Here is a 56,016-nt window from a genome sequence, read left to right as displayed (position 1 = left end):
CTACGAGATCGACCCCGCGAAGGAGATCATGAAGATCGCCTATCCGGTTGAACTGTTCGACCGCAACATCATCGACGGCCGGGCGATGCTGTGTTCGTTCCTGACCCTGACCATCGGCAACAACCAGGGCATGGGCGATGTCGAATACGCCAAGATGCACGACTTCTGGGTTCCGCCCTGCTACCTGCGTCTGTTCGACGGCCCGTCGATGAACATCGCCGACATGTGGCGCGTTCTGGGCCGCGATGTGCGCGATGGCGGCATGGTGGTGGGCACGATCATCAAGCCGAAACTGGGCCTGCGTCCGAAACCCTTTGCGGACGCCTGCTATGAATTCTGGCTGGGCGGCGACTTCATCAAGAACGATGAACCGCAGGGCAACCAGACCTTCGCGCCGCTCAAGGAAACCATCCGCCTGGTCGCTGATGCGATGAAGCGCGCGCAGGACGCAACCGGCGAGGCCAAGCTGTTCTCGGCCAACATCACCGCCGATGACCATTACGAAATGGTCGCCCGTGGCGAATACATCCTGGAAACCTTCGGCGAAAACGCCGATCACGTCGCCTTCCTGGTTGATGGCTATGTCACCGGCCCGGCCGCCATCACCACCGCGCGGCGGCAGTTCCCGCACCAGTTCCTGCACTACCACCGCGCCGGCCACGGCGCCGTGACCAGCCCGCAGTCGATGCGCGGCTATACCGCCTTCGTGCTGTCCAAGATGTCGCGCCTGCAAGGGGCCAGCGGCATCCACACCGGCACCATGGGCTATGGCAAGATGGAGGGCGACGCCTCCGACAAGATCATGGCCTACATGCTGACCGATGATGCCGCCCAAGGCCCGTTCTACCATCAGGACTGGCTTGGCATGAAACCCACCACGCCCATCATCTCGGGCGGGATGAACGCGCTGCGCCTGCCCGGGTTCTTTGACAACCTCGGCCATTCCAACGTGATCCAGACCTCGGGCGGCGGCGCCTTCGGCCATGTCGACGGCGGCACCGCCGGGGCGAAATCGCTGCGCCAAAGCTGTGACGCCTGGAAGGCAGGGGTGGATCTGGTCACCTATGCCAAGGATCACCGCGAACTTGCCCGCGCCTTCGAAAGTTTCCAAAGCGATGCGGACAAGCTGTATCCCGGCTGGCGCGAAAAGCTGGGCGTGGCGTAAGCGGCCTGATACACGGGCGGGGGACACCCCGCCCCCCTTCCTCTGGAGACAGACATGACCTTCGACCGCCGCATCAAGATTGCCCCGTCCATCCTCTCGGCCGATTTCGCCGATTTTGGCCGCGAGATCCGCGCGATCGAGGATCAGGGCGCTGACTGGGTGCATGTCGATGTGATGGACGGCCATTTCGTGCCGAACCTCACCTTCGGGCCGCCCGCCGTTGCCGCCTTCCGCAAGCATGTGAAAACGGTGATGGACGTGCATCTGATGATCGCGCCCGTCGATCCCTATATCGACGCCTATGCCAAGGCCGGCGCCGACATCCTGACCGCCCATATCGAGGCCGGGCCGCATATCCACCGCACGCTACAGGCCATTCGCGGCGCGGGCATGAAGGCGGGCGTGGCGCTGAACCCCGGCACCTCGGCCGATGCGGTGGAACACCTGCTGGACCTGACCGATCTGGTCTGCGTGATGACGGTGAACCCCGGCTTCGGCGGGCAGAAATACATCGACATGACGGCCAAGGTCCGGCGCTTGCGCGCCATGATCGGGGATCGCCCGGTGCATATCGAGATCGACGGCGGCATGGACCCGACCACCGCGCCGCTGATGGCGGCGGCAGGGGCCGATGTGCTGGTCGCCGGCTCGGCCGTGTTCAAGGGCGGCTCGGTTGCCGCGCCCGAAGTCTATGGCGCCAACATCCGCGCCATCCGCGCCGCCGCCGAGGCCGCCTGATGGCGACCGCCGCGCCGGTCTGCGATTTCGGCTGGAAGGCGCCGGGCTTCACCCTGCCCGGCACCGACGGCAAGCTGTGGACGCTGCATGATGTGGCGGGGCCGAAGGGCACGCTGATCGTCTTCATGTGCAACCACTGCCCCTATGTGAAGGCCATCCTTGACCGGCTGGTCCGCGATGCGAACGACCTGCGCGCCTTCGGCATCGGCGTGGCGGCGATCAACGCCAATGATGCCGCCGCCTATCCCGATGACAGTTTCGACGAGATGAAGAAACTGGCGCTGCCCTTCCCCTATCTGCATGACGAAACGCAGGCGGTGGCCCGTGCCTGGGGGGCCGCCTGCACGCCGGATTTCTTTGGCCTGAACGCCGCTGCGGAACTGCAATACCGCGGCCGGCTGGATTCCAGCGGCAAGACCGCCGCCCCCGCCGCCCGGCGCGAACTGTATGAGGCGATGGTGCAGATCGCCCATACCGGCCGTGGCCCCGACCATCAGGTCGCCGCCATGGGCTGCTCGATCAAGTGGAAACCGGAATGACGGCGCTGATCTTCGATCTGGACGGCACGCTGATTGACAGCGCCCCGGCCATTCATGCCGTGTCCAATGCCGTGCTGACGGCGCGCGGCTATCCGGCGCTGGACATGGCCACCGTGCGCAGCTTCGTCGGCAAGGGGGCGCCGCATCTGGTGCGCTGCCTGTTGCAGAACGCCGGCGAAAACCCCGACGGCCCGCTGTTCGATCCGCTCTATGCCGATCTAGTCACCCGCTATGAGACCGAGGTTGAGGGCAACACCCTCTATCCCGGCGTGGTCGAGGCGCTTGATACCCTGGCCGCCATGGGCTGCGCGATGGCCGTCGCCACCAACAAGCCCGAACGCCCGGCACTGGCCGCCATTCGCCATGTCGGGCTTGAACGCTTCTTCCCGGTCATCCTGGGCGGCGACAGCCTGCCCACCCGCAAGCCGGACCCGGGCATGGTGCATGCCGCGCAGGCCCGCCTTGGCCGCGACCGCGCGCTTTATGTGGGCGACAGCGAGGTGGATGCCGAAACCGCCGTGAACGCCGGGTTGCCGTTCCTTCTTTACACCGAAGGCTATCGCAAGACCCCGGTGGAAAAGATGACGCATCAGGCCGCCTTCAGCGATTTCAGCCGCCTGCCCGCGCTGGTGAAAGGCTGGTCATGGCCCTGAAGGCGCTGATCTTCGACGTGGACGGCACGCTGGCCGAAACCGAAGAGGCGCACCGTCAGGCCTTCAACGCCACCTTTGCCGCGCATGGGCTGGACTGGTGCTGGAGCGTGGCCGATTACACCCGCCTTCTGAAAGTGACGGGCGGCAAGGAACGCATGGCCGCGCATCGGGCGGCCGTCGGGCATGGCCCCGACGATGCCACCATCGCCGCGATGCACAAGGAAAAGACCGCCGCCTATGCCGCCATTCTGGCCCGGGGCGGCCTGCAACCCCGCCCCGGCGTGTTGCGGCTGGTGGAACAGGCCCGGGCGGCCGGGCTGCGTCTGGCCATCGCCACCACCACCAGCCCCGGCAATGTCGAGGCGCTGTCCGCCTGTCTTTGGGGCAAGCCGGCCGGTCAGGTTTTCGACGTGATCGCCGCCGGCGACATGGTGCAGGCCAAGAAGCCCGCGCCCGATGTCTATCTGCTGGCGCTGGAACGCCTTGGCCTGCCGCCCGGTCAGGCGCTGGCCTTTGAAGACACGCTGAACGGCATCCGCGCGGCGCAGGGGGCCGGGCTCAAGGTCGTGGTCACGCCCTCGCTCTATTCGGCCGACGAAGACCATACCGCCGCCAACCTGTGCCTGCCGGATCTGTCCGGCTTTGCCCTGTCCGACGCGCCCTGACAGGGGCGCTGCGGCCCGGAAGTCACATCCTGCATGTTGAATATAACCTCCGCCGGCCCTTGCCCGGTGGCCTTGCCCCGCGCAGGCGGCTAGACTTCCGCGCGATCTGCCAGCGTGGGACAAGATGAAAACCGAACATGCCGCCATTGCCCGCAGCTCTCTGCTGCTTGCCTCGGCCCCCGAAGCGGTTGCGCAGGCGGTGCTGGAACAGGCCCGTGTCCGCACCTATCCGCGCGGTGGCACCATCTTTCTGCAGGGCGAACAGGCCAAGGCGATCTACATCGTCGCCGAAGGCTGGGTGAAGCTTTACCGCATCGCCCCGAACGGCGCCGAAGCGGTGGTCGGCGTGTTCACCCGCGGCGCCTCGTTCGGCGAAGCGGTGGCCTTCCGCAGCGATACCTACCCGGTCGCGGCCGAAGCTGTCACCGATTGCGCGCTGATCCGCATCGACGCCGACAGCCTCCTGCGCCAGATCCGCAGCAACCCCGAGGTGGCGATCTCGATCCTGTCGGCCACCTTCGTGCATCTGCACAGCCTTGTGACGCAGGTCGAACAGCTCAAGGCGCAGACCGGGGCGCAGCGCGTGGCCGAATTCCTGCTGGAACTGGCCGATTGCCCCTCAGGCCCCTGCACGGTGGCGCTGCCCTATGACAAGGTGCTGATCGCCGGCCGTCTTGGGATGAAGCCCGAAAGCCTCAGCCGTGCCTTTGCCCGGCTCAAGGATCAGGGCGTGACCATCCGTCAGAACATGGCCCTGGTCGAGGATGTCGCGCTGCTGCGCACCTATGCCGAGGAAGACCCGGCCACCGCCTGGACCCGCTGACCCGGCCCCCGTCAGGGCAGGGGCGACTGGCCAATCACCGGCATATGCAGGTGCAACAGCCCCGCCCAGACCAGCACGGTCCCCGCCAGCCGCAGCGGTGACGGTCCGCCGCACGGGCGCCAGCGGCCGGTTGCCAGCGCGGCAAACGGCACCAGCCCGGTCTGCGCCGTCAGCCGCCGCCAGTCGGCCTCCGCCATGCCGCGGCGCCGCCGCCGTTCCACCACCGGCATCCCGGCCAGCGCCAGAATCAGGAACGGCCCGAACAGCAGCACGTGCGCCAGATCGCCGTTTGGCAGCAGATGCGCCCCGGCCCACAGCGCCAGCGCCCACAGCAGCGGCTGGCGCGTCACGCCGGCAATGCCGGGGCGGGCGGGGTCAAACCCCGTGGCGCGGCCTTCAAAGGCAAAGGGATTGGGTGCCCCGATCCCGAACACCGCCAGCGCAATGGCTGCCGGCATCATCAGGTTGACCGCCCAGCGGTGCCAGAGCTGCTGATCCCACAGCGGCACGAACGGGGCCCGCGCCGCCACCGCGATCAGCCACCCCAGCAACAGCAGCGACACGGCCGAGAACACCACCGCATAGCCGCGCGCGCCCAGCAGCGCCAGCAGCCGCCCCTTCACCCCCAGCGCCGCCGGAATCCGGTGCGACAGCAGGAACAGCCCCATCGCCAGCGCGAATTCGATCCAGATGGTCATCGGGCAGGGCCTTTCCGTCGGGCCGGGGTCAGTCTGCCGCCGCACGCGGCAGGCGCGGCGCCCACCACACCGGCCACAGCCGCACCACGAACAGCGCAAAGGCGGCCATCCACAGCCCGCCCGCCAGCAGCAGCGCCGGATCATGCGCCCCCGGCACGGCCGACCCCAGATAGCGCAGCAGCGCGGCCAGCGGCAACAGCGCATAGGCCAGCGCCACGGCGCGCGGCGCCACCAGCGGCCGCCCGGTATGGCCAAGGCTGGCCCGCGACATGATCGCCAGCGTCATGCCCCCCACGCCGCCGATGCCCAGCAGATGCAGCGCCGCGATCTCGGACCCGAAGCCCAGACCGGCCAGCCCCAGCATCGCGAACCCCGCCGCATTCGCGGCATAGGACAGGTGCAGCACCCACAGAATCGGCTTGTCCCATGTCCAGCCGCTGCGCCACAGCGCCACCCGCGCCAGGCCCGCCAGCCCGGCCACCACTGCCAGCCCGCCCAGCACCGGCTCGGGCAGTCCGGCCAGATACCCCGCCGCCACCCCGACCGAGGCGGCAATCGACACCGCCGCCAGCGGGGCGGGGTTGCGCGGCAGGCGGCTGTCGCGCCCGGTGGCCACCATGGCGTTGCGGGTAAAGCCCGGCGTCACCCGCCCGCCCAGCACCATGATCATGGCGCCCAGCGTCAGCAATCCGCCGCGCAGACCCGCCCAAAGCGTGCCGGTCAGCCCCATCCATTCCAGATGCGTCAGCAGGTTCGCGGTCCAGAACAGCGCCAGCAAGGCCAGCAGGATCATCTGCTGCGCCTTGGGCTTGCGGATCAGTTGCTCCAGCAGTTGCCCCGCCAGAACCGGCGCAAAGGCCAGATCGGCCAGCGCCACCACGCCGGGCGGCAGCCCGCCGGAAAACCACAGCGCCAGCCGCCCGGCCAGCCACAGCGCCGCCACCAGCGCGATGAATCGGTGCGGTGCGCCCTTCGCCCCCGTCCAGTTGGGAACGGCGGTCAGGAAGAACCCCGCCAGCGCCGCACCGCCAAAGCCGAAGATCATCTCATGCGCGTGCCAGTGCTGCGGCATGGCCGCCGCCGGAAAGCCGGCCTCCTGTCCCAGCGCCTGTGCCGCGATCCAGCGTTCCCACAGCGCCATGGCCAGCACCGCGAACAGGCCCGCCGCCAGAAAGAAGATGCGGAACCCTTCCGAGAAAAGGCGTTTCAGGGCGGTCATTCCGGGTCTCCTTGCAGGAACTGCCATCGCGGCGCAGGGGCCGCTGGCGATCCTGGCGCCCGGACGCGCCCGCCGGCCTTAACAAAAGTCAAATCCTTTCAGGCCTTTCTGTCGCGGCCCCCCTCCCGACAGGGCCGAAACGCGGGAAAATACGCAAGTCAAAGTTGACTTTTGTCAAGTCGCAACCCCTTTCGGTGGTGTAGACAGGACCAATGTCGTCGGTCCTTCGCCCCCTCCTTTGCCTTGTCGCCGTTCTGGCGGTCGCGCTTTATGGCGCGGCGGCGGGCGCGGCGGTTGCGCGCGGCCCGGTGACCGAGATGGTCATCTGCGCCGACGGCGGGACCACAACGATCCTTCTCGATGCGGCCGGAAATCCCGTGGAAAAGGGCAACTGCTGCGACTGCCTGAAATGCCTGCCGCTTGCGGCGGGCCTGTCTGGCCGCAAGCCACCCCTTCCCGCGCCCTTCGGCCGTTTCCTGATGCTTCAGCCGCAGGCCGTGGCGGAACTGCCCGGCCCCTTGCCCCATGCCCGGCCCCTGCCACGCGGCCCCCCGATGGCGCGGTCCACGGAAACGCCCGCGCCGGTTCGGCGCGCCCTGCGTCCGTTGGCCGGATCTGTCGTCGTATCCCTTGAGTTTGGTCAAGAGATCCGAAGCCAGAACAGGCCAGGGTCCGGGCAACCAGATGAGGTTGCCCGATGATCCTGCTTTCCCGCCTGATCCTGCTTGTCCTGCTGCTGCTGCCGCTTCCGGCCGCCGCAGCCCCGGTTCTGGCCGGCTTTCTGGACAAGGTGCCCGCCGCGACGCTTGTTCCCGGCGCCGATGCCTATGGCCCCCTGCGCGACGACCTGCCGGTCGTGCCCGTGCTGAAGGGCGGCGAAACCCTTGGCTGGGCCTTCGTCACCTCGGATTTCGTGGGCACCACCGGCTATTCCGGCAAGCCCATCCACACGATGGTGGCCGTGGATGCCCAGGCCCGCATCATCGGGCTGGATCTGGTCAAGCATTCTGAACCCATCGTCCTGATCGGCATCCCCGAGGCCAGGATCAAGGCGCTGGTCCAGGGCTACATCGGCCTTGATCTGGTGGCCGAGGCCCGGTCCGGCGGCACCAGCCACGACATGGACATCATCTCGGGCGCCACCGTCTCGGTGATGGTGATCGACGATTCCATCGTGCGCTCGGGGCTCAAGGTGGCCCGCACCCTGGGCCTTGGCGGCCTTGCGCCGGAAACCAGGCCCGCCGGCCCCGGGGTCGAGATCGACCCGGACGCCACCGCCGGCCCCGGCTGGATGACGATGGAAGGCGATGGCACGCTGCGGCGGCTGTCGCTGGACGTGGGCCAGTTGAACGCGGCCTTCGCCACGATGGAAGACCCGCGCGCCGCCGCCCGCGCCCTGACGGAACCCGCCGATACCACCTTCATCGACATGCAGGCGGCGCTGGTCTCCGTGCCGGGCATCGGCCGCGCCCTGCTTGGCGAACAGGAATTCACAAACCTGCAATCCTGGCTTGGAACGGGCGAACAGGCGCTGCTGCTGGTCGGGCGCGGTCTCTACAGTTTCAAGGGTTCGGGCTATGTGCGCGGCGGCATCTTCGACCGGATCGTGCTGATCCAGGATGACGTGTCGGTCCGTTTCCGCGACCGGATGCACCGCCGCGTGGTCAGCCTTGCCGCCAGCGGCGCGCCCGAATTCCCCGAGATGGACCTGTTCAGGATTCCCGCCGACAGCGGATTCGATCCGACCCGGCCGTTCCGCATCCAGCTTCTGGTGCAGCGCGAGGTGGGGCCGATCGAAAAGGTCTTCACCACCTTCGATCTGGGCTACCAGGTGCCGCCCCGCTTCCTGCGCGCGGTCGCCCCGCCGCCGGCCGCCGAACCCTCGGCCGCCGAACAGGTTGCCGCGCAGGATGAAGTCAGCGCGCAGGCCCAGTTGTGGAAAAAGATCTGGGTCGGATCGAAGCCCGAAATCGCCGGCCTGGCCGCGATGCTTGTGGTGCTGACGGGCGTGTTCTTCTTCCAGGGCTTCGCCACCCGCAACGCCCGCGCCTATTTCTGGTTCCGCATGGGCTTCCTGACCGTGACGCTGGTCTTCCTGGGGTTCTACGCCAATGCGCAGCTTTCCGTCGTCAACCTGATGGCGCTGTTCGGGGCGCTGGTCACCGGCTTCAGTTGGCAGGCCTTCCTGCTGGACCCGCTGACCTTCATCCTGTGGTTCGCCGTTGCCGCCGCGCTGCTGTTCTGGGGGCGTGGCGCCTATTGCGGCTGGCTGTGCCCCTTCGGCGCCCTTCAGGAACTGACCAACCGCATCGCCCGCGCCCTGCATGTGCCGCAATGGACGCTGCCCTGGGGCCTGCACGAACGCCTCTGGCCGATCAAGTACATGATCTTCCTTGGCCTCTTCGGCGTCTCGCTGATGTCCATCGAACAGGCCGAACATCTGGCCGAGGTCGAACCCTTCAAGACCGCAATCATCCTGAAATTCGTCCGCGCCTGGCCCTTCGTGGCCTATGCCGCCGCGCTGCTTATCGCCGGTCTCTTCGTCGAACGGTTCTACTGCCGCTACCTCTGCCCGCTGGGCGCGGCGATGGCGATCCCGGCCCGGATGCGCATGTTCGACTGGCTCAAGCGGTACCGCGAATGCGGCAACCCCTGCCAGAGCTGCGCCAACCAATGCCCGGTTCAGGCCATTCACCCCACGGGTGAGATCAACCCGAACGAATGTGTGAACTGCCTGCACTGCCAGGTTCTGTACCAGTCCAGGACGATCTGTCCGGTCGTCATCAAGCGCGAAAAACGGCGGTCCGCCGTCGAGGGCGCGCCCCCGGTTCTGGGGTCGCCCCCCGTCGGCCATCCCAACGCCGCCCGCCACATCCCGAAATCCGCAAGAGGAGTATGATCATGGAAACCGACCACAAGACAGGTCTCAGCCGCCGCGCCCTGCTGGGGGCAACGGCAGGCGGCGCCGCGCTTGCCGGCTCTGCCGGACGGCTGGCGCTGACCCCGGCCGCCCTTGGCCTGGGGGCCGCCGCCGTGGCCCTGCCCGGCGCCGCCCGCGCCGCGGGCTTCGAGGTGGCGCCCGGCCAGCTTGACGAATACTACGGCTTCTGGTCCTCGGGCCAGACGGGCGAGATGCGGATTCTCGGCATCCCCTCGATGCGGGAATTCATGCGCGTGCCGGTGTTCAACCGCTGCTCGGCCACCGGCTGGGGCCAGACCAATGAATCGATCCGCATCCACCAGCGGACGATGACCGAGAAGACGAAGAAGCTGCTTGAGGCCAACGGCAAGAAGATCCACGACAACGGCGATCTTCACCACGTCCACATGTCCTATACCGAGGGCAAGTATGACGGCCGCTTCCTGTTCATGAACGACAAGGCGAACACCCGCGTGGCGCGGGTCCGCTGCGACGTGATGAAATGCGATGCCATTCTGGAAATCCCCAATGCCAAGGGCATCCACGGGATGCGCCCGCAGAAATGGCCGCGCTCGAACTACGTCTTCTGCAACGGCGAGGACGAGGCGCCCCTGGTCAATGACGGTTCGACCATGAAGGACGTGTCCACCTATGTGAACATCTTCACCGCCGTCGATGCCGACAAGTGGGATGTCGCCTGGCAGGTCATGGTCTCGGGCAACCTCGACAACTGCGATGCCGATTACGAAGGCAAATGGGCCTTCTCCACCAGCTACAACTCGGAAATGGGCATGAACCTGGCGGACATGACCGCCTCGGAAATGGACCATGTGGTGGTGTTCAACATCGCCGAGATCGAAAAGGCCATCGCCGCCGGCCAGTATCAGGAACTGAACGGCGTCAAGGTGCTGGACGGCCGGAAAGAGGCGAACAGCCTGTTCACCCGCTACATCCCCATCGCCAACAACCCGCATGGCTGCAACATGGCGCCCGACAAGCGCCACCTGTGCATCGGCGGCAAGCTGTCGCCCACCGTCACGGTGATTGATGTCACCCTGCTGGACGACGTGTTCTACAAGAACGCCGATCCGCGCAGCACCGTGGTGGCAGAGCCCGAGGTCGGCCTTGGCCCGCTGCACAACGCCTTTGACGGCAAGGGCAACGTCTTCACCTCGCTCTTCCTCGACAGCCAGGTGGTGAAATGGAACATCGACAAGGCCATCGCCGCCTACAAGGGCGAGCAGGTCGATCCGATCCTCGACAAGGTCGATGTGCAGTATCAGCCCGGCCACCTGAAAACCTCGATGGGCGAAACGCTTGAGGCGGACGGGAAATGGCTGGTCTGCCTGTGCAAGTTCTCGAAGGACCGCTTCCTGAATGTCGGCCCGCTGAAACCCGAAAACGACCAGTTGATCGACATTTCGGGCGACAAGATGGTGGTCATCCACGATGGCCCGAACTTCGCCGAACCGCATGACGCCATCGCGGTTCATGCCTCGAAGATGACCAACATCAAGTCCGTCTGGGACCGGCAAGACCCGATGTGGGCCGAGACCCGCAAACAGGCCGAGGCCGACGGCGTGAACCTGGACGACTGGCAGGACACCGTGATCCGCGACGGCAACAAGGTGCGGGTCTACATGTCCAGCCAGGCGCCGCAATTCGCGCTTGAGGAATTCACGGTCAAGGAAGGCGACGAGGTGACGGTGATCGTCACCAACCTCGACGACATCGACGACCTGACCCACGGCTTCACCATGGGCAACCATGGCGTCGCCATGGAAATCGGGCCGCAACAAACCTCGTCCGTGACCTTCGTCGCCGGGGCGGCGGGCGTTTACTGGTATTACTGCCAGTGGTTCTGCCATGCGCTGCACATGGAAATGCGCGGCCGGATGTTCGTGGAACCGAAGGACGCCTGATCATGCTGCTGCGCGTCCTGATCCTTGCGCTGGTCTGCCTTGGCGCGCCCCTGCGGGCGGCCGAGGTCGCGGTCAGCCCCGGTGCGGGCGCGCTGGCCCGGGCCATCGCCGGGGCGTCCCCCGGCGACGTGCTGCTGCTGCAGGACGGGGCCTATCCGGGCCCCGTCACCATCGACCGCCCGCTTACGCTGCGCGGCCCCCGCGCGGCGGTGGTCGACGGGCAGGGACAGGGCACGGTCATCACCATCACCGCCGCCGATGTGGTGCTTGACGGCTTTGCCGTTACCGGATCGGGCCGGCGCAACCAGGATCTCGACGCCGGAATCAAGATCGTCCGCGGCGCCGACCGGGCCGTGATCCGCAACCTGCTTCTGGTCGGCAACATGCACGGCATCGACCTGCATGGCGGCCGCGATGCGCTGGTCCGCGGAAACCGCATCGAGGGCCTGCAATCCGACCGCATGAACGAACGCGGCAACGGCATCTATGTCTGGAACAGCCCCGGCGCCGTGGTGGAAGGCAATTCGGTCCGCTGGGGCCGGGACGGCATCTTCGCCAACGCCTCGCGCAAGGACATCTTCCGCAACAACACCTTCCAGGATCTGCGCTTCGCCATTCACTACATGTACACCCATGACAGCACGGTTTCGGGGAATGTCTCGATCGGCAATCACCTGGGCTTCGCCATCATGTTCTCCGACCGCGTGGTGGTGAAGGACAACCTCTCGCTGGGCGACCGCGAACACGGGCTGATGCTGAACTTCGCCAACGGCGCCGATGTCGCCGGCAATCTGGTCCGGGGCGGCACGAAGAAATGCCTGTTCATCTACAACGCCCACAAGAACCTGATCTTCGGCAACCGCTTCGAAGGCTGCGGCATCGGCATCCACTTCACCGCCGGGTCGGAACGCAACGTGCTGACCGGCAACGCCTTCATCGGCAATCAGGAACAGGTGAAATATGTCGGCACCCGCAACATCGAATGGAGCTTCGAGGGGCGCGGCAACTTCTGGTCCGATCACCCGGCCTTTGACCTGAACGGCGACGGCATCGCCGATGGTGTGTTCCGCCCCAATGACCTGATGGATCACATCCTGTGGTCGCAGCCCGCCGCCGCCCTGCTGATCGGGGCGCCGTCGGTGCAACTGATCCGCTGGTCGCAATCCAGCTTCCCGGCCACGCTGCCCGGCGGCGTGCTGGACAGCCACCCCCTGATGACCCCGCTGGTCATTCCCGTTCCCGATGACATCGCCGCGCAAGAGGCGCTTGTCGCCGGTCGCTGGGCGAAAGGCACATATGATGACACCGACCTTGACGATCTCGGCACTCACTAGGCGCTTTGCCGGCGTGGCCGCGCTGACCGACGTGACCTTCTCGGTCGCGCCGGGTGAACGGGTGGCGCTGCTGGGTCACAACGGCGCGGGCAAATCGACGATGATGAAGATCATCCTTGGCCTGATCCCCGCCACCACCGGCCAGCTTTCGGTCTGCGGTGCAGCACCCGGCAGCCCCGAAGCACGGCGCCAGGTGGCCTATCTGCCGGAAAACGTGGCCTTTCACCCGGCGCTGACCGGGCTGGAACAGATCCGCCATTACCTGGCCCTGCGCGGCCAGCCGCCGGGTGGCGCCATGGCGCTGCTGGAACAGGTCGGCCTTGCCCCCGCCGCGCGCCGCCGCATCGGCACTTATTCCAAGGGGATGCGGCAGCGCGTCGGTCTGGCGCAGGCGCTGATCGGGGCGCCCCGGCTTCTGGTGCTGGACGAACCGACCAGCGGGCTTGATCCGGTCTCGCGCCGCGATTTCTATGCCCTGCTGGACGGGCTGGCGGCGCAAGGCGCCTCGATCCTGCTGTCCAGCCACGCCCTGACCGAAGTCGAAGCCCGCACCGACCGGATTCTGATCCTGTCAAAGGGCCGTCTGGTGGCCGAGGGCAGCCTGCCCGACCTGCGCCGCCGGGCCGCCTTGCCCGTGGCCATCACCATCGTGCCGCGCGACGCCGACGATCCCGCGCTGCGCCAGGCCCTGCCCGAGGCCACGCCCGCCGGCGGCGCCTTCCACCTGACCTGTGGCCAGGCCGACAAGCTGGCCGTTCTGGCCCGCATCACCCGCCTTGGCGACCGCATCCGCGACATCGAGGTGCAGCCGCCCAGCCTGGAAGACATCTACAGCCACTTCAGCCAGAGGGACGGACAATGAACCGCATCCTTGCCACCGCCCTGTGTGAATTCCGCATCGCGCTGCGCAACCGCTGGGTGGCCATCGCGGTTGCGCTCATGGCGCTGTTCGCGCTGGTCCTTTCGGCCGCCGGATCGGCCCCCACCGGCGGGCTGGGCGTTGACCGTCTGTCGGTCATCGTCGCCTCGCTCACCTCGCTGGCGGTCTATCTGGTGCCGCTTCTGGCCCTGCTGATGAGCTTCGACGCCATCGCCGGTGAGGTCGAGCGCGGCACGCTGCCGCTTCTGCTGACCTATCCCGTGGCCCGCTGGCAGGTTCTTCTGGGCAAGATGGCGGCCCATCTGGCCGTTCTGGCGCTGGCCGTCGTCACCGGCTATGGCCTTGCCGCCGGTGCCGCCCTTCTGGCCGATCCTTCGGCCAAGGCCGGGCTGCCCGCGCTGGTCCGGCTGATGTGGTCCTCGGTCGTGCTGGGGGCCACCTTCCTGGGGGCGGGCTATGCCCTGTCGTCGCTGGCCCGCCGTCCCTCGGGGGCGGCCGGGCTGGCGGTGGGCCTGTGGCTGGCGCTGGTGGTGCTGTATGACCTTGGCCTTCTGGCCGCCATCGTGGCCGACAACGGCGGCTGGTTCACCACCCACGCCTTCCCGGTGGCGCTGCTGGCCAACCCGGCCGACGCCTTCCGCCTGTTCAACCTGGCCGCTTCCGGGGCCACCGCCGCCGCCTCTGGCGTGGGGGGCGCCGCGGCGACCATCCCGCTGTGGCAGGCGCTGGCCTCGCTGCTTCTCTGGCCGCTTGCCGCGCTGGCGCTGGCCACGCTGGCCTTCCGAAAGGTCACGCCATGAAACACCGCCTTGCCCTTGCCCTTGCCCTGATCCTGCTCATGGCCGCCTGCCGGGACGAAACGGCGCAATCCACCGCCGCCGTCGCCCTGACACCCGATGCCGTGGGTCATTTCTGCCAGATGAACCTGCTGGAACACCCCGGCCCCAAGGGCCAGGTGCATCTGGAAGGGCTGCCCGGCACGCCGCTGTTCTTCAGCCAGGTCCGCGATACCATCGCCTATGCCCGCCTGCCCGAACAAAGCCACCCGATCCTGGCGATCTGGGTCAATGACATGGGTGCCCCCGGCGCCACCTGGGACGATCCCGGCGCCACCAACTGGATCGACGCCCGCCGTGCGCATTACGTTGTGGGGGCCGCTGTCGAAGGCGGCATGGGCGCGCCCGAGATCGTGCCCTTCGCAGACCCCGCCGCCGCGCTGGCCTTTGCCGCCGAACATGGCGGCGCGGTCATGGATCTGGCGCAGATCCCCGATGCCCTGGTGATCCCGCCCGACACGGACGACACGGGCGACGATGCCGATTACGCCCGCCGCCTGCGCGCCCTGTCGAACCAGCCCGAAGGATAAAACCATGCTGAACCGCCGCCGCTTTCTGGCGATCTCTGCCGCGCTTCTGGCCCCTGTCGCCGCGTCTGCACAGCCGCTGCATGTCGAAACCGGGCAGGCGCTGGGCGCGCGGGTCACGCTGCGGCTGGCCCATCCCGATGCCCCGGCCATTGCCGCCCGCGCCATGGCCGAAATCGACCGGCTTGAAACCATTTTCAGCCTGTATCGCACCGACTCCGCGCTGTGCCGGCTCAACCGTCAGGGTCATCTTGATGACCCGCCGTTCGAACTGCTGGAATGTCTGTCGCTGGCCGGGGCCGTGCAGGCCGCCAGCGGTGGCCTGTTCGACCCGACGGTGCAGCCGCTCTGGGCACTTCATGCCGAAGCCGCGGCGCGGGGCCGGTTTCCCGATCCCGCGGAACGGCAGGCCGCGCTGGCCCGGACCGGCTGGTCGCATCTGCGGCTGGACGCCAGCCGCATCACCCACGGTCCCGGCCGCGCGCTGACGCTGAACGGCATCGCGCAGGGCTACATCGCCGACCGCGTTGCCGCCCTTCTGGCCGCTGCGGGGCTGGATGACATCCTGATCGACACGGGCGAGCTGCGCGCGCTGGGCGGCCACCCCGATGGCGGCGCCTGGCCGGTGCATCTGGCGCAGGGCGGGCAGGTCGTCTTGCGCAGCCGCGCGCTGGCCACCTCGGCCCCGCTGGGCACCACCTTTGATCAGGCCGGGCGCATCGGCCATATCCTTGATCCGCACAGCGGCCTGCCGGGACCGGCGGCCTTTCGCGCCGTCAGCATCTCGGCCCCCTCGGCGGCGCTGGCCGATGCCCTGTCCACCGCCGCCTGCCTGATGAAAGTCAAGGATCAGGTCGCCGCGCTTTGCGATGCTTTCCCCGGAGCAAAACCCGAATCTGTCATACCTGTCTGAAAGACCCTCCCATGATCCGCGCCCTGACCGCCACCGCCCTTGCCCTGTCGCTGACCGCCCCCGCCTTCGCGGGTGATGCCGCCAAGGGCGAGTCCGATTTCAAGAAATGCAAATCCTGTCACTCGATCGTCGGCGCCGATGGCACCGACATCGTGAAGGGCGGCAAGACCGGCCCCAACCTGTTCGGCGTGGTCGGACGCCCGGTCGGGTCTTTCCCCGATTTCAAGTATGGCGACAGCATCCTTGCCGCCAACGCCGCCGGTCTGGTCTGGGACGAAACCGCGCTGACCGCCTACCTTGCCGACCCCAGCGCCTGGCTCAAGGCCGCAACCGGCGATGACAGCGCCAAGTCGAAGATGACCTTCAAGTTGACCAAGGGCGGCGAAGACATGGCCGCCTATCTGGCCACGCTGAAATAGGTCACACCGCCCCCTTGCCGGTGCCGCTCAACCACGCGCTGCATTGCAAGACCGTTGACGATGGTGCACAACGCATCCCCAATGCACCGGCAAAAGGTGCATTGGGAGTTGACGTTCCGGCAAAGCCGTTCCAACTCCGCACGAAAGGCCTGCCCTTCGGCCGGCATTCTGGAACTGCTTTGCTGGAGTAAACCGATGTTCAAGCGCCTGATCATTGCGATCATCCTTCTTGGCCTGATCGTGGGCGGGATCGTCTGGTTCAAGTTCTTCCGCGACGGCATGATCGCCCAGTATATCACCGGGCAGGTGCCGCCGCCGGTTCCGGTCAGCGCCGAAACCGTCGAAGCCGTGACATGGGAGCCGGGCATTGATGCCGTCGGCACCTCGGTCTCGGCGCAGGGCGTGGATCTGGCCATCGAATCCGGCGGTCTGGTGCGCGAGATCCTGTTTGCCGGCAACGACAGCATCACCAAGGGCCAGAAGCTGGTCCAGATCGACGATGACAGCGAAAAGGCCTCGCTCGCCGCCGCACAGGCCGCGCTGACCGTCGCCATTGCCGAGGCCAAGCGTGCCAATACCCTGTCGGAACGCGGCGTCGGCGCCGTGACCACCGTCGAAAGCGCCGAAGCACAGGTGGAAAGCGCCCGCGCGCAGGTGGCGCAGGTGCAGACCTCGCTGGACAGCAAGCAGTTGACCGCCCCCTTCGCCGGCGAAATCGGCATCCCCCAGATCGAGGTGGGCCAGTATGTGACGGTCGGCACCATCTACGCCACCTTGCAGGATCTCAGCCGGATGCGCGTCGATTTCGCGGTGCCCGAACAGCAGATCGCGAACCTCAAGCTGGGCGGCGCCGTCACCGTCACCTCGGAAGTGGGCGATTTCAGCGCCGGCGGCACGATCATCGCCGTCGAACCTCGGGTCGATCCGAATTCGCGCCTCGTCTCGGTGCGGGCCGAGGTGGAAAACACCAAGGGCCGCCTGTTCCCCGGCCAGTTCCTGCGCGTCCGCATCGCGCTTCCGAAAGAGGAAGGCGTGATCGCGGTGCCGCAAACCGCCGTCAGCTCTACCCTCTATGGCGATTCCCTCTATGTCATCCGCCCCGGCGAAGCCGCCGATGAGCTGAAGGTCGAACAGGTTTTCGTCACCCTCGGCCGCCGCTCCGGTGGCCGGATCGAGGTGGTCAAGGGGCTGGCCGCCGGGGATCAGATCGTCACCTCCGGGCAGAACCGCCTGACACCGGGCTCCAAGGTCAAGATCGACAATTCGGTCGCGCTTGACGCCCCCGCCGGCGAATAAGGGCAGGCCGATGAACTTTTCAGAAATCTTCATCCGCCGCCCGGTCCTGTCCACCGTCGTGGCCGCGCTGATCCTGTTCCTTGGCCTTGCCTCGGTGCTGAACCTGCCGGTGCGGCAATATCCCGAAGTCGATGAGACGGTGGTCACCATCACCACCGTCTATCCGGGCGCCGCGCCCGAACTGATCCAGGGCTTCATCACCTCGCCCATCGCCTCGGCCGTCTCGACGACCGAGAACATCGACTATGTGACCAGCGCCTCGCGCCCCTCGGCCTCGGTCGTGACGGTGCAGATGAAGCTGGGCGCCAACCCCGACATCGCCCTGACCGAGGTGATGTCGAAGGTGCAGCAGGTGCGCGGCGAACTGCCGTCCGACGCGGAAGACCCGGTGATCGTCAAGGGCACCGGCCAGACCTTCGCGCTGATGTATCTGGCGGTGCAGAACCCCAACATGACGCCCGAACAATTGACCGAATACCTTGAACGGGTGGTCCGGCCGCGGGTGACCAACATCGACGGCGTGGCCCAGATGGAAATCATGGGTGCCGCCGAATATGCCATGCGCATCTGGCTGGACCCGCTGCAGATGTCGGCCCGCGGCGTGACCGCCACCGATGTTCTGGGCGCGATCCGGGCCTCGAACTTCCTGTCGGCGCCGGGCAAGACCGAAAACGAATACTTCGCCTATTCGCTGACGCTCGATTCCACCGTCCAGTCGGCCGAAGCCTTCGGCGCCCTGCCGCTGGTGCAGGGGGCCAACGGCACCGTGCGGCTGCGCGACGTGGCCCGCATCGAACTGGCCTCCGGCTCGACCGATGCGATCGTCACCTTCTCGGGCGAACCGGGCACCTTCATCGGCATCATCCCCGCGCCGGGTGAAAACCAGCTTGACGTGGCCGCCAACGTGCTGGCCGAACTGCCGCGCCTGAACGACACGCTGCCGCAGGGCATGACCATCACCATGGTCTATGACTCGACCGAAACCATCGCCGCCTCGATCTCCGAGGTGTTCAAGACCATCGCCGAGGCCGTGGTCATCGTGGTCGTGGTGATCCTGCTGTTCCTTGGCTCGTTCCGCTCGGTCGTGATGCCGGTGGTGACGATCCCGCTGTCGCTGGTGGGCGTCTGCTCCATCATGCTGGCATTGGGCTATTCCATCAACCTGCTGACGCTGCTGGCCATGGTGCTGGCCATCGGTCTGGTGGTGGACGACGCCATCGTCGTGGTCGAGAACATCCACCGCCACATCGACGAAGGCCAGAAGCCCGCCCGTGCCGCGATCAACGGCATGAAGGAAATCACCGGCCCCGTCATCGCCATGACCATCACGCTGGCCGCCGTGCTGGCGCCGCTGGCCTTTACCGGCGGCCTGACCGGATCGCTGTTCACCGAATTCGCGCTGACGCTGGCCGGGTCGGTCATCATCTCGGGCATCGTGGCGCTGACCATCACCCCCACCATGTCGGCCCGCCTGCTGACGCATGATGCGCCGGGGCGGTTCCAGTCCACGGTTGACCGGGTGCTGACCGGGGTGGCGAACTGGTATGAACGGCGGGTGTCCTCGTCGCTCGACTATCGGCCGGTCACGCTGCTGATGGTGCTGTCGCTGGTGGGCGCGACCGGGTTCATGTTCCTGAACACCTCGTCCGAACTTGCGCCCGAGGAAGATCAGGGGGCCCTGTTCGCCATCCTGAACGGCCCGCGCTACGCGACGCTGGAATACACCGATGCCTTCACCGCCGAAATCGGCAAGCGCACCGCCGACATCCCCGAGGTGCAGACCTCGTTCTCGGTGGCGGGCATGGGCGGGGCCTCGAACACCGGCTTCTACATCTGGGCGCTCAAGGACTGGGCCGAACGCAGCCGCAGCCAGTCGGAAATCCAGGGCCAGATCCAGGGCATCCTGAACGATACCCCCGGTCTGCAAAGCTATGTCTTCGCACCGCCCTCGCTGCCCGGCGCCGGCGGCGGCCTGCCGATCTCGATGATCATCCAGTCGATCCACTCGCCCGACCGCGTGTTCGAGATCGCCGAGGAAATCCGCAACAAGGCCATGGCCAGCGGCATGTTCATCGTGGTGCAGAACAGCCTGGCCTTCGACGCGCCGCAGGTCCGCATCACCATCGACCGTGACCGCGCGGCCGAATTGGGCGTCAGCGTGTCCGAGATCGGCAACACGCTGGGCATCCTGGTCGGCGGCGGCGCGGTGGCGCAGTTCGACCGCGATTCCAACAGCTATGACGTGATCACCCAGGTGCCGCGCGAATGGCGCGACAACCCCGAACGGCTGGGCGAATTCTTCGTCCGCTCCAGCTCGGGCGCGATGCTGCCGCTGTCGTCAGTGGTCAAGCTTGATCCGGGCATCACCGCCGCGTCGATCGAACAGTTCAACCAATTGAACTCGACCACGCTGTCGGCCATGCCGATGATCGGCCTGTCCACCAGCGTCGCCCTGGCCGAGCTGGAGCGGATCGCCGACGAAGTTCTGCCCGATGGGTTCTTCGTCGATTACTCGGGCCAGTCGCGGCTGGAAAAGACCGAAGGCAACACCATCCTGCTGGCCTTCGGGGCGGCTCTGGTGGTGATCTACCTGGTCCTTGCCGCGCAGTTCGAAAGTTTCCGCGATCCGTTCATCATCATGATGTCGGTGCCGCTGTCGATCTTCGGCGCCATGCTGCCGCTGTATCTGGGGGCCAGCACGCTGAACATCTACACGCAGGTCGGCCTGATCACCCTGATCGGTCTGATCACCAAGCACGGCATCCTGATGGTGGAATTCGCCAACCAGCAACGAGAGGAGCACGGCCTGTCGCGCCGCGCCGCCATCGTGGCCGCCGCGAAAACCCGTCTGCGCCCGATCCTGATGACCACCGCCGCCATGGCCCTTGCCGTGGTGCCGCTGATCATCGCCGAAGGCGCCGGCGCCGCAGCCCGTCAGGCCATGGGTCTGGTCATCTTCACCGGGCTGGTGATCGGAACGGTGTTCACCCTTTTCGTGGTGCCGATGTTCTACACGCTGATCTCGCGCAGCGATGCGTCGTTCGAAGGCCACCGCAAGGACGTGGAAAAGACCTTCAGCCCGGTCTGATCCTGCCCTTCAGGGCCGCAGGGCGCAAAGGCAGGCGGGGCGGATGGTCTTCATCCGCCCTTTCCTTTTGCCGTCGCGCGCCGTGCCGCCCCGCGACGGCACGCCACGATGCCGGCCCCCGCCCGCCGTGGTCTAATCCGCCGCACCAACCCTGCGGCCAAAGGCCCGACATGCCCGCCACGATGCCAGATCCCCCGGCCCGCGACTGGCGCGGCATCGGCCATTCGACCAATCTGGTCGGGCGGTCTTCGGCCTGGCTGGCCAGTTGCGGTTTCAACGATGCGCCGGTGCCGCTGCACATCTGGGGCGTGCGGGAAATGAACCCCAGCCTGTTCACCATGCTTGATCAGGCCGAAACCCTGCCCGAAGCGGGCGGGGCCTTCCTGGCCTATCTGACCGCCATGTTCGGCCTTGATCCCGAACAGCGCGCCCCCGCCCCCGCCGGGCGCCGCCGCTTCCGGTCCTCTGTCCTGCGGCTGATCCAGGGCTGGGGGTTTGACAGCAACGGGGCAGAAGGCGCCGTGTTGAAAGGCTGGGTCGAAAGCCGCTTCGGCATCTGCCCCTCGTTCCATCGCCAGATCATCGACCACATCGCCAGCCCCGCCTGGGCCACCTATGTGGAAGAAAAGATGTCCAGCCGCTTTCACAACAACACCATCTGGGTGCAGCTCGACCTGCTGTTCGAATTCTGCCAATGGGCCATCGCCCGCTTCGCCTTTCCGGGCGAAACCCACCTCACGCTGTATCGGGGCGTCAATGCGCTTGACGAACACCGCATCCTTGAACGGCAGGGCCGCACCGCCGTGCTGCGGCTGAACAATCTGGTCTCCTTCACCTCTGACCGCGAGGTGGCCGATTGTTTCGGGGACCAGATCCTTGCCGCCCGCGTGCCGCTGCCCAAGGTGCTGTTCTTCAACGGCCTCCTGCCCTCGCGTCTTTTGCAGGGCGAGGGCGAGTTTCTGGTGATCGGCGGCGAATTCCGGGTGGCCCTCGATCATGTCTGATCCCGCCGACCGCGCCCTTGCCGCCTATCTTGGCTTCGCCATCGGCGATGCCCTGGGTGCCACCGTCGAATTCATGACACGGGGCGAAATCGCCGCCAAACACGGCATTCACCGCACCCTCACCGGCGGCGGCTGGCTGAACCTGCCGCCGGGCGCCGTGACCGATGACACCCAGATGTCGCTGGCGCTAGGCCGGTCCGTCCTGCGCTGCGGCGGGCTGGACGCCGCCGATCTCTGCACAGAATTTGCCGCCTGGCTGCAAACCGGCCCCGCCGATGTGGGCAATACCTGCCGCCGCGGCATCCGTCGCTTCCTGCGCGACGGCAGCACCGAAGGCCCGCCGTCCGAGGGCGATGCCGGCAATGGCGCCGCGATGCGCGTGCTGCCGGTGGCGCTGGCCACGCTGGGCGCCCCCGGCCGCGCCCGCGACTGGACGCTGGCGCAGGCCCGCACCACCCACCATCACCCGCTGTCCGATGACGCCTGCCTGTCGCTGGTCGCCATGGTGCAGGCGCTGGTGCAGGGGCAGGGCCGCCCCGCCGCGCAGGCGCTGGCCGATGCGCTGGCCACCCGCCACCGCGCCTTTCGCTTTGCGCCGTATCCGGGCCGGGCCTCGGGCTATATCGTCGATACGATGCAGACCCTGCTGCACCATTACCTGACGGCCGGCAGCTTTGCGGAAACCCTGATCCAGACCGTCAACCAGGGCGGCGATGCCGATACCACCGGCGCGCTGGCCGGGATGCTGGCCGGCGCCACCTGGGGCCTGCAGGCCATTCCCGACGCCTGGCTTGCCGCGCTTGACCCCGCGGTCGGCGCCGAAATCCGCGCCCAGGTGCCGCGCCTGCTGGCGCTGGCCGGCTAACCCGCCTGCCGCGCCATATCGGCCTGCCGCGCGACCAGCCGGTCCGCCAGCTCGCTGCGCCCGCCCGCCCCGGCCACCGCGCGGCGGATCGCGTCCTCGGGCAGCCGTGTCACCACCGCAATCGCGGCCCGCACCGCCTCGGGCGTCATGTCCCCGAACAGCGCCACCGCCTGCGGATTGTCCGGGTCGTGCCGCAGCCGGTCGATCTCGGACACGCTGTCGCCAAAGGCGCGGCCCTTCGGATCGCCCTGCGCGCGGAACTCCAGCGCGCCGCCCAGATCCAGCGTTGTCACCACGCCCGCCACCACGCCCTGATTGTCGCCGCCGAACCCCGCCGCATCCCAGTTCGCCAGCCAGGCATGGACCCCCAGCCAGCCCTGCGCCTGCCGCCGCTCGGCTTCGGAAAACTGCGCGATATGGCGCTTGTCCAGCGGCACGAAAACCGTGGCCACCTCGCAGGGATTGCGCGTCGCCACATAGGTCAGCACCGGCGCACCCGCCAGCCGGTAGAGCCGCGCCGCAATCCGTTCGTTGCGCGCCAGCGCCGCCGTTTCCACCTGCTTGACGTAATAGCGCTGCCCTGCCGCATCCTGGAACACGCCGCCCGGCGTGCTGCCCAGCCGCGCGCCCACCCGGTGCAGCGCCGCCGTGTCCAGCACCCTGTCGTCCAGCGCCACCGTCCGCCGCACCAGCGCCAGTTGCGCCGGCGTTTCAATCGCGCCGGGCCGCGCCTTGCGCACCAGGCGGATCGCCTCACCCGGCTCCATCCCCAGTTCGGCCAGCAGCCGCGCCGCCGTCATGCCGGCCCGGCCCAGCCCGCCCCGGCAATGCACCACCACATCCGCCCCGCCCCGCAGCAGCGCGCGGATCTCGGGTCCGTGCTGCGCCCAGTCGGCCTCGAACCCTTCGGTCGGCACCGAATAATCGGCCACCGGCAGATGCCGCCAGTCCATCCCGCGCTGCCGCACCCCGGCGCCCATATCGGGCACCCGCAGCGCCACCAGCTCGGCCGGCTCCACCAGCGTCAGCACCAGCCGCGCACCCCAGGCGGCGATCGCATCCAGATCGGCCGCCAGATCGCGCGCCCAGGCCCCGCTGGCCGCCGCCGGATCGTGCTTGCCCGGACAGAAGGTGATGCCGATCCGCCCCATTTCCGGGGCCGCCCGCACCTCGGCAATCTGCAGCGGATGGGTCTGGCTGGTGCGGGGGGCGGCCATGCTGTCGTCCTGCAAGGGGTTTCCCCGCAGCCTAGCGCAAGCCCCCGCCCGCCGCCATGCAAACGCCGGTCAGAACGTCAGCAGCCGGTCGCCCGCCGCATCGCAAATCCGGCTGGGCAGGCCCATGCCGTTCAGCAGGGTGATGAAGGGGCGGGGGTCCAGTTCCTCGACATTGACCATCGTGCCCACGTCCCACACGCCCTCGGCAATCAGCAGCGCCGCCACCACCGGCGGCACGCCCGCCGTATAGGAAATGCCCTGCGCCCCGGTTTCTGCATAGGCCTCGGCATGATCGGCCACGTTGTAGATCGTCAGTTCCACCGGCTTGCCGTCGCGCGTTCCCCGCACCACATCGGCGATGCAGGTCTTGCCGGTATAGGTGGGCGCCAAGCTGGCCGGGTCGGGCAGAACCGCCTTGACCACCTTCAGCGGCACCACTTCCTGGCCCTCGGCCGTCATCACCGGCTTTTCGCTCAGCAGGCCAAGGTTCTTCAGCACCGTGAACACGTTGATGTAATGGTCGCCGAAGCCCATCCAGAACCGCACATCCGCCTGCGGATAGCGGGCCGACAGCGAATGAACCTCGTCATGCCCGGTCAGATAGGCCTTCTGGTCGCCCACCACCGGCAGCGTCCAGGTCTGGCCCACCTCGAACATGCTGTTCGACTGCCAGCCGCCGTTCTGCCAGCTATAGACCGTGCCGGTGAATTCGCGGAAGTTGATCTCGGGGTCGAAGTTGGTGGCGAAATACCGGCCGTGCGACCCTGCGTTGATGTCCACGATGTCGATGCTGTCGATCCGGTCCAGCATCCCCTCGGCCACCCGCGCCCAGGCGTTCACCACGCCGGGATCAAAGCCGATGCCCAGGATCGCCGTCACTCCGGCGGCCTTGCAGCGGTCGCGCCGGCGCCATTCGTAATTGCCATACCACGGCGGCGTTTCGCACACTTTCGCCGGGTCTTCGTGAATGGCGGTGTCCAGATAGGCCGCCCCCGTCTCGATGCAGGCTTCCAGCACCGTCATGTTCACGAAGGCGCTGCCGACGTTGATCACGATCTGGCACCCGGTCTGCCGGATCAGATGCGCCACGGCGCCGGTGTCCATCGCATCCACGGCATGGGCCTTGAACACGCCCGGCACCTTCATCGCGCCCTTGTCCATCACGCCCGCGATGATGGCCTCGGCCTTTTCCACCCGGCGGCTGGCAATGTGCAGTTCCCCCAGCCGGTCATTCACCTGCGCGCATTTATGCGCCACGACCTGCGCCACGCCGCCTGCACCAATGATCAATACGTTCCGTTTCATCGGAAACCTCCTCGGTTCGGGGGAAGGGGGGATCAGCCCAGCGAATCCCGGTAATCGGTATAGCCGAACTCGCGCGCGACGGTCAGGCTGCCATCCGCTTCGCGGATCACGATCGACGGCATCTTCACGCCGTTGAACCAGTTCTTCTTGACCATCGTATAGCCCGCCGCATCGGCGATGCTCAGCCGGTCGCCCACCGACAGCGGGTTTGCGAACGAAAATTCGCCAAACACATCGCCCGCCAGACAGGACTTGCCGCAGACCATATAGGGGTAGGGGCCGTCCGTCTCCATCTTGCCGGGCTGGCGATAGATCAGCAGGTCCAGCATATGCGCTTCCACGCTGGAATCGACAATCGCCAGATCCTTGCCGTTGTTCAGGATGTCCAGAACCGTCACCTCAAGGCTGGCCGCCCCGGTGATCGCCGCCTCGCCCGGTTCCAGATAGACCTGCACCCCGAAACGATCCTGAAACGCCTTCAGCCGCGCCGCCAGTTTTTGCACCGGATAGCCGTCGCCGGTGAAATGGATGCCGCCGCCAAGGCTTACCCATTTCAGCCGCTTCAGCAGGCCGCCGAACTCGTCCTCGATCCGGGCAAGCTGCCGGTCGAACAGATCGAAATCCGCGTTCTCGCAGTTGTAATGGATCATGAAGCCGGAAATCCGGTCCATCACCCGCTCGATCCTGGCCGCGTCCCATTCGCCCAGCCGGGAATACGGCCGCGCCGGATCGGCCAGGTCGAAGCCGCTGGTCGAAAACCGCGGGTTCAGCCGCAGCCCCCGCGCGATCTGCGCCGACTGGTTGTCGAACCGCTCCATCTGGCTGATCGAGTTGAAGATGATCTTGTCGGCATAGCCGACCGCTTCCGCGATCTCGTGGTCGGCCCAGCCCACCGAATAGGCATGGGTCTCCAGCCCGAACTTCTCGCGCCCCAGCCGCAGCTCATACAGGCTGGAACTGGTGGTGCCGTCCATGTGCTGCCGCATCTGGTCGAACACGCCCCAGGTGGCAAAGCATTTCAGCGCCAGCAAGCATTTCACGCCCGAGGCCGCGCGCAGCTCGTCCATCACCGCCATGTTGCGGGCCAGCCGCGTGCGGTCGATCAGGTAATAGGGCGTCTGGATCATCGAATCCCCCAGGGGCAGCAAGGGACCAAAAACACGAAGCGCGGTGTCTAAGGCCCCCACCCCCCCTATGCAAGCCCCATGACGGCCGCATGACAGGGGCAGGGGGCCGGCCCGTTGACAGGCATACGTCAAGCATACGCGAAACATACGCCGCGCAGACGCGATGCAGACGCAGATTTCTGACCGATTTCAGGGCCTTGGCCTGTTCCTCGCGTCAGATCATGCGAATGGTCTCCTTCCCCACCGCCAGCACATACCCGCGCCGCGCGATGGTCTTGACCAGCAGTTCGGATACCAACTGGTTGCCCAGCGTGTCACGCAGCCGCTTGACCCGCGTCGCCCCCGCCGCCTCGTCGCAATCGGCCTCGGACCGGCCGCTGATCACCGCCTCGATCTGCGCCCCGGTCAGCACCTCGTCATCCATCCGTGCCTCGGCCAGAACGCTCAGGGTTTCCAGCGCGGCCTCGGTCAACTGGAACTCCAGATCGTTGATGTAAACCGCCCGCGCCTCGCGCGAAATCATCAGGCTGGCCACCTGGATACCGCTGCGCTGAATGGCCGAAATGCGGCGGTTCAGCACGATGATCGTCACCAGAAACACCAGCGCGGCAATCAGCAACGCGGTGGAAAACACCAGCAGCACAAAGATCACCATGCGATAGCTGGTCAGCACCTCGGAAAAGGCCGTGCCGGATTGTGCCAGTATTTCCAACAGCTTGATCTCGGCGCCCGACCGCAGATCGTTGTTTTCCACAAAGATCCGCTCAACCCGCGCGTTGAAGGCATTGGCGTCGGGCAGGTTCAGGAACAGGAACAGCGCCGCCCCGAACAGGATCACGACAATGGCCGCGATGCCAAAGCCGACAACGCGGTTTCCCTGTTTCAGGCTGTCAATAGCGAAGGAAGTAGGCGCCGGCACTGGCTTTCCTTTCGTCCAGACCTTCCGGCCCGAAAGTGGACAGAACATTCAGCAGCGTCCAGCCGTCCCCGGCCAGTCGCGGCGCCAGTTCGCCGGCGGCGGCCTTCGGGCTGCAATTGCCATCGCTGATCCGCGCCACGCCGTAATGCAGTTGCAGCGGGGCATCCTTCTTTGCCTTGTAATCGGCATAGCACTCGGCCGCCGCCGGCCCGGCAAGGGTCAGCGCCAGCAGGGCCGCCGTGGCCAGAATCAGTCTTGTCATGTCTCGCTCCGTGATGGAGGGCCGTCGTCTCCCCACTCTGCGCGCCCCGCCCCCGATATTCAATAACAGCGCCGCCGATCTGGCGGTTATCTGATAACGCAATGGATTCATTGCCATCCATCTTGTCGCTCTCCGGGGGAATCGGGCGCCTTGGCCCGCGCTCCCTGCGGATAACGGCCCCGGCTGCCAAGGCGTGTTGCGCATCTTGGCGGTCTGTCGGAAGATAAATCTGCGATCAGTGTTTTGTCTTTGTGCTACCCTTGTTCAATCACAATGACAGGACGACTGTGATGGCCGTCGAAATTGTTGACCCCGGATCGACCGAACTCATCCATCTCGCCTCGGTCGATGTGAAATTCTCGGGCGCCCATATCGGCGGCGGGATCTATTTCAGCGCCAACCACAACCCCACGCCCGGCGGCACCAACACCGCGATTCCGCAACGAAGCCTGGATGGCCAGGCCGAGCAGCACGCCACCACGGAATACGACTACACGCTGCCCTTCGGCGGCGCCCCCTGGGACGCCTATCGGGAAGACACCGACAACAACGGAACCCTTGATTACGTCAAGGCCGGTTTCGACATGAGCCTTCACGTCGGCGCCCGCCTTTCCAGCACAGGACAGTTCTATGACGGTCCGGCGGTTCCGCTGCTGATTGCCAACGATCCGAACGATCTGTTCGGAACGGTCACCATCACCGGCTATCCGTCGGCAGCCAATTCGCTGAATGGCCTGGGCGGCGTTCTTCACCAGACGACCGGAACGCTTGCCGCCGGACAGTCGATTTATACAGGCGAAAATGCCTATGTAGAACAGGATGTTGGGGGTGACATCGGGGGTTATTTCACCATTGACGATGCCGAAGCCCTGGGTGGCATGAGTGGTGGCGGAACCTTTCTGGACTATGATGCCGACGGGGATGGCGTGACGGAAACCTACCTGATCGGCGCGGTCGCCCGGGGCGGCGTTGCGTTTGATGAGAATGGGCAGATCGTCGGGACGTTTGTCCAGTCCGCTTCGTTCTCGCCGCATTACGCGGATCTGGCTGCCACGATCCAGTCGCTGACCGGCGATGATGCCCGGACGGCGGATGACTTTCCCCGCATGACGCTGCTGTCGGCGCAGACGGCCGGATCAACGCTGACAACCGTGCAGGGCCAGTTCTTCCACGAGGACATCTACGGCGGGGTCAACGACGATGCGCTTTATGGCGGTGGCGGCGATGACCGGATCTTTGGCGGGGCTGGCGCCGACCTTGTCAGCGGCGGCGCCGGCAATGACACGCTGACAGGCGGCGCCGACGCAGACTGGTTTGCGGCAGACAGCTTTGCATCGGGCGGGAACGACGTGATCGCCGATTTCGATGGTGCCGGCGGCGATGTGATTGACCTGGGCAGCTATTTCCAGACGCTTGACGATGTCGTCGCCGCCACGACGGAAACGCCGGATGGTTCGATCCTGATCACCCTGCCCATGTCGGCGGGCGGGGGAACCGTGCAGGTGTTGAACACGTCGATTGCCGACCTGAACGCCGTCAATCTTAACGTGATCTGCTTCGCCGCAGGCACCCTGATCCTGACAGCGCAAGGCGAGGTGCCGGTTGAAGATCTGGTTCCGGGGGATGAGATCATCACCCGTTCCGGTGCCTCAAGATGCCTGAAGGCGGTCAATACGCGGGTTCTGGGCGATCTTGAGCTGACGCTTCGCCCGAACCTCTGGCCCGTCGTCATCGCCAGAAACGCCCTTGGCCCCGATGTGCCCAGCCGGAACCTGCGCGTGTCGCCCCAGCACAGGGTTCTTGTGAACAGCAGGATCGCGCATCGTGTCGGGCATGGCGATGTTCTTGTTTCCGCCAAAAGCCTTCTGGGCGTACCGGGCATCACCCAGTCCCGTCCCGAAACTGGCTGCACCTATGTGCACCTGGTCTTTGATCGCCATGAAGTCATCAAGTCGGATGGCTGCTGGAGTGAAAGCCTGTTTCCGGGCGCCCAGGTCTTTCTGAGCCTGCCCCGGTCTTTGCGTGAGGAGTACGAAGAGATCTTCGGAAATCCCGCCGGCCACAGGCCGGCCGCCACCATCTTCAAGGGCCACAAGGCCAGGGCGCTGATCCGCCGCCATCTCCGAAATGGCGTGGCGCTCCAGACAGCGGCCCCGCAAACGGCGCGCTGTCAGGGCCAGGCCGGTGCAAGGGCCTGACCCAAGGGCGGGGTGGATGGCCGGCGCAGGTCTTGATGGCGGCCGTCTTCAGACGCTGACCCCGAAGATGCGGCCGACGCCGGCGGTTATGGCCATGGCCGCCGCCCCCCAGAACAGCACGCGGGCGGTAGCACGCAGCTTGGGCGCGCCCCCCGCCTGCGCCCCAAGGGCCCCCAGTCCCGCAAGGCAAAGCAGTGTTGTGACGACCACGACAGGAATGATCTTGTCGGCGGGCGCCAGAATGGCCGCGATCAAGGGCAGCGCGGCCGCCACCGTGAAAGTCAGCCCCGAGGCAAAGGCGGCCTGAAGGGGGTTGGCCGCGTGCACCTCTGACAACCCAAGTTCGTCCCGCACATGGGCCCCAAGCGCATCGTTCTGCGTCAGCTCGCGCGCCACCAGTGCGGCGGTTTCCGCCGACAGCCCGCGGGATTGATAGATCGAGGCCAGTTCCGCCAGTTCTGCCTCGGGCGTGTCGATCAGGGCCTGCTGTTCGCGGGCGATGTCGGCGCGTTCGATGTCGGATTGTGAACTGACAGAGACATACTCGCCCGCGGCCATCGACATGGCGCCGGCTGCCAGCCCGGCCATTCCGGCAACCAGAACGGCGCCGGGGCTTGGGTCAGCGGCGGCGACGCCGACGATCAGCGAGGATACCGAAACGATGCCGTCATTGGCCCCCAGAACGGCAGCCCGCAGCCAGCCTGTGCGGTTGATGAAATGCAGCTCTTCATGGGCGGATTTGTATGGAAGGGTCATCTTTGATTCCATCGGTTCAAGGGGGCGGGGTGTGCGTCTGTTCCGGGCAAAGCTGGATGGTGGCGGAAAAGCCGCCGGCTTGGCCGGGCAAGGGCGATGCCAGCGTCAGCGTGGTGCCGCTGCGTTCGGCAATGGTGCGCACGATGGCCAGCCCCAGGCCGCTGCCGCTGCCCGCGCCCGTGCCGCGCACGAAGCGCCCTGAAAGCGAAGCCAGCACGTCCGGGGGCACGGCGGGGCCGTCATTCTCGACCTTGAGCCAACCATCAGGCGCCAAGTTTACCCGCACCGGGCCCCCGCCTCCATGGCGCAGCGCGTTTTCAACAAGGTTGCGCGTGACGATGGCAACGGCGTCAGGGTCAAGGTCTGACAGCACGGCATCGGGCGGCAGGGACCATTCGATCCGGCCCTGATCGACCCCACGGGAGAAGTCCTGCGCCACCAGTTGCAGGACGGGTCGCAGATCCTGCGGGCGGTCGGTCATCAGCCGTGCCCCTTCGGCGCGGGCAAGTTGCATCAACCGTTCGGCCAGCCGCGTCAGGCGTTTCAGGACGGCTTCGATCTCGTCGGCGCGGGCGGCGGTGTCGGTCTCGCGGGTTTGCCCGCGCAGGCGCTGGATCTGGGCAATCGCCCCGGCCAGCGGCGTGCGCAGCTCATGCGCGGCGTTCGAGGCGAAACTGCGTTCGGCGTCAAAGGCCTTGCCAAGCCGCAGGAACAACTGGTTCACCGTTTCGCCGATGGGGCGCAACTCCTCTGGCAGGGTCTCGGTGCGCAAGGCGGACAGGTCATTCGCATTGCGGCGGGCAAGCTGCTGGCGCAGCACCCCCAACGGTCTCAGCCCGTAGCCCAGCCCGTAAGCAATGCCCACCAGACTGAGCGGGATCACCAGCCCCAGCGGCAGCGCCAGGGCCAGCGCCACCTCGCCTGCCACTTCATGCCGATGCGCCATCGGTTCGGCTATGGTCAGGATGATGGAGCCGCGAACCGCCGCTTCCTGATAGAAACGGAAACCTTCCGTCTGGTGGAAGCCAGGCTGGTCAAGCACGGGGAACTGCGCCGGATCGGCGCGATGCGAGGCCAGCAGCACACGCCCCTGCGGATCGCGGACCAGATAGGTGAAGTATTCCTCGTGCTGGTCCAGCGCGGTGACGTGCTGGGTGATTCCTTCCTCGTCACGGCCCAGAACGTCGATCACGGCCAGTTGCAGAATGCGTTGCCCGGTTTCCTGCAGGGCGGAATCGAAAACCTCGTTCATTTCGCGCAGCAGCAATTGCCAGGTGATTGCGGCGGCGGCCGCCCAGACCAGCGTGACCGCCAGCGACAGCGCCAGCGCGGATCGCAGCCGAAGCGACGCGGGGCGTTTCATGGGCGCCCCAGCCGATAACCAAGGCCGCGCTCCGTGGCGATCACCCCGGCCCCAAGTTTCTTGCGCAGACGGCTTACATGCACTTCGATGGCATTGCTTTCGACATCGGCGTCAAAGGAATACAGGTGTTCCTCAAGCTGGGATCTGGTCAGCAGTTGCGAGGGCCGGGACAGGAAAGCCTCGAACAGCACCCATTCACGGGCCGTCAGCGCAACCGGCTTGCCCGCGCGGCGGATGCTGCGGACGGCAAGATCAATCTCAAGATCGCCAAATCGCATCACCGGGTTCGGATTGCCGGAGTAGCGCCGTGCCACCGCGCCGATGCGGGCGGAAAGCTCGGCCAGGTCAAAGGGCTTGACCAGATAGTCATCGGCCCCGGCATTCAGCCCGTCGATCCGGTCTGAAATCTGGTCAAGCGCGGTCAGGATGATGACCGGCGTCGTGTTGCCCCTGCTGCGCAGGGTCTTGAGGAACGGGATGCCACGCCCATCGGGCAGCATCAGATCAAGCAGGATCAGGTCAAAACTGGCGCCGGCAAGTGCATCCTGTGCCTCGTCCAGCCGCATGGCCCAATCAACGGAATGGCCATCCGCCTCGATCTGTTCGCGCACGGCGGCGCCGATCACCTTGTCATCCTCGATCAGCAGAATCCGCATCTTGCCCTCTGGCCGCGCAATGAACGTCTGGTGCCTGTCTTCTAATGTCCCAACCTGACGGTAGCCTTAAGCACTTTCTGCCGCCGCTTCAGGATGCTGTCAGATTCGTGGCGCAAAAGGCATTCAATCGACGACTGCGCCGGAGTTTCCCTGATGCGAAAGACCCTCACCGTTCTGACACTGGCAGCCCTGATGGCGGCTGGCGCGGTACGGGCCGACGATGATTGCGTCGTTCCGATGACCGATTGGCAACCACGCGAGGCCGTCGCCCGTCTGGCTGCCGAAAAAGGTTGGACCGTGCGGCGGATCAAGATCGACGACGGCTGCTACGAGATCGTCGGCACCGATGCCACCGGACGCAGGATCGAGGTCAAGCTCCACCCCGGCACCTTGAGCGTTGTCGAGATGGAATACGAAGACAACGATGAACACGAGGGTGGTCACGGCCTGAAGCAAGGCGACGACTGACCCCTTTCCCCTGATGCCTTTCGACGGCGCCTCCGACCTGTGGTCGGGGATCGGCTTTCCATGTCCTGAAGGAGCGAACCCTTATGAAACTCTCTGCACTCATGACCCTTCTGAGCACGGCGATCGGCTCTGCCGGCGCAGCCCCGGCACCGGCCTGCGCCCTTACCCTGCCGCCGCTGGCCGGCGCATCGGCCAATGGTGTGGCCGAAGTGCCCGGCCGGGCGCCCGGGGTTCTGCTGGTGGATGGTGATGATGATCTGGGTGGCTGGCTGTTCTTTGGACGCGACCACGATGACGACGACGATGATGATGATGACGACGACTGCGACGATGATGATGACGATGACGATGAACACGAATGTGGCGGCAAAGGCGGTGGCAACGCCGCGCCGGTGGGTTCGGTTGCGCCGCCGAAGAACGGCCTGTTCGGGGGCGGAAAGCCACCCGTCGTCAAGACCAACTGATCGCTGAACCATTCAAAGGAAAGAAAAATGCTGGCAAAATCGTTCATCTCTGCCCTTGTGCTGACCACGGCACTGACCGTTCCCGGCCTTGCGCAGGCCCGCCCGGTGACCTTGACCGTCAACCTCTCGCAATATGGCGGGGACGGTGCCTATCTGGCGGTCTATGTCACCGATCCGGCCGGTGCCTATGCCGGCAGTCTGTGGATGGCGGGAGGCAAGGCCAAGTATTATCGCCACCTGTCCGACTGGGCCCGCTTCACCGGCGAGAACATCGCCGAGGTGAACGGCATAACCGGCGCAAGCGTCGGCGCGGGCCGCAGCCTTGAACTGTCGATGGATCTTGCCGACGCGCTGTTCGATGCCGGTTACACGCTGCACATTGATGCCGCGGTCGAGGACATGCGCGACAGTCCGAACGAGATTGCGGTGCCGCTGACGGCCGCCGGGGCGGGACAGGCCGTTGCGGGCCGCCAATACATCGCCGATTTCACCTACGGCTTCTGAACAGGACCACGCCATGATGCGCCGCCTTCACCGCTGGCCGGGCCTGCTGGCCGCGGCTTTCCTGATCATGCTTGCCGTAAGCGGCGCGATACTGTCGGTCTTTCCGGCGGCTGAACGGATTGCGTCACCTGCCGCAGTGCAGGGCCAGACGGTGGCGGAGCTTGCCGCGCTGGTGCTGGACCAGCACCCCGGAGCCGAGCAGATTCGTCGCGCGCCGTCAGGAAAGATCACCGTCTGGTGGTTTGACGGCGGGACACCGGGCGCGGCGGTGATCGACCCGGCCACCGGCCAGGATGTGGCCAGCGCCGACAAGAGTGTCATCCGGCAATGGCTAACCGCCTTTCACCGCTCGTTACTGCTGGATGACGCGGGGCGGATGACCATGGCAGCGGCGGCCTTCGCGATGCTGTGTCTGGCGCTTTCGGGCAGCCTGCTGGTGGCCCGGCGGGTTGGCGGCTGGCGAAAGTGGTTCAGCCGTCTGCGCGGGCCGCTGGCCGGGCGGCTTCACACCGAGCTGGCCCGCCTTGCCGTGGTGGGGTTGGGCATTTCCGCGATCACCGCCCTGTGGATGGCTGCCGCGACCTTTGACCTGCTGCCTGTCGACGAGGCGAACCCCGCCTTTCCGGCCACTGTCAGCGGCCAGACCGGGGCTATGCCGTCAGCGATTCCCGCCCTTCAGGAAACTCCGGTCGCGGATCTGCGTGAACTGGCCTTTCCTGCGGCGGATGATGCCAGCGATGTCTACACGCTGACCACTTCGCAGGGCACCGGCTACCTTGACCAGGGGACCGGAGCGTTGCTGGTCTGGGCCACACCTGGGCCTTGGGCGCGTGCCTATGAATGGGTCTATCTGCTGCACACCGGAGAGGGGGCCGCGCTCTGGGGGCTTGCCCTTGGGCTGATGGTGCTGGCCACCCCCGCGCTTGCCATAACGGGCGCGATCCTATGGGCGCAGGGTCGGCGCGGCCGGCCCCGGCTGCGGGGCATGGTCGCGGCCGCGCGGGCTGAGACCGTAATTCTGGTCGGCTCCGAGGGGGGCAGCACCTGGGGCTTTGCCGCAACGCTGGCGCGCGCGCTGCAGGCCGCCGGTCAGGCCGTACACATGGCACCGCTGTCCTCGTTTTCTCCTGCCGACTACAGTGCGGCGCGGCGAATCCTGGTGCTGACGGCCACCTGGGGCGATGGGGCAGCGCCGTCTTCCGCCAGGGGGGGGCTTGAACGACTGGCAGCCGCGCGTCCGCTGGCCGACGTGCCGCTTGCCGTTCTGGGCTTTGGCGACAGCAGCTTTCCCGATTTCTGCGGTTTTGCCGTGGCCTTCGAGGCCGCCGCGCGCGACCGCGGCTGGAACCTGTTGTTGCCGGGGGAACGCATTGATCGACAGTCGCCGCAGGAATTCGCCCGCTGGGGGCGTGCGCTCGGTCAGGCGCTTGGCTTGCCGCTGGAGCTGAACCATCAGCCCGATACGCCGCCGGTCACAAGCCTGACCCTGATCTCGCGCCGCAATTATGGCGAGGCGGTGCAGGCCCCGGCCGCGATCCTGCGCTTTGCCGTGCCGAAGTCAGGCTTGTGGCGCCGTTTGACTGGGCGCGGTTTCGGACGGTTCCGCGCAGGTGATCTGCTGGGCATCCTGCCCCAGGGGGCGGCCGTGCCGCGGTTGTATTCGCTGGCCTCGTGCCACCGCGACGGGTTTGTCGAAATTGCCGTGCGCAAGCATCCCGGCGGGTTGTGCTCGGGCCAACTGATGGCGCTGCAACCGGGGCAGTCGGTGCAAGCCTTCCTGCGCCCGAATCCGGCCTTCCAGCCTGACCGCGGCACCACCCCGCTGATCCTGATCGGCGCGGGCACCGGCATCGGCCCGCTGGCGGGGTTCATCCGCGCGGAAGGTGGGCGGCGACCCGTTCACCTGTGGTTCGGCGCGCGCCATCCTGATGCTGACCTGCTGTTCGGCGAAGATCTTGAACGCTGGTCGGACGAGGGGCGCCTGACGGGGTTGCGCACCGCTTTTTCCCGCAGCGGTCCGCGTCAGCATGTGCAGGACGCCCTGCGTGGGGATGCCTTGGCCCTGCGGGCGCTGATCGCGCGCGGCGCGCGTATCATGGTCTGCGGCGGGCGGGATATGGCAAGGGGCGTGCAGGGCGCGCTGAACGAGATCCTGGCGCCGATGGATCTGACCCTTGTCACGCTGAAATCCGAGGGACGCTATGTCGAAGACACCTACTGATCCGCACCGGATGCTTCTGTCGGGCCCGACGATGGGAAGCCGCTGGTCCGTCTTGCTGGACGAACCGGCCAAGCCCGATGCCCATGCCTTGCAAGCGGCCTTGCAGGCGGCAGTGGATGAGGTGGACGCCCAGATGTCCACCTGGAAGCCCGACAGCGATCTGATGCTGTTCAACGCGGCCCCCTGCGGGGACTGGGTTGTTTTGCCCGCGGGGCTGATGGCCGTGCTGCGGGCGGGCGTGCAGATCGGCCGCGCAACCAAAGGCGCGTTCGAGATGAATGTCGGGGCCGCCATGCGTGCCTGGGGCTTCGGGTCCGATCCGGCAGACCTGGCCGCCATACGCGCGGCAAGCGTCGCTGCGCGTGTCTCTTCCCTCGCGGCGCTGGAGCTGGACTCGGCCCGTCAGGCCGCGCGCAAGACGGCACCGCTTGCACTCGATCTGTCGGGAATCGCCAAGGGATATGGGGTGGACAGGCTGGCCGAGGTTGTTGCCGGTCACGGACTGAGCCGGGCGCTGTGCGCGATTGATGGCGAAGTGCGGGCGCTTGGCCGCCAGGCTGATGGTTCGCCCTGGTCCGTTGCCATCGAAACACCTGACAGCCCCGACCGGGCGCCCCATTCCATGCTGGCATTGACCGAAGGCGCGGTGGCAACCTCGGGTGACTACCGGCACTTTCTGACCGTCAGGGGCCGGCGGTTGCCACATACCATTGACCCGCGCCGTGGATCACCGCTTGTGGACGGCCCCGCATCGGTCAGCGTCATGGCGGCCGATTGCATGACGGCGGATGCAATGGCGACGGCCCTGATGGTGATGGGCAAGGACGAGGGGCTTGCCTTCGCGCGGCAACACGCCATCAGCGCCCTGTTTCTGCTGCGCGATGGGGCGGCGCTGCGATCTGTCGGCAGCGGCATCTTCGCGAACGGCTGAACGGTGCGGCCATCACGGCCCCGCAACCGCCTGCCTGTTCCCGCAAAAGACAGGGCAGGAGACTTGTATTTAACCATGGGGTCAGGCTTCGAAAACCGGCACGGGGGGCTATCCCGCGCGCGGCATCTGTTCACGATGGCGGCGATGTCCGGTCTTTCAGCCAGTCCAGCACCTCAGCCTGGCTGGCCTTGCCGCCACGCGGACCGTGGCGGGTGACCGAGCGGGAGGCGGCGGCCACGGCGAACTCCAGCGCCGTTTCGAAGGCATGATCCTGTCCAAGACCCCAGGTCAGTGCCGCGCCGAACGTGTCTCCGGCGCCGGTGACATCGGCCACGTCAACCCGATGGCCGGGCACCCGCAGCAACCGGCCGTTGTCCAGCGCCTCGGTCCCGTCTCTGGCCATGGTGCGGACCAGCCGTTCCAGCCCCGCCAACTGCCCTTGGCAGAGGGGCATGGTGCGGGGCCGGAGGGGGATGCCCTGCCGGCCCACGACGCACATGCCCGCAAGGCATCAGGGGCGGCTGCGCGTGATACGCATCCCAGCGGTGGTTTATGCCACCAGCCGGTGCCTGTTCATGCTGACCCGTTCACCAAGGCGCCGCGCCTGGCGACCAGACACCAGAAGCCGTGCAGGCGTCGGCAGGGCCGAGTGGTCCATCTCTGTCAACTCAGGGAAAATCTCAAGAACCTCGGCCCGGGCCTGTTCGGACAGGGACTTCAATGCCTCCGGCCCGGTGAAAAGGCTTTCGGTCGCTGCCCCGTTGGACAGCACGACCTGATGCCGATCCATAAGGAAGTGCCAGTATTCCACGGTCTCGACATCGTCGGCGACCTCAATGCCGGGCAGGTCGGCAAGGTGCTTGGCCGCAACCAGAACCTCGTGCTCGCCGAACATGCGAAGCGCCACCACAGAGTTCACAAGAATACGGTGCTGAGGTGAGACCAGAAGGTCTGTCAGCGGCATGCCATTGCCCAGAGCGCCGGCATGGATTCTGATCGGGCGAAGATGCGGGTTCATCTTGAGTGTTGCGGCGTCAATCAACCGTGAACCGATCCAGCGAACCGGCTGATAGCCATTGTCGCGCGTCAGGACCAGATCACCCTGACGAAGCTGATCAACTGGAACTTCGCCCACCTGTGTGGTGATCAGTGTGCCGCGCGAAAAACAGGCGAGCGTTCCGTTCGACGCGTTGAGAACGGCATCGTTCCCGATGCCATCAGCCACATAGTTGCTGTCCGTGGCGAAGACGGTGCTGTTCGGGGTTCCGTCAAGGACATCTCCGTCGACAAGCGTCAACGACGTCCCAGGCGTGTAAACACCGGCCGGCCCGGAAACAAACTGGCCGGTCGTGGCGTCCCAGGCGCGCGAAAGGCTGATGCCGACGGGGGTGTTGTTGATGGCAAGCCAGGTTGCGCGGTAATAGTATCCCGTAACCGCATCCCGCAGAATCACTTCGAAGTCTGCTTCGACGGTAGCGCCGGGGTTGTACGTTGTTCCGTTCAACGTCACGGCCACATGGAGCCGCGCCCCTCCGTCATCGGGAAAGTCGTCTGCGCCACCAATGGTTGCGGTCGTGACCTGTTGCGTTGACACGCTGGTGAAGGACACCTGGGTTGTGTTCACAGTGCCCCCGGAGCCGGTATCCCCCTCACCACCGCCGGTTTTCCGGAACAGCGAGCTTGGGTCCGTTACAGACGACCATTCGATGATTGAGAAGGTAAAGGCCACGGATCACCTCATTCATGGATTTCCCGGCCAGATAGCGACCGGTGTGATACAGCGGAAAACACCCGGCAAACTCACATCACACACGCCACAAGCATGTTTGCAGATGTAGCTTTAGTCTGGTTCCGTCAACTTGCGTGTCGCGAGTTGTTCAGTATTTTCGACAAATGCCCGCAACTGCGCCGGTCCTGCGCAAAACGGCGGCAGACCAGCCCCAACCTCGGGCGGCTGGAAGCCCCCGGCGCCCTCCGCATGAAAGTGGAGCAGATGTCGATGTCGTGGTCGCAGCGGGCCTTCTGTCGGGTGTTGGTGGTGGCCGGCGATTGCCGAGGCGGGGTTATCGACTTGTCAGCCAGTCCAGCACCTCGGCTCGGCTGGCCTTGCCGCCGCGCGGACCGTGGCGGGTGACCGACCGGGAGGCGGCGGCCACGGCGAACTCCAGCGCCGCTTCGAAGGCATGATCCTGTCCAAGACCCCAGGTCAGCGCCGCGCCGAACGTGTCTCCGGCGCCGGTGACATCGGCCACGTCAACCCGGTGGCCGGGCACCCGCAGCAACCGGCCGTTGTCCAGCGCCTCGGCCCCGTCTCCGGCCATGGTACGGACCAGCCGGGTGATGCCATGGTCGCGGCGCCAGGTCTCGGCCAGGGTCAGGGTGTCATGGCCGAAGGTGGCGCGAAAGCCGACCTGGTTGAAGATCACCACCTCGGCCCCTTGCAGATAGGCCGCGTCTGCGGCGGTCGCGCCGCCCACGTCAAGATCGAAGACCATGCGGCGGCCATGGCGGCGCAGGTCCGCCAGCAGAAGATCCTGCGCCAGTGTGCCGTCCGCTTCATGCAGGCGGCGCGCGCGGTAGAGCGTGGTGTAAAGGAAGCCCGGCTGGCGCAAGGCCGCCATGGTGGCGGGCGGCAGCGGCATGGGTTGCTGGCCCATGCGCAGGGTCAGAACAACATGCTCTCCGTCCACCAGAAAGATCAGATTGCGCGAATCCGGGATGCCGGGCTGGCGCAGCATGTGGCGGGTGGAAACGCCGTTGGCCTGAAGATCGGCGATCAGCCTGTCGGACAGCGCGGTTTCGTTCAGCAAGGAGATGAACTCGGTCTCGCCGCCAAGCGCGGCGTGAACCACCGCCGCATTGGCGATCGAGCCGCCACATTCCGCCGGCAGTTCGTCGATGAAATCCTTGTCGGCCAGGCCCGGCCAGCGCTCAGCGGTGAAGTATTCGTCCAGCGCCACGTCGCCGATGAAGAAGGTCGTCATGCCAGCACTCGGACCGGGCCACCCGACACCTCGACCCATGGGTCGGGGCCAAGGCCGCAGGTTGCCATCCAGTAATAGGGCGTCGGCGCCTTCAGGCCGCGGCAGGCATCGTGCCAGACCCCGCGGTTCATCACCGCAACCTGCCCCGGCCGGATGATGAAGGCGCGCAGGGTTTCGGCTAGCGGCGCGGGCGCCGTGCCACCCGGGGCGACGGCCAGCACGATGGCGGCGCCGGCGCAGAACAGCGCCTCTTCGGTGCGGGGATGGCGCTCCATCAGGCGGCAATCCCAGGGGGCGGACGGGCCCTGCGTCATGCCCAGATGGGCCGGCCCGTCGATCGGTGGCGCAAGGGTGTAGCTGTCGCGCCAGCCTTCGCCCGACATGGGCATGACACCTTCGCCGGGTGTGCCGGTCAGGTCGAACACGCGGCCGAAAGGGGCGAAGGCTTCGGGGGACAGGGGGATTGCGCGCAGGGTCATGCGGCCTCGGCCCGCGCCAGGCGAACGGCAGCCATGAAGCGCGCGACATGCGCCGGTGCCAGGCGGCCCTTGTCGACATGGTCTTCCTTCAGCCAACTGCCGACAATGGCCCCGTCGGCCAGCGCAAGCTGGGCCGCGGCATTGGCCTCGGTCATGCCGGCGCCGACGATGATCGGAACATTGCCGCCAGTTGCGGTGCGGAACCTGCGGATCTTGGCCGGGTCCGTCTCTTGCCCGGTTGCGTCTGACGTTACCACAAGCGCGTCGCAGCGCGCGGCGCCAAGGCGCAGATCCTCGGCTTCTGGTCGCCCCGAAAGCACCGGCTGATACTTGAAGCGCACGCCGCCAAAAAGCACGGCGGGCACCGAGGCCCGTTCAGCCGCCAGCGTGTTGGCAAAGTCTGCGTCCTGATCGGGGGGCAGGTGGCCGCAGATCGAATCTATCTGCATGAAGTCAACCGGATAGGATCTGGCAAGGGCGAAGGCGCGGCTGTTGTCATGCAGCACGTTGATGCCGATCCGTGGCCCGGGGGCCAGTGCCACCAGCCGATCCAGCACCCGCTCGACATCGTCGGAATCGCCGAAATAGTTTTCGATCACCAGCCCGTCGAGCCCTTCGCCGGCCATGATGCGCGCCTCTTCCAGGGCGCGGGTCAGACGGTCGGCCGGTGTCTCGCCGCCAAGGTGCAGCATCCCCAGAATGGGCTTCGGCATCGCGAATAGGCCGCGGAAAGCGGTCATGTCAGTCTCCCTTCGCGGGGGATTGCAGGGCGCCTGCCTGCCCCCAGCGGGTTGCGAATTTCATTTCCACCCGGGGCGAGTAGATGATCGAGGTCCGCTCGACCCGCTCACCTTCAAGGTCCAGCACATCGCCGGTGGCACAAAGATAGCCCGGAACCGCCGGATCAGGCCCGAATACCTCGGTCAGATGGGCCGAGGGGGGCACCACGGAAAGGTGGATCTCGGAGCGCACGGGAACACGCCCGTAATCGCGGCGCAGCACTTCATAAAGCGACTGCGCCGCGAAATCGTAGGTCTCGATGCCCGGATAGTCTTTCAGGGGCAGCCAGGAGGTATCGAGGTTCAGCCATTCGACCGCATCCACGCCGGCAAGTCCCCGCGCACGGACCAGCAGCAGGATGCCATCGTCGATCCGGTGCTCCATGACGCGGGTCACCGGACGCTTGCCGTTGGCACGGGCAAGATCGGTGAAGCTGCCGAAGTTCCAGACGCTGTGGCTGACCGGGCGGTGCGAAACCATGGTCCCCTTGCCGCGCACCTGAGTCACCAGCCCCTCGCGCACCAGAAGCGACAGGGCGTGGCGAACTGTGGTGCGCGCCACGGTGAAATGGTCGCGCATCTCGTTTTCCGAAGGGATGATCTCGCCCTCGCCCCATCCGCCCGAGAGGATCAGCCCGCGCAGACCCCGATAGAGCTGGCGGTAGATCTGCTCGCCCGAATAGGGATCAAGCGTGATCGCAGCCAGGGACGATGCCCCCGTCTTCGCGTCGATGTCGCCTGATCCCGCCATGGCCTCGTCCTCGTGATTACTGCGTGGCGCCGTTGATCACGAATTTGTCGACCGCGCCAACATCCAGATGATAGCGCTTCACGATCTCGATGTAGGTGCCATCGGCCAACATGCCGTTCAGCGCGGCCAGCGCCGCATCACGCAGGGCGGTGTTCGACTTTTCGAAGGCGATGCCATAGGGGTTCGGCTCGCCCGCCGCGCCGATCTGGTAGAAGGCGCCCGGCTCGTTGATTTCAAGATCCGCCAGCCCCTCGATGCCGATGACAGACGCCTGCGCGCGGCCCTGCTTGATCTGCATGATATGTTCGGCCTGCGTCGGGATCTGGATGACGTTGTAAAGGTTGTCGGCCGGGCAGTTCGCCTTGCCAACCTCTTCGGCCCAGGTCACCCAGCTTGTGCCGGTGGCCACGGCGATGGTCTTGCCGCACAGATCCTTCTCGGTCTTGATCTCGTCCTTGTGGTCCGCCGTCGTGTAGAAGACGTTGCCGGTGTTGAAGTAGTCGATGAAATCAAGCTGCGCCTGACGCTCGACCTTGTCCGAGAAGGCGCTGATGATCATTTCCGAACGCCCGGTCACGACCTGCGGAATCAACTGGGGAAACTCGACATTGACGAATTCGGGTTCCAGCCCCAGGCGTGCGGCAATCTCGCGGGCGATGTCGATGTCGAACCCCTTCAGCTCTTCGGACCCCGCGTCGGTGTATTCCATCGGCGGATAGGCCAGCGAAGTCACGACCAGCAGCTTGCCCGAGCTTTTGTTGGCTTCGGGCAGCAGGGCCTGGGCGGCTGCATCCACATCGGCCAGCGCCGGCAGGGCCAGCGTTGCGCCCAGCAATGCCGCCAGAACGGGGCGTTTCAGAAGGGACAGTTTCATCGCGCAATCCTCTTGTCTGTTGGGTGTTGTCAGTCTTTTGCTTCAGTCGGTTGGGCCAGCACACGGCCCAGAAAACTTCTCACCCGCGGGTCGGCCGGGTTGGCCAGAACCTTTCTGGCGGGGCCGGTCTCGCGGATTTCTCCGTCAATCATCACGACCACGCGGTCGGCCACATCGCGGGCGAAACCGATTTCGTGGGTGACGATGATCATGGTGGTGCCGGTGTCGGCCAGCCGCCGCATCACCTCAAGCACCTCACCCACCAGTTCGGGGTCCAGCGCGCTGGTCGGTTCGTCGAACAGCATCACCCGCGGTTCCATTGCCAGGGCCCGCGCGATGGCGACGCGCTGTTTCTGCCCGCCCGAAAGCTGCGCGGGCCATGACCCGGCCTTGTCCGCCAGCCCGACCATTTCAAGCAGGTCCATCGCCCGTGCGGTGGCCGCCGGGCGCGACAGGCCGCGCACCACCATCGGCCCTTCGATCACATTGCCAAGGACGGTGCGATGCGCGAACAGGTTGAAGTGCTGGAACACCATGCCCAACTGGCTTTGCTGTGCCCGCAGCCGCTTGACCGGCAATTCGTGCAGCACACCGTCCTGCAGGTCATAGCCGATGATCTGGCCATCGACCCAGACATAGCCGCCATTGGGCACCTCAAGGTGGTTGATGCAGCGCAGCAGCGTTGACTTTCCGCTGCCCGAGGGGCCGAGGATGCAAAGCACCTCGCCATGTGCGACCTCAAGGTCGATACCCTTGAGGACTTCGAGGTTTCCGAAGGCCTTGCGCAGGCCGACCGCGCGGATGATAGGTTGCTGTGCGGCGGTCATGCGCGGCCCCCATGGCTGCGGCCGAAGTGCTTTTCAAGGTAGTATTGCCCGATCGACAGCACGGTCGTTCCGGCCAGATACCAAAGCGCGCAGACGAACAGCAGTTCGATCACCGCGCCATTGATGAAGTAGATGCGTTGCGCCGCATTCAGCATCTCGGTCATTGCGATGGTGGCGGCCAGGGACGAGAACTTCAGCATCCCCACGGCGCTGTTGCCCAGAACCGGCAGGATCAGCCGCATGGTTTGCGGCAGGATGATCCGGCGCATCGTCTGGCCCGGCGTCATGCCCAGTGTATTGGCCGCCTCAACCTGACCGCGGTCGACGGACAGGATGCCGCCGCGCACCACTTCGGTCAGGTAGGAACCTTCGTTGACCCCAAGGCCAAGAACGGCGGCGACGAAGGGGGTCATGACGGTGACCATTTTCATGTCGACCACGCCGGGGATGTAGAGCGTGGGGAAGATCAGCGCGATGTTGAACCAGATCAGCAGTTGCAGCAGCACGGGCGTGCCACGGAAGATCCAGACGTAAAGCCAGGATGCGAAGCGCAGCACAGGGTTGGCCGAAAGCCGCATCATCCCGAAGGCGAAGCCAAGCACGACGCCAAGCGCCAGCGCGGCGAAGGTGATCAGCAGCGTCCAGACAAACCCCTTGACGATCACCGGGGCCGTCAGGAACTCGCCCACGATGGCCCAGCGGATATTCCCCTCGGCGAAGGCCCGGACCAGCAGCGCAAGCAGCAGCAGAACCAGACCACCCGCAATCCAGCGCCATGGATGCCGCCGTCCCCGCACCGGCAGGTCGGGGCCGGGCAGGGTGTCTGCGGACAGGGGCGGGTTGGCGCGGGTCATCAGATCCAAATTGTAGTGTTGTTCCTACAACTAATATGAACGGGTCTTTTCACGAGTCAACAGGGCTTTCGCACCTCTGCAGGATATGATGTTCCAGGACAGGGCTATCCTTGCGGTCGGGCGGGCCGATACGCGCTATTGCGGAATTGCAGGTTCAACCCGGCTCCAAATCCGCACCTCTGGCTGTCGAGCCATAAAGGAAGGCCCCGGTGGCGCGTTTGAACTTGCCGACCGGGGAGCTTGAGGTGAGCCGCAGGAAGATGTGTGGTTCAGGTCCGCGCGACAGGATCGTTGGGCCAGGATGGGGTTCCGGGCCGGCACAGGAAGCACATCTCGGTTCCGGCCTTCACGCTGCCGCTGGCAAAGATCATCGCCCCGTCATGCGGTGCGATGATCGGGCTTCCGTCGGCGCGCTTGCCGATCACCTCGTCTTTCCGCACCGATTCGCCGGTCACATAGGTGCGCAGCAGGCGGTCGTCGTCGCTTTCGGCAAAGATCGCGTCCCCGATCTGCAGGATCTGCGGTGGGGCGGGGGGCGGACCTGCCTCGGCCATGATCAGGCCAAGCGCTGCCAGACCGCGCGCGATCACCTCATAGGCCATCCCGCCCGAGGCCGGGTCCTTGTGCGAGCCACACTCCACCGTGATTGCCGCCCCCCCGACAAAGCGCATGAATTCCGTTGTGCCGATGGCGTGCCCGATCTCGGACGCGCGGCCTTGCCGGGTCAGGGCTTTCAGATGCGCCGGCATCCAGCCCTGAACCGCGAAGGGCAGGCCAAGCGCGCGGATCAACTGCCGCTCTTCCTGTGGGCGGACATATGGCTCCAGATCGCTGCCGGGCGCATCCGGGCCAAACAATGCGAAGGCCGGTCCTTCGGACCCGAAGGAATGCAGGTCGATCAGCACATCATGGGCGCGCAGCATCGAACACAGCACATTCGCGACCCGATCCTCGTTGACCTGCGGCACCGGATATTCGTGCAGGTCGCGGTTCAGGTTGCGGTCCCCCTCCCGCCGGTCAAGCCGGTAAGCCATGTGATTGACCACAGGCACGAATGTCACCGAGCCGCAAACCAGCTTGCGGCGTCCGGCGCGGAACTCGGCGATCATCCGGCTGATCGCTTTCGGCCCGCACCCCTCGTTGCCATGGACGGCCCCGGTCACGATCACGCGCGGACCGGGTTGCAGGCTGTGAAAGGTTACGCTTTCCAGACTGTCGGGCAGCGACAGCGCCGCTGCGGCCTGATCCGGTGTCGCGATGTCGATGATCATGCCGGGGCGCAGCCGCCGCGCGAGTTCCAGCAACTGGTCATGCGGCACCGCCACACAGCCCGCCGTGCCGGTCATGTCAGGGCGGGCGGCATGAAGGAAGATCGCGCTGCCCCCTGCCACGCGCGGGACGGCATCATTCCAGCCCAGCGGGATGAAAATGTCGAACAGCCTTGGCGCGCGATCCGGCGGTGGCTCGTTATGGCTGCGGGCGCGCATCCGGTTGTAATCCGGGCTGGCCGGGTTCTCGATCCAGTCATAGCTGTCGGGCTTGGGTTTGAAGGGAAAGGCCATGGCGGCCATGACGCCATCATCAAAGATGCCGGGCTCGTAATAGCCGTAGCGCAGGGCAAAGCGCCCTGACGGTGTGGCGCCGTCGCCCTCGCGCTTCAGCGCCGGGTCCACGATGCCCGAGCGGCCCACGGCGCAAGGCACCGTCCAGTCGCCGATGGTCAGCGTGCCACGATGCGGGGCGGCAGGGTCGTGTCCTGCCCGCACCGTGATGACGAGGTCTGGCCCGATTTCCGGGATTGCGGAGGGGGCTGATTGGTCAAGCATGGGATGTTCCGGTTTTCAGCAGATGACAGCGCGCCTGATGATCGGCGCCGAGGCGGGTGAAATCAGGCACCTGGCCGCTCTGGCACTGCGGCAGGGCCTGCGGGCAACGTGGGTTGAAGGCGCATCCTTCTGGCTGGGCCATCGGGCTGGGGATTTCGCCGCCCAGACGGGCCGGCGCCCGGTCGCGGTGCAGCGGGTCCGGGATCGCCGAGATCAGCGCCCGCGTATAAGGGTGGCTTGGCGTGGTGAAGATCTCGCGCCAGCCGCCTTCTTCGACGATGCGGCCCAGATACATCACGGCGATCCGGTCGCTCATGTGTTCGACAACGCCCAGATCATGCGAGATCAGCAGCAGGGCAAGGCCCAGCTTGTCTTTCAGATCCAGCAGCAGGTTGATGATCTGCGCGCGGATCGAGACATCCAGCGCAGAAACCGGCTCGTCGCAGATCACCAGTTTTGGCCGCAGGATCAGCGCCCGCGCGATGCACAGCCGTTGACGCTGGCCGCCGGAAAATTCGTGCGGATAGCGGCTGGCCACTTCGGGCGACATGCCGACAAGGCCAAGCATCTCGGCCACGCGCGCCTCGCGCTCGGTCCGGTCGGTCATGCCATGCAGGCGCAGGGGCGCTGACAGGATCTCGCGGATGGTCTGGCGCGGGTTCAGCGACGACATCGGGTCCTGGAACACCATCTGCGCCGATCTTGCCAGCGCCATGGCCGACACCTGCGCCGCCCCCGTTATCTCGTGTCCGTCCAGCCGGATCACCCCGGCCGTCGCAGGCACCAGCCCCAGCAGCGCCTGCGCAATCGAGGATTTGCCACAGCCGCTTTCGCCCACCAGGCCAAGACATTCGCCCGCCTGCAGTGTCAGATCCACCCCGTCCACGGCCCGGACGGCAAAGTGCTTGCCGCGCCAGCCTTGCCGCACCGCGTAATGCACCTTCAGGCCCTGCACCGACAGCAGGGGCGTGGCGGCCGGGATCATTGCGGCCTCAGACATGATGCAGACACCGGACCCGGCCCCCCTCGTTCAGATCGGTCATCGCCACGGGTGCCGCGCGGCATTCCGCTGTGGCGCGTGTGCAGCGCGGCGCAAAGCGGCAGCCCTGCGGAAAATCGCGGATCGCCGGCACCACGCCGCCGATCTCGGTCAGCCGCTCCTGCCCCCGCTCCAGCCGCCGCCCCAGACGCGGCAGCGCATTGATCAGGCCGCGCGTGTAAGGATGCGCCGGGGCGGTGAAGATCTCCTCGGCGCTGCGCTCTTCCACGATCTGGCCCGCATACATCACCGCCACGCGGTTGCAGACGCGCGCCACCAGCCCCAGGTCATGCGAGATCATCATCACCGCCGTGCCCTTGGCGCGGCACAGTTCAAGCACCAGTTCCACAATCTCGGCCTGGATCGTCACATCCAGCGCCGTGGTCGGCTCATCTGCGATCAGCAGCGCCGGGTCGCAGGCCAGCGCGATGGCGATCATCACGCGCTGCCGCATCCCGCCCGAAAGCTGGTGCGGATAGGCGTTGATCCGGCGCTCCGGGCTGGACACCTGGACCTGTTCCAGCGCCTCGATCGCCTTCAGCCGTGCGGCCCGCGGCGTCAGGCCTCGATGCAGCACGAACATCTCGCCGATCTGGTCGCCCACTGTCATCAGCGGGTTCAGCGCCGTCATCGGCTCTTGAAAGATCATCGACACCTTGTCGCCGCGCAGGCGGCGCATCTCGTGCGGGGGGAGCGGGGCCAGATCGCGGCCTTCCAGCAGGATCTGCCCGCCGCTGACGGCCATCGGTGCCTTCAGCAGCCCTGCCAGGGCCAGGGCGCAAAGGCTTTTGCCACAGCCGGATTCCCCCACCAGGCCGAAAACCTCGCCGCGGTTGATGGTGAAATCCACCCCCTCGACCGCCGGGACACGAACCGCCCCGTCAGAGAGGCTGATCGCAAGGTTGCGCACATCCAGAACCGCCTTGGTCATTTGCGGCCCTTTCCATGAGGATCAAGAAGGTCACGCAGACCATCGCCCAGAAGATTGAAGCCCAGAACGGCGGCAAACAGTGCGAGCCCCGGAAAGATCGCGACCCAGGGCGCCACCATCAACTGTTCGCGCGCCGAGGACAGCATCCCGCCCCAGCTTGGGTTCGGCGGCACAACGCCAAGGCCAAGGAAGGACAGCGAGGCTTCGGCCATGATCGCCGAACCCACGCCCATCGTGGCCACAACGATCAGCGGCCCGGAAATGTTGGGCAGCAGTTCCCGGAACATCACATGCAGCGGGCCAAAGCCCATGGTCCGGGCCGATTGCACATAGTTCAGCGATTTCTGCGTCAGCACCTGCGCGCGCGAGATCCGGCAGCTATAGGCCCAGTCCGTCATGCCAAGCGCGATCAGCAGGCTTGGCAGCCCGGGGCCAAGGATCGCCATCAGCGCAAGCGCAAAGACGATGGTCGGGATGGAGAGCATGAGGTTGGTCAGACCCTGCACGATTTCATCCCACCAGCCGCCGATGTAGCCCGCCGACAAGCCCAGCGAGACGCCGATGGCGGTGTTCATCACCTGGACCGCCAGCCCGATGAACAGCGAGATGCGGGCGCCATAGGCGATGCGGGAAAAGATGTCGCGGCCCTGCTCGTCGGTGCCCAGCCAGAACTGGGCGCCGGGCGGTTCTTCCGCATACATCAGATTGGCCGAGGTGACCGGGTCATAGGGCGCGATCAATGGCGCAAACACGGCCAGCAGAAAGATCAGCAGGATGATCCCGCCGCCGACATAAAGGTTGGCTCCGGCTTTCATGGTGCTTCCTCAGCGGTAACGGATGCGAGGATCGACCACCAGATAGGCAAGATCGACCAGCGTGTTGATCAGCAGGAAGAACAGCACGATCACCAGAATCGCGCCTTGTACGGCGGGAATGTCGCGCAATCCGACCGAGTCGATCAGCAGCGAGCCGACCCCCGGCCAGGCGAACAGCTTCTCGATCACCACCGAACCGCCCAGCATCGAGCCGAATTGCAAGCCGATCGTGGTCAGCACCAGCACGAAGGCGTTGCGCGCCAGGTGGCGCAGCACCAGACGCCGCTCTGACATGCCCTTGGATCTTGCGGTTCGGATGAAATCGGAATTCAGGGTTTCCAGCACGGCGGCACGGGTGGTGCGGGCCAGCAGCGCCATGGGCGCGATGCCCAGCGTGATGGCGGGCAGGATCAGGTGTTTCAACCCGCCCGAGCCATAGCCGAAGGTCGGCAGCCAGTGCAGCTTCAGAGAGAAGACATACATCAGCACCAGCCCCGCCCAGAACGCCGGGATCGACAGGCCCGAAACCGCCAGTGTCATGGTGGCAGTGTCCAGCCAACTGCCCCGGCGCATGGCGGCGAAAAAGCCCAGTGGCAGGCCGATGCAAACCGCGAACAAGATCGCCGCGCAGGCCAGCCGGAACGAAGCCCAGACCCGCCCGGAAAGCATGTCTGCAACCGGGCGCTTGGTGGCATAGGAAACCCCAAGATCACCCTGCGCCAACCCCGCCATATAGCGGCCAAAGCGCTGTGGCAGCGGATCGTTCAGGCCCAGTTCGGCCTCGATCCGCTCCAGCACTTCGGCAGAAACGTCGCGCTTGTCGGCCTGAAGCGACGAGGCATAGGTGCCCGGAATCACGCTGAACAGCACGAAGACAAGCGTCACGACGACAAGGACAGTCAGGGCGGCCTGGAACAGCCGTCTGAGCAGGACATTCAGCATGGTGCATCCACAGGCTGACGGGACTGGCAGGGGGGCGGCGCGATGCCGCCCCTCCGGGTGGACAGATCGGCGGGGCCGATCAGCGCGAAGGCGCGTTTTCGTCCAGCCAGACCTGATCCACCTCGATGATCGCGGCCTCGGTCACATTGGCGTCCACGCCATGCACCCAGGGCTGGGTTGCCAGCACGGCCTTGTTGTAATTGTGGAACCAGACCGGTGCCTGATCGAAGATATAGGCATCGGCCTTGCGCACCAGTTCCACCCGCTTGGCGGCGTCAAGCGTGGCCATGGCCTCGTCCAGGATGGCATCGAAGGCGGTATCCTTGAAGCCCGCCCGGTTGGTTGACCGCGGGCGGCGGCTGTCGAAGCTGCGCAGCGCCGAGATCGGATCGGGGCCGGTGCCGTTGGAGCGGAACCAGGCCGGGGCTTCGCCCTTGTTGATCGCCTCGACCAGCACGCCTGCCTCGACCACCTTGGGGGTCACGGTGATGCCCACGGCGGCAAGGAAGGGGGTCATGGCCTGAAGGACGCCCAGCGAGGACGTCGCATCCGTCACCCAGGCCTCGAAGCTGACGCCATCGGTCAGGCCCGCCTCTGCCAGCAGGACCTTGGCCTTTTCGGGGTCGAAGGCATAGGGCTTGCGGTCGGGATCGAAACCGGACGAGGGCGTCGGCAGCCAGCCAACAGCCTTGAACGCCTTGTTCTTCAAAAGCTTTTCAATGATGATGTCGCGATCCACCGCATAGTTGATCGCCTGCCGCACGCGCACATCGTCAAAGGGCTTCATGTCGAGGTTCATGCCCATATGACGGGTGAACATCTCGGCAATCTCGATCAGGCCCTTCGAAAGCTCGGGGTCTTGCGCATACATGACATAGCCGTTTTCCGACAGGACGGTCGCGTCGATCTCGCCCGCACGGAAGGCCACATCCAGCGCCGAATAGTCATCGGTGATGGTGAATTCGATGGCATCGGCATAGGGCTTGCCCGCCTTGAAGTACTTCTCGAACTTCTTGCCCGAGATGCGCGAGCCTTCGATATGTTCGACAAAGGTGAAGGGGCCGCAGCCGACCGGGTTCGACAGGAAGGTGCCGCTTTCCACCGCTTCGCGCGGCAGGATCGCCGTGACGGCCTCGAACAACAGGAAGCCCGGATCGGCAAAGCTGTCGAAGGTGATCGAGAAGGTCAGATCGTCGATCTTGGTCAGACCCGCCACCGTATCGGCCTTGCCGTCAAGATAATCCTGGGCGCCCTTGATGTTCTGAAGGTTGGAAATCGCCGACAGGCTGCTGCCCGGCGCAAGGATGCGCGAATAGGACCAGATCACGTCATCGGCCACCAACTGGCGGCCATTGTGGAAATAGATGTTGTCGAGAAGCTTGTAGGTGAAGGTCTTGCCGTCGTCGCTGACCTTCACCTCGGAAGCCAGTTCCAGCACGACCGAATTGGTCGCCGAATCCCAGTTGTAAAGCGAGCGGTGGAACGCTTTCGACACCGCCATGTCCTGCGATTCATAGGTGGCGTGCGGATCAAGGCTTTGCAGCGCCGATCCGAACGGGGCCACCATCTGCAAGGTGCCGCCAGGGCGCGGCGTGCCCGCCTCCTGTGCGCGGGCCGCAAAGGGGATGGTGCCGACAGCCGCGGCTGCGGTGCTGGCAAGCATCGCGGCCAGCATACGGCGGCGGCTCAGAACAAGAGAGGCGGGCGAATGGGTCATGGTCAGCTTCCTGTTGGTTGGTCTTGTTTCTTGTCTTTGGGGTGGGTCAGCCGAAGGCTTCGGCAATGAAGGCGCGGGCAAAGGCGGGCAGGGTGCCGGTATGGGCCGCCGCCGCGGGGCCTTCGGTCATTACCGCCAGCGTGGCCGAGCGGCCATCCGGCGCCGAGAACGCGGCCACGTCATGCCGTGTCCAAGAGGTATGTCCGGCCTTCGACCAGACGCGGAACGAGGCCGGGATCCCATCGGTCAGAAAACCGGCGATCTGGTCGCCTTCGGGGTCAGGCCCGGCACTGCGTTGCCAGTCGCGCGACAGATGCCCCGCCATCCAGTCCCGCCCGGGCAGCGCGCCGCGCAGGATGTCATGCAGCATGGCGGCGCAGGCCTGCGCCGAAAGCTGATTGCCCGGCCGCACCCGCCGCGCCTGCCGGGCACGGCCATAGGGGCTGTCTTCATAGGTGGAATGGATCAGATACACCCCTTCCAGCGCCGGAAGGTTGAGCGCCTCCAGCCAGTCCTGCACCTGATGGCGGGCTGTCACCCAGTGTTCCAGCGCCGCCTCATCCAGCACCGGACCGTCAAAGGCACCGGTCAGCCGACCCAGCAGATAGGTGGTCGCATCGTTTGACGAGATGCCGATCATCGCCTTGACGGCCCGGTGATCCTCATCATCCAGCACAAGGCGGCCGTCGGCCTCGAAAGCTGCAAGCGCCGCGAGATAGACCATCTTGCAGACCGAAGCCGGGTAGATCTGCTGACGGCCGCGGTGTTGCCAATGCGCCTGTGCGGCAAAGGGGCCGGGATTAGCCTCGATCAGCGGGCGGTCGTGCAGCATCGCGCAGGCCGAAACCTGCTCGGCCCCGAAAGCGCCAGCAGCGGCTTGCAGAAGCGCCTGAAGCCCGGCCTCCGCGGCGCGGTCCAACACGGAAGAGGGGGGCGGGGAAGGCAGGGTCAAGCGGCGTTTCCATCCGTTGGTGACGAACAATATGTCAGGAATGCTAAGCCCGCATCGCACAGGCGAGATACAGAAAAGGCTATTCTACTTCATTCACTTTGGATATGATCTGACGCTACAACCTTGATGGGGGCGAAGATGCGGCCGGGGCTGACCTTGCGACAGGTGGATGTGTTCCGCGCCATCGTGAAATTCGGCACGGTCACCGCCGCCGCCGCCGCGCTCGGCTCATCCCAGCCCACGCTGACGCGCGAAGTGCTGCGGCTGGAGGCGGCCGTGGGCTTTCAGTTGTTCGAGCGGCGGCGCCAGCGGTTGCATCCGACCGCGCGTGCCCTGAAACTGTATCACGCCATCGAAGAGGCCTATTCCGGCCTCGACAAGATCAATGCCTCGCTTCTGCGGATGCGGGCCGCCTATGGCGAGATCCTGCAAGTGTCCACCCTGCCCACCTTTGCACAAAACCTGCTGCCCGAGGCGGTGGCGCGGCTGCATCGCGAGGCACCGGGTCTGACCATCGAGATCGACAACGGGGACCCGCGCAACCAGTCGCCCATCTCGGGCTTCAATTTCGACCTTGGTCTCATCGAGGGGGAATATGCCGATCCCACAACAGAGGTTATCCCGCTTGGCCGTTTCCCGCAGGTCTGCCTGATCCCTGCCGGGCATCCGCTGGCCAATGGCGAAGGGCCGCTCAGCCTGCAGGATTTCCAGGATCACGCCTTTGTCTCGCTGGGGCCGAAAGACCCTTACCGGCTGATTCTTGACCGGATGTTTGACGAGGCGGGCGTGACGCGGCGCCTGCCCGTCACCATGCAATCGGCCAATGCCGTGGGCGAGATGGTGCGCAGCGGCCTCGGGGTCAGCATCCTCAACCCCCTGACTGCCCTCAGCTATCTTGGAGATCGCGTGGTGCTGCGCAGCTTTTCCCAGGCGCCGGATTTCATGGTCTGCGCCCTGCATCCGGCAGATCGCCCGTGGGTGGACAGTGCCGGGCGGCTGGTCGGGCATCTGAAGGCGGTCTGCAACGAAACCCGGCAGCGGCTGAGCGCGCTCCGGCTGGTCTGAGCGGGCTGCCGGACACGGCAGCATCGCGCAAGGTTGAGGGCCAGGAGCCTGCCTTCGGCTGACGGGCTCTTGGCCGATCGGGGCTATGATGCCGATTGGGTCAGAGAACCTTTGAAAGATAGGGGGATAATGCCATCCATCCCGGCCAGGAAATCGCGTGGAAAGCCCATCAAGCACGATAAGCGCTGCTACAAGCGTGCAACAGGATCGAGATCCTGTTCGGGCGACTGAAGGACTGGCGCAGGGTTGCCATTCGTTATGAACGATGACCGAAGGCCTTCCTCTCGGCCGTCGCTCTCGCCTCGACCGTCATGCTCTGGCTATGGATGCAGAACGAGTTCTGACCCTAGCCCTAGGCGACGTTATCCGACGGTGGCAACGCCGGACATGTGCCCCCTTGAGAACTCCCGCGATGCCCGAGGTCATCACGACCTGGCGAACCGGCCAAACGCGCTGCAGGCCGGTGCGATGCTGTCCCCTTCGCCGCCACCGCTCTTTCGGCCAGTTCTCGGCGCTTAGATGTCGTCGCCATGGAAACGGCCGAGAAGCTGGTGCCCCTCAGCCAGGCTGATTGCCTGTCACGGCTGCCCAATCGAGCCCAAAGCGTGCCAGATACTTGCGCAAGCGGTCGGCGTCGTTCTGGCTGGCCTTCTCTGTCCGCGACACGGCGAACAGCCTGCGCCCCGCCGCCGAAAGACTGGCGGATTCCCGGCAAGCCCGGATGACACTGGCCAGTTGGGCACGGTCGAATTCGTCCAGACGCAGCGCATCCGGCACGACCTCGGCCAGAAGGGCACTGTCCAGATCGGCGGTTGCGGCGCGCCACTGGTCGGCCAGCGTTGCGATCTCGGCCTCGACCATGGGCACGGTGATACGCCCACGCTCTGCCAGCACCGCCATCCGGTGGGCCGAGGCCTGCAGATCCCGCAGGTTGCCCGGCCAGAGGGTGGCCGGATCCTGTGCGAACCGCAGGTAGCGGGCCAGCGCATCGGCGTTGAAGCCGGTCTTGCGGCCAAGCTGGCGTTCGCTGCTGTCGATCATGTCCAGAAGATGGGCCTGAATGTCCTGCCGCCGCTCGCGCAGCGGGGGCAGACGGAACACCCATTGCGACAGCCTTGCGTACAGATCGGTGCGCAGATGCCCTGCCCGCACAAGCGCGCCGGGATCGCTGGCCGCAGTGGCGATCAGGTGGAACCGGGCAGTCACCTCGGCCTCGGACCCGACGGGGCAGTAGCGGCCGGTTTCGATCACCTGCAACAAAGCGGCCTGTTCACCGGGCCCAAGCTCGTCGATCCGGTCAAGGAACAGCACGCCGCCATCGGCTTCACGAAGGAAACCCGGGCGCTCGCTGCCGGCAATGCCGGTGGCGGCCCGGCGCTGGCCGAAAAGCGCGGACAATGCCTGATCGCCGCGCAAGGTGGCGCAGTTGACCTGCACCATCCGGCCCTTGATGCGGCGGCGCACGAGTTTCAGCTCATGGATATGCGCGGCAAGGGCAGACTTGCCGGTGCCCGGCTCTCCCAGCAGCAGGATCGGCGCATCCGAGGTGGTGGCAACCAGATCCAGCCGTTCGGCCAGCGCCCGCATCGCGGGGCTGACGGTTTCCACCCCGCCCAGCAGCAGGGCCGAATGGTCGCGTGCGGCCGCTTCGAACCGGCGTTGCAGCGCGTTGTAGCGGGCCAGATCAGGGTCGATCACATCCAGCGTGCCTTGCGGTGCCCCGCCTTCTCGTGGCGGGCCGGTCTGCACCAGCCGCGCCGGGATGTGGCGGCTTTCGGTCAGCAGGAACCAGCAGATCTGCGCGACATGCGTGCCGGTGGTCAGATGCACATGGTAGCGTTCGCGATCTTCATCAAACCCGTAATCGGCGGCGAAGTCGTAAAGCCGGCCGTAGACTTCCTGGAAATCCCAGGGATCGGCCATGTCGATCCTGACCAGTCGAACCTCGGTCTCTGGCGATGTGCGTGCGATGGCGGCGGCCACGTTGCAGGCCAGATGGAAATGGCGCTGGTCGTGGATCAGCTCCAGCCGGTCGACGGGGAAACCGGGTTGCGCGCAAAGCTGGACGGACGGCCGCCATTCGCGCCGCTTGCCCATGTCAAGCTGGGTGCCGAGAAAGCCGATGACGACATTGCGCATGTGGGTAATCCTTTTGGATAAATCTATATACCAAAAGATATCATATGGCGAAGCAGTTTCTGCCGATTTGCCGTTTAGTCAAACATTTTCAATCTCTTGAACAAAATTCAGATTTTCTTCACAGCGCGCCCAGAACTGGGCAGAAAG

Annotated in this window: 53 protein-coding genes and 1 pseudogene (1 of these 54 only partly in view); 27 read left to right on the top strand and 27 right to left on the bottom strand. The window is 65.9% G+C overall.

The features are described 5' to 3' along the window. The 6 genes from B6K69_RS09510 to B6K69_RS09485 form a co-directional block, all read left to right on the top strand. Nucleotides 1-1,165: the 3' portion of a ribulose-bisphosphate carboxylase gene (locus tag B6K69_RS09510; protein WP_108643609.1), read on the top strand. The gene continues 212 nt to the left of window position 1, outside the view; only the last 1,165 of its 1,377 coding nucleotides appear in the window; its start codon lies off the left edge, out of view; its stop codon occupies nt 1,163-1,165. Between the two features lie 54 nt (nt 1,166-1,219). Then, nucleotides 1,220-1,903, top strand: coding sequence for a ribulose-phosphate 3-epimerase (gene rpe / locus B6K69_RS09505; RefSeq protein WP_108643608.1), 684 nt, complete (start codon nt 1,220-1,222; stop codon nt 1,901-1,903). After that, the gene (locus B6K69_RS09500) at nt 1,903-2,442 is read left to right on the top strand and encodes a thioredoxin family protein (protein ID WP_206340509.1); all 540 of its coding nucleotides are present in this window, start codon (nt 1,903-1,905) and stop codon (nt 2,440-2,442) included. Before rpe ends, B6K69_RS09500 begins: the two co-directional genes overlap by 1 nt. Continuing rightward, nucleotides 2,439-3,095, top strand: coding sequence for a phosphoglycolate phosphatase (locus B6K69_RS09495; protein ID WP_108643606.1), 657 nt, complete (start codon nt 2,439-2,441; stop codon nt 3,093-3,095). The genes B6K69_RS09500 and B6K69_RS09495 overlap by 4 nt, the downstream gene beginning before the upstream one ends. Further along, nucleotides 3,086-3,760, top strand: a complete 675-nt coding sequence (locus tag B6K69_RS09490) for an HAD family hydrolase (RefSeq protein WP_108643605.1) — start codon at nt 3,086-3,088, stop codon at nt 3,758-3,760. The genes B6K69_RS09495 and B6K69_RS09490 overlap by 10 nt, the downstream gene beginning before the upstream one ends. A gap of 124 nt (nt 3,761-3,884) precedes the next feature. Further along, complete coding sequence (locus B6K69_RS09485) at nt 3,885-4,583, top strand: Crp/Fnr family transcriptional regulator (RefSeq protein ID WP_108643604.1); 699 nt, start codon at nt 3,885-3,887, stop codon at nt 4,581-4,583. Between the two features lie 11 nt (nt 4,584-4,594). Here B6K69_RS09485 and B6K69_RS09480 read toward each other — a convergent pair whose 3' ends face one another. Then, nucleotides 4,595-5,281: an NnrU family protein gene (locus B6K69_RS09480; protein ID WP_108643603.1), complete on the bottom strand. Its 687-nt coding sequence runs from the start codon at nt 5,279-5,281 to the stop codon at nt 4,595-4,597. A 28-nt stretch (nt 5,282-5,309) separates the two neighbouring features. After that, a complete protein-coding gene (locus tag B6K69_RS09475) occupies nt 5,310-6,500 on the bottom strand; it encodes an NnrS family protein (protein WP_108643602.1) in 1,191 nt (396 codons plus the stop codon). Between the two features lie 212 nt (nt 6,501-6,712). On the opposite strand from B6K69_RS09475, the gene B6K69_RS09470 reads away from it, so the two are divergent. The 13 genes from B6K69_RS09470 to draG all read left to right on the top strand — a co-directional run bounded on the left by B6K69_RS09470 (nt 6,713) and on the right by draG (nt 22,504). Next, the gene (locus B6K69_RS09470) at nt 6,713-7,201 is read left to right on the top strand and encodes a hypothetical protein (RefSeq protein WP_108643601.1); all 489 of its coding nucleotides are present in this window, start codon (nt 6,713-6,715) and stop codon (nt 7,199-7,201) included. Beyond that, nucleotides 7,198-9,399: a NosR/NirI family protein gene (locus tag B6K69_RS09465; protein ID WP_108643600.1), complete on the top strand. Its 2,202-nt coding sequence runs from the start codon at nt 7,198-7,200 to the stop codon at nt 9,397-9,399. The genes B6K69_RS09470 and B6K69_RS09465 overlap by 4 nt, the downstream gene beginning before the upstream one ends. A gap of 2 nt (nt 9,400-9,401) precedes the next feature. Continuing rightward, nucleotides 9,402-11,342: a TAT-dependent nitrous-oxide reductase gene (gene nosZ, locus B6K69_RS09460; RefSeq protein WP_181318195.1), complete on the top strand. Its 1,941-nt coding sequence runs from the start codon at nt 9,402-9,404 to the stop codon at nt 11,340-11,342. Nucleotides 11,343-11,344: 2 nt separating this feature from the next. After that, nucleotides 11,345-12,676 carry a nitrous oxide reductase family maturation protein NosD gene (locus B6K69_RS09455; RefSeq protein WP_108643599.1) on the top strand — a complete coding sequence of 444 codons (1,332 nt, stop codon included), beginning with the start codon at nt 11,345-11,347 and terminating at the stop codon, nt 12,674-12,676. Next, the gene (locus B6K69_RS09450) at nt 12,642-13,538 is read left to right on the top strand and encodes an ABC transporter ATP-binding protein (protein ID WP_108644868.1); all 897 of its coding nucleotides are present in this window, start codon (nt 12,642-12,644) and stop codon (nt 13,536-13,538) included. Before B6K69_RS09455 ends, B6K69_RS09450 begins: the two co-directional genes overlap by 35 nt. Beyond that, on the top strand, nt 13,535-14,356 hold the full coding sequence (locus tag B6K69_RS09445) for an ABC transporter permease (protein WP_108643598.1): 822 nt from the start codon (nt 13,535-13,537) through the stop codon (nt 14,354-14,356). The genes B6K69_RS09450 and B6K69_RS09445 overlap by 4 nt, the downstream gene beginning before the upstream one ends. Then, nucleotides 14,353-14,922, top strand: coding sequence for a nitrous oxide reductase accessory protein NosL (locus B6K69_RS09440; RefSeq protein ID WP_108643597.1), 570 nt, complete (start codon nt 14,353-14,355; stop codon nt 14,920-14,922). The genes B6K69_RS09445 and B6K69_RS09440 overlap by 4 nt, the downstream gene beginning before the upstream one ends. A 4-nt stretch (nt 14,923-14,926) precedes the next feature. Then, entirely contained in the window at nt 14,927-15,832 is a 906-nt protein-coding gene (locus B6K69_RS09435; RefSeq protein ID WP_206340508.1) for an FAD:protein FMN transferase, read from the top strand. A gap of 11 nt (nt 15,833-15,843) precedes the next feature. Further along, nucleotides 15,844-16,251, top strand: a complete 408-nt coding sequence (locus B6K69_RS09430; protein ID WP_108643596.1) for a c-type cytochrome — start codon at nt 15,844-15,846, stop codon at nt 16,249-16,251. Nucleotides 16,252-16,446: 195 nt separating this feature from the next. Next, nucleotides 16,447-17,547, top strand: coding sequence for an efflux RND transporter periplasmic adaptor subunit (locus tag B6K69_RS09425; protein ID WP_107672558.1), 1,101 nt, complete (start codon nt 16,447-16,449; stop codon nt 17,545-17,547). Nucleotides 17,548-17,557: 10 nt separating this feature from the next. Beyond that, nucleotides 17,558-20,635: an efflux RND transporter permease subunit gene (locus tag B6K69_RS09420; RefSeq protein ID WP_107672559.1), complete on the top strand. Its 3,078-nt coding sequence runs from the start codon at nt 17,558-17,560 to the stop codon at nt 20,633-20,635. Nucleotides 20,636-20,805: 170 nt separating this feature from the next. Next, a complete protein-coding gene (locus B6K69_RS09415; protein ID WP_164681923.1) occupies nt 20,806-21,639 on the top strand; it encodes an NAD(+)--dinitrogen-reductase ADP-D-ribosyltransferase in 834 nt (277 codons plus the stop codon). Then, nucleotides 21,632-22,504 (top strand): ADP-ribosyl-[dinitrogen reductase] hydrolase, encoded by an 873-nt coding sequence (gene draG, locus B6K69_RS09410; protein ID WP_108643595.1) that lies wholly within the window; start codon nt 21,632-21,634, stop codon nt 22,502-22,504. Before B6K69_RS09415 ends, draG begins: the two co-directional genes overlap by 8 nt. Here draG and B6K69_RS18400 read toward each other — a convergent pair. The 5 genes from B6K69_RS18400 to B6K69_RS09385 all read right to left on the bottom strand — a co-directional run bounded on the left by B6K69_RS18400 (nt 22,501) and on the right by B6K69_RS09385 (nt 27,334). Beyond that, the gene (locus tag B6K69_RS18400) at nt 22,501-23,721 is read right to left on the bottom strand and encodes a cyclin-dependent kinase inhibitor 3 family protein (RefSeq protein ID WP_108644865.1); all 1,221 of its coding nucleotides are present in this window, start codon (nt 23,719-23,721) and stop codon (nt 22,501-22,503) included. The genes draG and B6K69_RS18400 overlap by 4 nt on opposite strands. A 69-nt stretch (nt 23,722-23,790) precedes the next feature. After that, nucleotides 23,791-25,026 carry a saccharopine dehydrogenase family protein gene (locus B6K69_RS09400; RefSeq protein WP_108643594.1) on the bottom strand — a complete coding sequence of 412 codons (1,236 nt, stop codon included), beginning with the start codon at nt 25,024-25,026 and terminating at the stop codon, nt 23,791-23,793. A 32-nt stretch (nt 25,027-25,058) separates the two neighbouring features. Beyond that, nucleotides 25,059-26,153: a carboxynorspermidine decarboxylase gene (locus B6K69_RS09395; protein WP_108643593.1), complete on the bottom strand. Its 1,095-nt coding sequence runs from the start codon at nt 26,151-26,153 to the stop codon at nt 25,059-25,061. 214 nt (nt 26,154-26,367) lie between these two features. After that, entirely contained in the window at nt 26,368-27,120 is a 753-nt protein-coding gene (locus B6K69_RS09390; protein WP_412917529.1) for a hypothetical protein, read from the bottom strand. Then, nucleotides 27,044-27,334 carry a hypothetical protein gene (locus B6K69_RS09385; RefSeq protein WP_108643592.1) on the bottom strand — a complete coding sequence of 97 codons (291 nt, stop codon included), beginning with the start codon at nt 27,332-27,334 and terminating at the stop codon, nt 27,044-27,046. The genes B6K69_RS09390 and B6K69_RS09385 overlap by 77 nt, the downstream gene beginning before the upstream one ends. A gap of 290 nt (nt 27,335-27,624) precedes the next feature. Here B6K69_RS09385 and B6K69_RS09380 point away from each other — a divergent pair, with 290 nt between their 5' ends. Further along, complete coding sequence (locus B6K69_RS09380) at nt 27,625-29,532, top strand: Hint domain-containing protein (protein ID WP_108643591.1); 1,908 nt, start codon at nt 27,625-27,627, stop codon at nt 29,530-29,532. A 48-nt stretch (nt 29,533-29,580) separates the two neighbouring features. Here the strand turns inward: B6K69_RS09380 and B6K69_RS09375 are convergent, their stop codons facing one another. From B6K69_RS09375 to B6K69_RS09365, 3 genes are read right to left on the bottom strand one after another with little or no spacing between them, the layout of a single operon-like run. Continuing rightward, nucleotides 29,581-30,288 carry a VIT1/CCC1 transporter family protein gene (locus tag B6K69_RS09375; RefSeq protein ID WP_108644864.1) on the bottom strand — a complete coding sequence of 236 codons (708 nt, stop codon included), beginning with the start codon at nt 30,286-30,288 and terminating at the stop codon, nt 29,581-29,583. 16 nt (nt 30,289-30,304) lie between these two features. Next, complete coding sequence (locus B6K69_RS09370) at nt 30,305-31,651, bottom strand: ATP-binding protein (RefSeq protein ID WP_108643590.1); 1,347 nt, start codon at nt 31,649-31,651, stop codon at nt 30,305-30,307. Next, entirely contained in the window at nt 31,648-32,307 is a 660-nt protein-coding gene (locus B6K69_RS09365) for a response regulator transcription factor (protein ID WP_107672568.1), read from the bottom strand. Before B6K69_RS09365 ends, B6K69_RS09370 begins: the two co-directional genes overlap by 4 nt. A gap of 153 nt (nt 32,308-32,460) precedes the next feature. Here B6K69_RS09365 and B6K69_RS09360 point away from each other — a divergent pair, with 153 nt between their 5' ends. The 5 genes from B6K69_RS09360 (at nt 32,461) to B6K69_RS09340 (ending at nt 36,895) form a co-directional block, all read left to right on the top strand. Continuing rightward, the gene (locus tag B6K69_RS09360; RefSeq protein ID WP_107672569.1) at nt 32,461-32,775 is read left to right on the top strand and encodes a PepSY domain-containing protein; all 315 of its coding nucleotides are present in this window, start codon (nt 32,461-32,463) and stop codon (nt 32,773-32,775) included. Between the two features lie 101 nt (nt 32,776-32,876). Beyond that, entirely contained in the window at nt 32,877-33,239 is a 363-nt protein-coding gene (locus tag B6K69_RS09355; protein WP_228156705.1) for a hypothetical protein, read from the top strand. A 27-nt stretch (nt 33,240-33,266) separates the two neighbouring features. Continuing rightward, the gene (locus tag B6K69_RS09350) at nt 33,267-33,743 is read left to right on the top strand and encodes a DUF2271 domain-containing protein (RefSeq protein ID WP_107672571.1); all 477 of its coding nucleotides are present in this window, start codon (nt 33,267-33,269) and stop codon (nt 33,741-33,743) included. Between the two features lie 13 nt (nt 33,744-33,756). Next, nucleotides 33,757-35,964 (top strand): PepSY domain-containing protein, encoded by a 2,208-nt coding sequence (locus B6K69_RS09345; protein ID WP_108643588.1) that lies wholly within the window; start codon nt 33,757-33,759, stop codon nt 35,962-35,964. Beyond that, complete coding sequence (locus B6K69_RS09340; RefSeq protein ID WP_108643587.1) at nt 35,945-36,895, top strand: FAD:protein FMN transferase; 951 nt, start codon at nt 35,945-35,947, stop codon at nt 36,893-36,895. The genes B6K69_RS09345 and B6K69_RS09340 overlap by 20 nt, the downstream gene beginning before the upstream one ends. Nucleotides 36,896-37,025: 130 nt before the next feature. Here B6K69_RS09340 and B6K69_RS09335 read toward each other — a convergent pair whose 3' ends face one another. The 16 genes from B6K69_RS09335 to B6K69_RS09260 all read right to left on the bottom strand — a co-directional run bounded on the left by B6K69_RS09335 (nt 37,026) and on the right by B6K69_RS09260 (nt 52,665). After that, nucleotides 37,026-37,349: a carbohydrate kinase family protein gene (locus tag B6K69_RS09335; RefSeq protein ID WP_164681922.1), complete on the bottom strand. Its 324-nt coding sequence runs from the start codon at nt 37,347-37,349 to the stop codon at nt 37,026-37,028. 96 nt (nt 37,350-37,445) lie between these two features. Continuing rightward, nucleotides 37,446-38,624, bottom strand: coding sequence for a Hint domain-containing protein (locus tag B6K69_RS18395; RefSeq protein ID WP_228156704.1), 1,179 nt, complete (start codon nt 38,622-38,624; stop codon nt 37,446-37,448). A 334-nt stretch (nt 38,625-38,958) separates the two neighbouring features. Continuing rightward, complete coding sequence (locus B6K69_RS09325) at nt 38,959-39,879, bottom strand: carbohydrate kinase family protein (protein ID WP_164681921.1); 921 nt, start codon at nt 39,877-39,879, stop codon at nt 38,959-38,961. Next, nucleotides 39,876-40,358 carry an ureidoglycolate lyase gene (locus B6K69_RS09320; protein ID WP_108643584.1) on the bottom strand — a complete coding sequence of 161 codons (483 nt, stop codon included), beginning with the start codon at nt 40,356-40,358 and terminating at the stop codon, nt 39,876-39,878. The genes B6K69_RS09325 and B6K69_RS09320 overlap by 4 nt, the downstream gene beginning before the upstream one ends. Continuing rightward, nucleotides 40,355-41,098, bottom strand: a complete 744-nt coding sequence (locus B6K69_RS09315) for a BtpA/SgcQ family protein (RefSeq protein WP_108643583.1) — start codon at nt 41,096-41,098, stop codon at nt 40,355-40,357. The genes B6K69_RS09320 and B6K69_RS09315 overlap by 4 nt, the downstream gene beginning before the upstream one ends. Nucleotide 41,099: 1 nt before the next feature. Next, nucleotides 41,100-41,888, bottom strand: coding sequence for a GntR family transcriptional regulator (locus tag B6K69_RS09310; RefSeq protein WP_107672577.1), 789 nt, complete (start codon nt 41,886-41,888; stop codon nt 41,100-41,102). Nucleotides 41,889-41,904: 16 nt separating this feature from the next. Further along, nucleotides 41,905-42,762, bottom strand: coding sequence for a transporter substrate-binding domain-containing protein (locus B6K69_RS09305; protein ID WP_108643582.1), 858 nt, complete (start codon nt 42,760-42,762; stop codon nt 41,905-41,907). Nucleotides 42,763-42,791: 29 nt separating this feature from the next. Continuing rightward, the gene (locus tag B6K69_RS09300; protein ID WP_108643581.1) at nt 42,792-43,589 is read right to left on the bottom strand and encodes an amino acid ABC transporter ATP-binding protein; all 798 of its coding nucleotides are present in this window, start codon (nt 43,587-43,589) and stop codon (nt 42,792-42,794) included. After that, nucleotides 43,586-44,443, bottom strand: coding sequence for an amino acid ABC transporter permease (locus B6K69_RS09295; protein ID WP_108644862.1), 858 nt, complete (start codon nt 44,441-44,443; stop codon nt 43,586-43,588). Before B6K69_RS09295 ends, B6K69_RS09300 begins: the two co-directional genes overlap by 4 nt. A 269-nt stretch (nt 44,444-44,712) precedes the next feature. Continuing rightward, nucleotides 44,713-46,269: a L,D-transpeptidase family protein gene (locus B6K69_RS09290; protein WP_108643580.1), complete on the bottom strand. Its 1,557-nt coding sequence runs from the start codon at nt 46,267-46,269 to the stop codon at nt 44,713-44,715. Then, a complete protein-coding gene (locus B6K69_RS09285; protein WP_108643579.1) occupies nt 46,262-47,269 on the bottom strand; it encodes an ABC transporter ATP-binding protein in 1,008 nt (335 codons plus the stop codon). Before B6K69_RS09285 ends, B6K69_RS09290 begins: the two co-directional genes overlap by 8 nt. Next, nucleotides 47,262-48,239, bottom strand: coding sequence for an ABC transporter ATP-binding protein (locus B6K69_RS09280; RefSeq protein WP_108643578.1), 978 nt, complete (start codon nt 48,237-48,239; stop codon nt 47,262-47,264). The genes B6K69_RS09285 and B6K69_RS09280 overlap by 8 nt, the downstream gene beginning before the upstream one ends. Continuing rightward, on the bottom strand, nt 48,236-49,054 hold the full coding sequence (locus tag B6K69_RS09275; RefSeq protein ID WP_108643577.1) for an ABC transporter permease: 819 nt from the start codon (nt 49,052-49,054) through the stop codon (nt 48,236-48,238). Before B6K69_RS09275 ends, B6K69_RS09280 begins: the two co-directional genes overlap by 4 nt. Nucleotides 49,055-49,063: 9 nt before the next feature. Continuing rightward, on the bottom strand, nt 49,064-49,996 hold the full coding sequence (locus B6K69_RS09270; RefSeq protein WP_107672584.1) for an ABC transporter permease: 933 nt from the start codon (nt 49,994-49,996) through the stop codon (nt 49,064-49,066). Nucleotides 49,997-50,075: 79 nt separating this feature from the next. Then, nucleotides 50,076-51,713: an ABC transporter substrate-binding protein gene (locus B6K69_RS09265; RefSeq protein ID WP_108643576.1), complete on the bottom strand. Its 1,638-nt coding sequence runs from the start codon at nt 51,711-51,713 to the stop codon at nt 50,076-50,078. A gap of 46 nt (nt 51,714-51,759) precedes the next feature. Continuing rightward, nucleotides 51,760-52,665 (bottom strand): serine hydrolase, encoded by a 906-nt coding sequence (locus B6K69_RS09260; protein WP_123876553.1) that lies wholly within the window; start codon nt 52,663-52,665, stop codon nt 51,760-51,762. Nucleotides 52,666-52,803: 138 nt separating this feature from the next. Here B6K69_RS09260 and B6K69_RS09255 point away from each other — a divergent pair, with 138 nt between their 5' ends. Continuing rightward, on the top strand, nt 52,804-53,730 hold the full coding sequence (locus B6K69_RS09255) for a LysR substrate-binding domain-containing protein (protein WP_164681920.1): 927 nt from the start codon (nt 52,804-52,806) through the stop codon (nt 53,728-53,730). Between the two features lie 45 nt (nt 53,731-53,775). Further along, nucleotides 53,776-53,999: pseudogene (locus B6K69_RS09250) on the top strand (transposase); the annotation flags it as partial. A gap of 289 nt (nt 54,000-54,288) precedes the next feature. Here B6K69_RS09250 and B6K69_RS09245 read toward each other — a convergent pair. Then, nucleotides 54,289-55,869 (bottom strand): RNA repair transcriptional activator RtcR family protein, encoded by a 1,581-nt coding sequence (locus B6K69_RS09245; RefSeq protein ID WP_108643574.1) that lies wholly within the window; start codon nt 55,867-55,869, stop codon nt 54,289-54,291. Nucleotides 55,870-56,016 lie beyond the last annotated feature (147 nt).

Source organism: Pseudogemmobacter blasticus, assembly GCF_003071405.1.
Taxonomy (GTDB): domain Bacteria; phylum Pseudomonadota; class Alphaproteobacteria; order Rhodobacterales; family Rhodobacteraceae; genus Pseudogemmobacter; species Pseudogemmobacter blasticus.
This window is presented reverse-complemented; position numbering and strand designations above follow the sequence as displayed.

Bases quoted from the DNA above. Each gene is read 5' to 3' on its own strand.
- rpe (WP_108643608.1), top strand. From the start codon at position 1,220: ATGACCTTCGACCGCCGCATCAAGATTGCCCCGTCCATCCTCTCGGCC.
- B6K69_RS09500 (WP_206340509.1), top strand. From the start codon at position 1,903: ATGGCGACCGCCGCGCCGGTCTGCGATTTCGGCTGGAAGGCGCCGGGC.
- B6K69_RS09495 (WP_108643606.1), top strand. From the start codon at position 2,439: ATGACGGCGCTGATCTTCGATCTGGACGGCACGCTGATTGACAGCGCC.
- B6K69_RS09490 (WP_108643605.1), top strand. From the start codon at position 3,086: ATGGCCCTGAAGGCGCTGATCTTCGACGTGGACGGCACGCTGGCCGAA.
- B6K69_RS09485 (WP_108643604.1), top strand. From the start codon at position 3,885: ATGAAAACCGAACATGCCGCCATTGCCCGCAGCTCTCTGCTGCTTGCC.
- B6K69_RS09480 (WP_108643603.1), bottom strand. From the start codon at position 5,281: ATGACCATCTGGATCGAATTCGCGCTGGCGATGGGGCTGTTCCTGCTG.
- B6K69_RS09475 (WP_108643602.1), bottom strand. From the start codon at position 6,500: ATGACCGCCCTGAAACGCCTTTTCTCGGAAGGGTTCCGCATCTTCTTT.
- B6K69_RS09470 (WP_108643601.1), top strand. From the start codon at position 6,713: ATGTCGTCGGTCCTTCGCCCCCTCCTTTGCCTTGTCGCCGTTCTGGCG.
- B6K69_RS09465 (WP_108643600.1), top strand. From the start codon at position 7,198: ATGATCCTGCTTTCCCGCCTGATCCTGCTTGTCCTGCTGCTGCTGCCG.
- nosZ (WP_181318195.1), top strand. From the start codon at position 9,402: ATGGAAACCGACCACAAGACAGGTCTCAGCCGCCGCGCCCTGCTGGGG.
- B6K69_RS09455 (WP_108643599.1), top strand. From the start codon at position 11,345: ATGCTGCTGCGCGTCCTGATCCTTGCGCTGGTCTGCCTTGGCGCGCCC.
- B6K69_RS09450 (WP_108644868.1), top strand. From the start codon at position 12,642: ATGACACCGACCTTGACGATCTCGGCACTCACTAGGCGCTTTGCCGGC.
- B6K69_RS09445 (WP_108643598.1), top strand. From the start codon at position 13,535: ATGAACCGCATCCTTGCCACCGCCCTGTGTGAATTCCGCATCGCGCTG.
- B6K69_RS09440 (WP_108643597.1), top strand. From the start codon at position 14,353: ATGAAACACCGCCTTGCCCTTGCCCTTGCCCTGATCCTGCTCATGGCC.
- B6K69_RS09435 (WP_206340508.1), top strand. From the start codon at position 14,927: ATGCTGAACCGCCGCCGCTTTCTGGCGATCTCTGCCGCGCTTCTGGCC.
- B6K69_RS09430 (WP_108643596.1), top strand. From the start codon at position 15,844: ATGATCCGCGCCCTGACCGCCACCGCCCTTGCCCTGTCGCTGACCGCC.
- B6K69_RS09425 (WP_107672558.1), top strand. From the start codon at position 16,447: ATGTTCAAGCGCCTGATCATTGCGATCATCCTTCTTGGCCTGATCGTG.
- B6K69_RS09420 (WP_107672559.1), top strand. From the start codon at position 17,558: ATGAACTTTTCAGAAATCTTCATCCGCCGCCCGGTCCTGTCCACCGTC.
- B6K69_RS09415 (WP_164681923.1), top strand. From the start codon at position 20,806: ATGCCCGCCACGATGCCAGATCCCCCGGCCCGCGACTGGCGCGGCATC.
- draG (WP_108643595.1), top strand. From the start codon at position 21,632: ATGTCTGATCCCGCCGACCGCGCCCTTGCCGCCTATCTTGGCTTCGCC.
- B6K69_RS18400 (WP_108644865.1), bottom strand. From the start codon at position 23,721: ATGGCCGCCCCCCGCACCAGCCAGACCCATCCGCTGCAGATTGCCGAG.
- B6K69_RS09400 (WP_108643594.1), bottom strand. From the start codon at position 25,026: ATGAAACGGAACGTATTGATCATTGGTGCAGGCGGCGTGGCGCAGGTC.
- B6K69_RS09395 (WP_108643593.1), bottom strand. From the start codon at position 26,153: ATGATCCAGACGCCCTATTACCTGATCGACCGCACGCGGCTGGCCCGC.
- B6K69_RS09390 (WP_412917529.1), bottom strand. From the start codon at position 27,120: ATGTTCTGTCCACTTTCGGGCCGGAAGGTCTGGACGAAAGGAAAGCCA.
- B6K69_RS09385 (WP_108643592.1), bottom strand. From the start codon at position 27,334: ATGACAAGACTGATTCTGGCCACGGCGGCCCTGCTGGCGCTGACCCTT.
- B6K69_RS09380 (WP_108643591.1), top strand. From the start codon at position 27,625: ATGGCCGTCGAAATTGTTGACCCCGGATCGACCGAACTCATCCATCTC.
- B6K69_RS09375 (WP_108644864.1), bottom strand. From the start codon at position 30,288: ATGACCCTTCCATACAAATCCGCCCATGAAGAGCTGCATTTCATCAAC.
- B6K69_RS09370 (WP_108643590.1), bottom strand. From the start codon at position 31,651: ATGAAACGCCCCGCGTCGCTTCGGCTGCGATCCGCGCTGGCGCTGTCG.
- B6K69_RS09365 (WP_107672568.1), bottom strand. From the start codon at position 32,307: ATGCGGATTCTGCTGATCGAGGATGACAAGGTGATCGGCGCCGCCGTG.
- B6K69_RS09360 (WP_107672569.1), top strand. From the start codon at position 32,461: ATGCGAAAGACCCTCACCGTTCTGACACTGGCAGCCCTGATGGCGGCT.
- B6K69_RS09355 (WP_228156705.1), top strand. From the start codon at position 32,877: ATGACCCTTCTGAGCACGGCGATCGGCTCTGCCGGCGCAGCCCCGGCA.
- B6K69_RS09350 (WP_107672571.1), top strand. From the start codon at position 33,267: ATGCTGGCAAAATCGTTCATCTCTGCCCTTGTGCTGACCACGGCACTG.
- B6K69_RS09345 (WP_108643588.1), top strand. From the start codon at position 33,757: ATGATGCGCCGCCTTCACCGCTGGCCGGGCCTGCTGGCCGCGGCTTTC.
- B6K69_RS09340 (WP_108643587.1), top strand. From the start codon at position 35,945: ATGTCGAAGACACCTACTGATCCGCACCGGATGCTTCTGTCGGGCCCG.
- B6K69_RS09335 (WP_164681922.1), bottom strand. From the start codon at position 37,349: ATGCCCCTCTGCCAAGGGCAGTTGGCGGGGCTGGAACGGCTGGTCCGC.
- B6K69_RS09325 (WP_164681921.1), bottom strand. From the start codon at position 39,879: ATGACGACCTTCTTCATCGGCGACGTGGCGCTGGACGAATACTTCACC.
- B6K69_RS09320 (WP_108643584.1), bottom strand. From the start codon at position 40,358: ATGACCCTGCGCGCAATCCCCCTGTCCCCCGAAGCCTTCGCCCCTTTC.
- B6K69_RS09315 (WP_108643583.1), bottom strand. From the start codon at position 41,098: ATGACCGCTTTCCGCGGCCTATTCGCGATGCCGAAGCCCATTCTGGGG.
- B6K69_RS09310 (WP_107672577.1), bottom strand. From the start codon at position 41,888: ATGGCGGGATCAGGCGACATCGACGCGAAGACGGGGGCATCGTCCCTG.
- B6K69_RS09305 (WP_108643582.1), bottom strand. From the start codon at position 42,762: ATGAAACTGTCCCTTCTGAAACGCCCCGTTCTGGCGGCATTGCTGGGC.
- B6K69_RS09300 (WP_108643581.1), bottom strand. From the start codon at position 43,589: ATGACCGCCGCACAGCAACCTATCATCCGCGCGGTCGGCCTGCGCAAG.
- B6K69_RS09295 (WP_108644862.1), bottom strand. From the start codon at position 44,443: ATGACCCGCGCCAACCCGCCCCTGTCCGCAGACACCCTGCCCGGCCCC.
- B6K69_RS09290 (WP_108643580.1), bottom strand. From the start codon at position 46,269: ATGCTTGACCAATCAGCCCCCTCCGCAATCCCGGAAATCGGGCCAGAC.
- B6K69_RS09285 (WP_108643579.1), bottom strand. From the start codon at position 47,269: ATGTCTGAGGCCGCAATGATCCCGGCCGCCACGCCCCTGCTGTCGGTG.
- B6K69_RS09280 (WP_108643578.1), bottom strand. From the start codon at position 48,239: ATGACCAAGGCGGTTCTGGATGTGCGCAACCTTGCGATCAGCCTCTCT.
- B6K69_RS09275 (WP_108643577.1), bottom strand. From the start codon at position 49,054: ATGAAAGCCGGAGCCAACCTTTATGTCGGCGGCGGGATCATCCTGCTG.
- B6K69_RS09270 (WP_107672584.1), bottom strand. From the start codon at position 49,996: ATGCTGAATGTCCTGCTCAGACGGCTGTTCCAGGCCGCCCTGACTGTC.
- B6K69_RS09265 (WP_108643576.1), bottom strand. From the start codon at position 51,713: ATGACCCATTCGCCCGCCTCTCTTGTTCTGAGCCGCCGCCGTATGCTG.
- B6K69_RS09255 (WP_164681920.1), top strand. From the start codon at position 52,804: ATGCGGCCGGGGCTGACCTTGCGACAGGTGGATGTGTTCCGCGCCATC.
- B6K69_RS09245 (WP_108643574.1), bottom strand. From the start codon at position 55,869: ATGCGCAATGTCGTCATCGGCTTTCTCGGCACCCAGCTTGACATGGGC.